The organism is Pseudomonas sp. Sample_9 (assembly GCF_004307535.1).
Classification (GTDB): Bacteria; Pseudomonadota; Gammaproteobacteria; order Pseudomonadales; family Pseudomonadaceae; genus Aquipseudomonas; species Aquipseudomonas mercuritolerans.
Map to the genome: position 1 here is coordinate 6,435 of NZ_RAZO01000339.1, position 56,711 is coordinate 63,145.

Here is a 56,711-nt window from a genome sequence, read left to right on the forward strand (position 1 = left end):
TCAACGTCTGACTGAAATGACGCTTTCGCGAGCAGGCTCGCTCCCACAGTTGATACCGCACATTCTGAAAGGATGCTTATGACCGTTAACTGTTTTGCGCCGATGGAAGCACTGGCGTCAGCGCTACTCTCACATGCACTGGAACCCTCGGATGACGGCGCCCACGACCTCGCCCACCTGCAACGTGTCTGGCATAACGCCCGCACCTTGCATGCAACCGAAGGCGGCGATCTCGAAGTCTTGCTGGCGGCCGTGCTGCTGCACGACTGCGTAGCGGTCGAAAAAAACTCACCATTGCGCGCGCAGGCTTCACGTCTGGCAGCGGACAAGGCTTCTTCCGTGCTGAAGGAAATGGACTGGCCCGACGAGAAAATCAGCAACGTCGCCCACGCCATCGAAGCCCACAGTTTTTCCGCCAACATCACCCCAATTACGCTCGAAGCGAAAATCGTCCAGGACGCCGACCGCCTCGACTCGCTGGGCATGCTCGGCGTTGCCCGAACCTTCTACGTGGCTGGGCGCATGGGCTCGGCGCTGTACGACCCAGAGGATCCCGAAGCGCTTGAGCGCGAGTACGACGACACGCGTTTTTGCCTCGATCATTTCCAGACCAAACTGCTACATCTGGCCGACGGTTTTCAAACGGTGACCGGTCAGCGCTTGGCGCACATTCGTCATCAACGACTGAAGGGTTTCATGGAGCAGTTCAAGGAGGAAATTGGCATCGTCTGAACAGCAGCCACGCGACCCCGGCGAAGACCGTTCGTCGATCATCAGGCACCAATCCGTCACCAGGGCTGACCAACCCAGTGTAAGGATTCCAATCACTGGAGAAGCCCTATGATCCCGTCAAGGTTGACCGCTTTCGTCTTCAGCGCCCTGCTCTGCCCTGCGGTGTTCGCCGCCTCGACCACGGCAGCGGGCACTGGCCCTACCGATCCGACCCCGCCACGCGCGCCTGCTATCAACAGTGCCCCCGGAATGAATACCGATGGCTCCGGTGTGCCGCTGATCAATCAGCCACCCGCCACCGGGACCGACCCGCGCACCCAGGGCAGCGATCCGGGGCGTCAGGGCGGCATGAACACGCCTGACTCTCCTGCCACTGCGCCTGACAATGCCGGCCCCGGTGTCGGCTCGAAAACAACCACCGGTGGCTCCGGTTCCGAAGGTGCCGGTCAGTAGTTCGCCGACGCGAGCGCCCTATTCACTCCCATGAAGAGGTAACCATGAACGTCGACAAAGACCTGGAAAAAGAAGTTCTCACCCGCCTGCTGCACGCCCATCCCAACGGCCTGGGCAAGGAGGTGCTGGACAATTACCGGGGCGAGAAAGTCGTGGCCAGCGCCCTCGCCTCGCTGCAGGATCGCGGGCTGATTCACCATGGTCATGTGACCTTGAGCGAAGCGGGCGAACACTCGCTGAACCTGCCGATCAAGCTCAGCGCGGCTGGCGTAGAAGCCGCACAGAAACTCGATCAGCAATAGTTCCGAAGCCGCTCGCTGCAGGCGTGGCGAGCGGTTGAATCTGCACACAGGAGGAGAAATCCCATGCCTCGTGGAAGCAAAGACAAATACACCAGCGAACAGAAGCGCAAAGCCGAGCACATCGAAGACAGCTACGAGAAAAAGGGCGTGTCGAAAGATGAGGCTGAGGCTCGCGCCTGGGCGACGGTCAACAAACAATCCGGCGGCGGCGAGAAGTCCGGTGGCTCGGGGCGCAAGAAGCCCGCCAGTGCCAAGTCGGAAGATCGCAAAGAGTCATCGCGCCGCGCGGTGGCCAGCCGCAAGGGCCATTCACGCAACAGCGAGACTTCGAAGGATACGCAGACTGTCGATAGCCTGATGAAGGAAGCCCGAGCGAAGAATATTCCGGGGCGCTCGTCGATGCGTAAGCAGGAGTTGATTGAGGCGTTGCGCAAGGCGAGTTAGAACGACCCCCCCTGTAGGAGCTGCCGAAGGCTGCGATCTTTTGCTTTTCAAGATCAAAAGATCGCAGCCTTCGGCAGTTCCTACAGAAGATTTGTGTACGACGTAGATCCAATGTGGGAGCGAGCTTGCTCGCGAAGGCCTCATGTCAGTCGCGGCAGGACTCGCGGATAAACGCATCCACCTCCGCCGTACCCGGCGATGTCGCCGGTCCCCAGCGAGTCACCGCCAGTGCCGCTGCCGCATTGGCCCGCCGCGCCGCTTCCGGCGTTTCCAGCCCCTGCGCCAATCCAGCAACAAACACCCCGGCATGCGCATCACCGGCGCCATTGCTGTCCACTGCTTTGACAGCAAACCCCGGCACTTGTCGGCGCTCGCCACGCTGTTGAATCCAGCAACCCTGCGGCCCGTCGCGCACCACCATCAGCACATTTTCCGGCAGCAATTTCGCAAGACGATCCATCGCCGCGCCAATCTCATCAGCCCCGGTAAACCGCAGCGCTTCGACGCTATTGCTGGTCCACACATCAATGCGTGGCAACAACGTTTGCATCATCGGCGCGTCAGGTGACTCCACCAACGGCCCCGGGTCGAACACCACATTGACCGCCGCAGGCAGCGCCAGCGTCCAGTCGAGCAACGCCTGCGCCTTGCCCTCATGCAGCAGACTGTAACCGCTGAGATAAACGTAATCGCCGGGCTCGACAGCCACGCTGTTCAAATCGTCCTCGGTCACCTCACCTTCAGCGCCGATATAGGAAATGAAACTGCGCTCAGCCGAGGCATCGGTCAGCGCCACACACAGACCGGTATCGCGCTCGGCCGGTTCGCGGATGCCGATGCAGATACCTTCCGCCTGCATCGCTTGGCGCGCCAGGTCACCGAAACGCCCCGTGCCATGGCGACCGAGATAGACCACCGGCAGGCCGTTGCGCACCGCAGCGGCCATCACGTTGAAACCGCCGCCGGCTTCGAAACCCGCCGACTGCGCCAGCACATCGCCGCCAACCTGCGGCAGTTTATCCACGGCCATGACCAGGTCGATGATGACCTGGCCGGTGTGCAACATCTTAGGCATGAGCATTCTCGGGTTGCGCGGCGCGGCGATCTTTCGCACCGCCAAGTACCAGGTAAATGCCACCGGCGACGACGAACGTCACGATCCAGCCGAGGCCGTTGTGGCCCAGCCAAGAGTCGGACAGAAAGCCCTTGAACCAGACATTTTCTGCCGTGGTGCCGATGGTGGTGAAACTGAAACCAAGGACAATGGCGATCGCCCAGGCGCCAAACGCGCGCCACTCGATGCCGCCGCGATACCAATAGGCGCTGCTCGGGCTGACGTCGAGCAGGTCTTTGGGGCTGTAGTAGTGACGGTGAATCAGATCGACCACGAAGATCCCGACCCAGGCAGTGATCGGCACTGCCAGCAGGGAAATGAAGGTAATGAACGGGCCGTAGAAACTGTCGGCGATCAGCATGAAGTAGATCGAGCCGGCGAAGATCGCGACGATATCCACCACTACCGCGTAGACCCGTTTGACCTTCAGGCCCAGGGTCAGCGTGGTCAGGCCGGCGGAGTACACCGACAGGTTGTTCGACAGCAGCAGACCGCCGAACGCGGTGATCAGGTACGGCACGGCCATCCACGTCGGCAGCATGTCGCGGATCGCCACGATCGGATCAGTCGCCGACGCCAGATCATTGTTGCCCACCGACAACAAGCCGCCGAGAGTGATCAACAGCACCAGCGGAATGCCCGCGCCGAACGCCGCCGACGCCACCAGGCGTACAGCCTTGACGCTGCGATGCTGATAGCGCGACATGTCAGCGCCAGCGTTGGCCCAACCGATACCGGTGCCGGCGGCCATGGTGCCAATGCCGATGATCATTGCGCTCAGCGGTGCTGGCGTGGCGTTGAACACCGCACTCCAGTCGATGGTCGCGCAGAGGAAACCACCGACGAGAATGTTCAGCGCGCCGAACACGTACGTCGCCCACTTCTGGATCACCAGCAGGGTCGCGTGGCCGAGGCCGGACACCGACAAGGTCAGCAGGACGAAGATGGCGATAAAGATCAGCGTCAGTATCGGCGCACTTTTCGCCTCGACCGGCGAGCCGAACAGGATCGAACACAGCGACAGCAGCACGAACGCGGCGGTGGTGGTGTTGACGGTTTCCCAACCCAGACGCGACATCAGCGAAACCAGCGTCGGGCCGATGTTGCCGCGCACGCCGAAAATTGCCCGGGACAGCGTCAGACTCGGCGCGCGGCCACGACGCCCGGCAATCGAAATGATCCCGACCACGGCAAACGAACCCGCGGCACCAAGAATCGCGACGATGATCGCCTGCCAGATCGCCAGCCCGCGAAACGCCACCAGCGTGGCGCCCAGCGGCAGGCCGAGGATGGAAATATTCGCCGCAAACCAGACCCAGAACAGTTGCAGCGGATGACCGTTGCACTCCGCCTCCGGCACCGGCTCGATGCCCCGGGTTTCCAATTGCCCGACGCTTTGCCCGGCGGTTGATGAACTCATGAAGATGCTCCTGTTTGCCTTTTTTGTGGTTGTGGCAATGATGCAAAACGACAAGACAACCGGCCTTCCGAGGCCTGTCTGTGCGATCCATTGCTGTGTGAATTCTTTAGAAATGCGCCGCCCCTTTCGCGAGCAGGCTCGCTCCCACAAGGAAATGCATTCCAATTGTGGGAGCGAGCCTGCTCGCGAAGAGGCCAGCCAGTCAACGCAAGGCCAACAGCCCCTGCACCAAAGGCTCAAGCTCCAGCTGATTAACAGCTTTCACCGTCTCGATCATCGCCTGCGGCCAGCACTCAAGGCCCAGGCAAGCCCCGAGCATGGCGCCGAGAATCGCCGCGATGGTATCCGTGTCGCCGCCCAGGCTGGCAGCCATGCATAACGCTTCGAATGCCGTCATTTCACCGATGGCCACTTGCTGGGCCAGGGCGAATGAAACCACCACCGACTCCTGCGAAGCCACCGATGTGCCGATTACGTCGTAGAGCAGATCCGCCAGCAGCGCCTTGTCGCTGTCGACACTGATGCTGCGCGCCCAGCTGATGCGCGAGGCGATGCGCCCGCCGGCCACCCAATGCCCGTGCGCTTCGGCTTGCTGAGCGATCTGCTGGCCAAGGTTCAGCGCCTCGCCGAGATCGACGTCATTGATGCCAGCGGAGACCACCGCCGCCACCGCCGCCGCACTGGAAATCCCCAGCGTGGTGTTATGCGTCACTTGGCAAGCCTGCACGACCGCCGCGATGAAGCGCTGCGGATCGGCCACGTTCGCGGCAATGCCCACCGGGGTGATGCGCATCGCTGCGCCGTTGGTGGTGCCGTAGCGCCCGGCTTCTTCCGGGGAATGCCCGGCGAGGATCATTTCAATGGCGCGTTTGGTCGAGGGGCCGAGCAAGTCCTGCGAGCCCTTGGCCTGCATCTCGGCTTCCCATTCGATCAAGCGCTGGGCGAGAACCGCCGGCTCGATACGGCCGTGACCTTCGACCAATAACTCGCCGACCAGGATCGCCTGCTCGGTGTCATCAGTGATGGAGCCTTTGGGCATGTTCGCGGCGATCGGTTGCAAGGGACCTGCGTCCTGCAGATCAGTGATCTGGCCGAAGCGCGCCTTGATCGTTTCGCGATCAAGCGATTGCGTCGGCATGCCCAGCGCGTCACCCAGGGCCAGACCGTAGAAAGCGCCAAGCGCATGGTTGAGCGCGGTCATTTCGATTCTCCGAATTGCAGGTGCAGACGAAAGTGCACCGGGTCGAGCAGGCTTTCGACCTGCTCCATGAAACGGTTCTGCCGGTCGTAGGTGGTGCGCAGGGCTTTGAGAAACACCGTGCCGACCGGACGGCCGAGCAGCTCGGCGTCTTCGGCATTCAGCGGCTCGGCGCCGATCCACTGATCGCCTCGCTCGCCGATATAGCCGTAGGCGGCCAGGGTGATGGTCAGGGAATTGTCGATCAGACCGACGCGCGGCAGGCTTTCCAGGCCGCCGTTGGCCGGCATCAAGGATCGTTCGAGAGACACCAGCGTACCGTCGGTGGCGCGCCGGCGACGGTCGAGGGTGATGAATTGATCGGTGCCGAAACGCACCAGCAGATCTGGCCGCGTCACCGCTTCGAGACGCAACACTTCGGTATTGATCAGCGCCCCGCTGTCGGCCAGCGCCTGCGCCCAGCCGCTGCGCTGATCCAGCGCGACGCCGTCGAAAGTGACGATGGAACCGACACCGCTCTGCGTGGCGATGTAATTACGCCGCTTCAGTTCGGCCAGCGCCTCACGCAAGGTGCCACGGCTGACCTGGAATTCCTGAGCCAACTGATGTTCGCCGGGCAACAGAAAGCCGTCCTCCATGAGGCCGCTTTCGATGCGTCGGACGAGCTCGTCGACCACCCTTTGTTTCTTGTCGAATCGTACCTGTCTAATCATGTACAAATTGATAACCGAAACGGTGCGTGGCGGGCAACAAAAATTTGAGGGAGGTGACCGATGGGAAGAGCAAAATCAAAAGCCCCTCACCCTAGCCCTCTCCCGGAGGGAGAGGGAACTGATTGGGGAGTGCTCAGGAAATGCGCCGAACTGATGTTGTTTAACGAACCCACAATCGACCCGATCTTTGAGGTCGATGTAGAACGCAAGACACCTCGGTCGGCCCCCTCTCCCTTTGGGAGAGGGCTGGGGTGAGGGGTAGCTTTTGACGTTAGCGTTGTTTCAAGCGGTCAATCACCACAGCCAGCAACAGAATCGAACCCCGAATCACATACTGATAAAACGTATCGATGTTCTTCAGGTTCATCGCGTTCTCGATGATTGCCAGAATCAACACCCCGGCAATCACATGGCGGATCATGCCGATGCCGCCACTCAACGAAACCCCGCCCAGCACGCAAGCCGAGATCACCGTCAGTTCAAAACCCTGACCAATCATCGGCTGCCCGGAAGTCATCCGCGAGGCCAGAATCACACCCGCCAGCGCACCGATCACACCGTGCACGGCGAAGATGATGATCTTGGTCCGGTCGACGTTGACGCCCGCCAGCAGCGCCGCTTCCTGGTTGCCACCGATGGCCATGGTGTTGCGCCCGTAGGTGGTGTAGTTCAGCAGCCAGCCGAAAAACAGGAAGCAGACAATGGTGATCAGGATCGGCACCGGCACACCGAACAGCTGGCCGTTACCGAAGACGAAGAACGATTCCTGCGACACACCGACCGCTTTGCCGTTGGCAAAGATATAGGCCAGGCCGCGCACGATCTGCATGGTCGCCAGCGTTGTGATCAGGGCATTGACGCGCAACTTGGCAATCACGATGCCGTTGATCAAACCAACGATCAGGCCCATCACCAATGCCGCGCTGACCCCGAGAAATACACTGTTGGTGTCACGCATCACCACCGCCGCGACCACGCCGGCACAGGCGATCACTGAGCCGACCGAGAGGTCGAAGTGCCCGGATGCCAGGCAATAAAGCATGGTGCACGCGGCGATACCGGTGGTGGAAATCGCCAGGCCCAGACCGCGCATGTTCAGCGGCGAGAGGAAGTTGTCGATCAGCAGCGTGCAGGCGACGAAGATGCCGATCGCCGCCAGCAGCATGACCCAGTCATCAAGGAAGCGCCGCATGTCCAGCGGTTTGCGCTCGGTCGGCAGGGTTTCGTTTTGCGTAGTCATCATAGTCACCTCTCAGTTCGCCACGCCGTCAGCGCGGTGGCGTGGCAAAGCCAGTTGCAGCAGGTTGGATTCATTGGCCTGGTCGCGGCTGACTTCGCCGCGCAGGGCGCCTTCGCACAGCACCAGGATGCGGTCGGAAATGCCCATCACTTCCATCAGATCGCTGGACACCACGATCACCGAAATGCCGTCGGCGGCGAGGTTATGAATGATCTGGTAGATCTCGGCCTTGGCGCCGATATCGATGCCACGGGTCGGTTCGTCGAGCAGCAGGACTTTCATCGGCATCGACAGCCAGCGACCGAGAATGGCCTTCTGCTGATTGCCGCCGGAAAGGAATTTGATCTGCTGGCCGGCGTGCGGGGTTTTCACTTTCAGGGCCTTGATCTGCTTGTCGGCGTTGCCCTTTTCCCACAAGCCGCGAATCAGGCAGCCGAGCCCGGAATGCGCACCACGGGCACTGATATTGATGTTCTCGGCAACGCTGGCCAGGGGGATGATGCCTTCCTTCTTGCGGTCTTCAGGACAGAGCAGAATGCCGGCGGCAATCGCGTCACGGGGCGAGCGCAGTTTCAGCTCATGACCGCGCAATTCGAGACGGCCGGCGGTGTTGCGTTCCAGGCCGCTGAGCAGGCGAAACAGCTCGGTGCGCCCTGCCCCGACCAGCCCGAACAGGCCAAGGATTTCGCCCTTGTGCGCTTCGAAACTGATCGGCTCGCGCAGGCCCGGGCCGAGCAAACCATCGACCTTCAACGCCACGGCGCCACGCGGGCGATGGCGGTAATCGTAGATGTCCTGAATGTCGCGACCGACCATGCAGGTCACCAGTTGATCGTGGGTCAACTGGCTCATGTCCTCAAAGGTACGCACGTAGCGGCCGTCCTTGAACACGGTGACGGCGTCGCAAATGCGGAAGACTTCTTCCATGCGATGGGACACGTAGAGCACCACTTTGCCTTCGTCGCGCAGACGCCCGATGATCGCCATCAAGCGATCGATCTCGCGTGCCGATAGGCTGCTGGTCGGTTCGTCGAAAGCGATAACGTGTGCGCCGCGCGACAGCGCCTTGGCGATTTCCACCAATTGCCGCTGGCCGAGGGACAAGCGTCCGACCTTGGTTTGCGGATCGATTTCGTCGGCCAGGCCTTTCAGGCAACTCAAGGCTTTCTGCCGCAGTTCACTGCGGTTGATCAAACCGAAACTGGCCGGCAGATGACCGAGAAACAGGTTTTCGGCCACGGTCATTTCCGGGACCAGATGCAGTTCCTGGTGAATCACCGCCACGCCGCTGCCAATGCTGTCAGCGGTGGACTTGAACGCCATCGCCTGCTCGCCGATCTGCAGCTCGCCGCTGCTCGGAATGTAAGCGCCACCGAGGATCTTCAGCAGGGTCGATTTGCCCGCGCCGTTCTCGCCCATCAAGGCATGAACCTGGCCGGGGTGGGCGACGAAGCTGATGCCGTCGAGCGCTTTCACGCCGGGAAAGGTCTTGCCGATCCCGTTGAAGCGCAGGCTGCCGCTGGCGCCGTGTTGTTCTTGTGTCTGTACTTGCGCGTGCATAAAGCCACCTCTTCACACCGAAAAACGGCCCGGCTGCCCGGGCCGTCGCTCCCTCAGTTCCACAAGCCGATTTTTTCCAGCTCTTGCTTGAAGTTTTCGCGGGTGATCAGGGTGACGTCATCCATGGCGGTGTACTTCGGCGGCTCTTTGCCAGCGGTGATCCACTCGTACATCATCTCGGCGGTCTTGTAGCCCTCGATGTGCGGGCTTGGCAGCATCGAACCGAAGAAGCCGCTGTTAGGCTTTTTCAATTCGCCGATGGCGTCGGTGCCGTTGATGCCGATGCCGATCACGTTGCTCGCGGCAAAACCGGCCGCTTCGGTGGCGCGCACGCCACCGAGCACGGTGTTGTCGTTCATGCCGCCGATGATCAGGTTTTTCGCCGCGCTCGGCAGTTTCACCAGCGCCGAGTTAGTGGCGTCCATGCTGCCCGGTACGTCGAGGGTTTTCAGCGCGGCGAAGAGGATGTGGTCCTCCGGCATGCCGGCCTTCTTCAGGGCATCGACCGAACCGTCGGTGCGCTTCTTGCCGGTGTCGAGTTCGTTGTAGGTGTTGACCACCGCGTAGGTGTCTTTCCAGTCCCAGTTGCGCTTCTTCGCTTCGGCGGCCATGGCGGCGCCCTGCTTCTGGCCGACTTCGAACGCGGCCATACCCAGGTACGGCACGTCTTCCATGAATTTGCCGTTGGCGTCGACAAAACGGTCGTCGACGGCAATCACTTTCAGATCGTTGATCTTGGCTTTGGCCATGATGGCCGGGCCGAGGGACACGTCCGGCGGGCAGATCACAAAACCCTTGGCGCCGTTGGCGGCCAGACTATCGATGGCCGAGAGGGTCTTCTCGCCATCCGGTACGGCAATCTTGATCAGTTCAAAGCCTTTGTCCTTGGCGGCTTTTTCGGCAAAAGCCCATTCGGTCTGGAACCACGGTTCTTCGGCCTGCTTGACCAGAAAACCGATCTTCACCGCGTCGGCGGCGAGCAGCGCACTGCTCAGGCTGAACGCAGTGACCGCCAGGGCAGTGCTGCACAGGGTACGAATCCCGAAACGACGTTTCATCAGATGACTCCTTGTTATTTTTTTTGAGCAAGGTTTGAAAAGCGTTGAAGCGTGTTCTCAGTGAAGCTGTTTGAAAATAGTCATATCGTATGATGATTGGATTTCAAGCGTAGTTCAGCGCTGGAAATCCGTTTTATTCAGTCGTGGTACATCACCGAGCGGCCACCATCGATGGTGATGCACGAAGCGTTGATAAACGGTGCCTCATCGCTGGCCAGAAATACCGCCGTCATTGCCACTTCGATCGGCTGGCCGATGCGCTTGGGCGGATGCAGGTCGAAGGCGCGCTGCCGTTCGGCGTGTGGGTCGGCAAAGCCGTTCCAGTAATCGACGTTCAGCTGCGTTTCGATGTAGCCCGGCGCGATGGCGTTGACGCGAATGCCCTTGGCCGCGTATTCGATGCCGAGTGCACGGGTCAGGCCGAGCAAGCCGTGCTTGGCTACCGGGTACGGAAAGCAGCCGGGAATGATGTGGCTGGAATGAGTCGAGGCGATGTTGATGATGCTGCCCACGCCCTGCTCGATCATCTGCGGCAGCACGGCTTTGCAACCATACCAGGCGCCGTCCAGATCGATGGCAAAGCAGCGGCGCCAGTCCTCTTCGGTCATCTGCAAAGGATCGCGGAACACATTGACCCCGGCACAGTTGACCAACACATCGATGCGGCCATGCAATTCCACGGCGCGTCGGGCCAGGGCATGCAGATCCTGCTGATTCGATACGTCGACCTTGAGCGCCTGTACGTCATGGCCCTGATCGCGCCAGTGAGCGGCGACCTGCTCGACCTTGTCGGCCTGGATATCGCTGATGAGTAATCTGGCTTGCTGCGAGGCGAACGCGGCAACGATGGCTTCGCCGATGCCCTGAGCGGCCCCGGTCAGCAGCACGACCTTGTTTTTCAGGCGCTCGCCTTTCGGCGGCGCCGGCATTTGCGGCAATGTCAGCGCTTCAGCCATGGCTCAGGCCTCCTGCACGCAGGCGCAAAAAAACCGGGCATCGGTCGATGTCCGGTTCTGACGGCTGGGGAAAACAAACAGGCAAGCGTCGCCGCCGGCATCAAGCCGTGACGAAAGGCGGATCCCGCTTGCGCGGGCGAGAAGAATTCGCTGCATCACTTCACCTGTTTTGTTCTTTTTAAGTGTGAGTGCGTGTTACTGCTGGAGCCGACTATAAACCCGACCGCCAAATAATCTCAATATATAATTTTGCATCCCATATTTTGGGATCTAACCAGCAAAACGCGTACAGAGTTTTCCTGCAACATCGACGCGCATGCTCAGCACCGCGCCATCCAATGGATGATTCAGTGGACTCTTCGCGCTGGTGATGAACAGGGTTTTCAGGTCTTCGCCACCGAAAACGCAACTGGTCGGGCGACTGACCGGCAGATCGATCTTGCGGTCCACCTGCCCGTCCGGCGTCAGGCGCAGCAGGCAACTGCCGTCCCAACGTGCATTCCACACGTAGCCTTCGGCGTCCATCGCAGAGCCATCGGGACCACCGTGTTGATCGGACGAGTAAAACACCTGCGGCGCATCAAGACTGCCGTCGGTGCGGATGAAATATCGATTGAGCGTGCTGTCGAGACTTTCAGCAAACAACAGCGTGGTGCCGTCGTCGCTCCACAACAAGGTATTGGGAATGCCCAGACCGAGCAACAGCGGTGTCACGCGCTGATCGGGATCGATACGGAACAGGCCACCGGAACGGCGCACCAGCGGCAGATCCTCGCCGTGCTCGCCGATGTTGTTCTGCATGGTGCCCAACCACAACCGGCCCAAGGCATCGCAACGGGCTTCGTTGGGGCGGTTGCCCGGTTGCGGGTCGGCGACGCAGAACAGTGTCAAGCGTGGCTCAAGCCCGGGCGAATCGAGATCCAGCCGATAGACACCGCTGCTCAACGTCACCAGTGCATCGCCGCTGGCGCAAGGAATGAAGGCGGAGATGTGCTCGGGCATCTGCCAGATCTGCACGTTCTGACCGATCAGGCGCAACGCTTGTTTACCGGCGATATCGACCCAGTACAACGCTTGGGTCGGCGCATCCCAGAACGGGCCTTCGCCGAGTTGCGCGCGGTGTTGGGTCAGGGCGGTGAACGGCATATCAAGTCCTTCTGAGTTGTTGTTTTACTGTGGGAGCGAGCTTGCTCGCGAAGGCGGAGTGTCAGTCAATGATGATTTATCTGACCTGACGCATTCGCGAGCAAGCTCGCTCCCACAGGATGTCTCGACATTTTCAGCTAGCTTTTCTACTGGCCATGACTTTCGGATAAAAGCGTTTTATCGCCAGATCGGCGTTGTCGATCAAGGTCATGCACGCCCACACGCCACGGGTCGAATCGCGCGCGGCGATGGCATCGGCCATGTCTTTATGGATCGGCAAGGTGCGGCGCAGTTCATCGGGGTCGGCGGCGGAGACTTCGAACGACACCGCCAGCAACGCGCCGAGGGCCGGGACCATTTGTTCGATGAACTGATTATGGCTGGCGGCCAGGATGCATTCGTGGAAAGCCTGGTCGGCACGGTTGTAATCGATGCCACTGTCAACGGCACGTTCCAGTGCGTTGAAAGCCAATTGCACCGCTTCGATCTGCTCCGGCGTTGCGCGCTCACAGGCCCAGCGCACCGCCATCGGCTCGATGGTGCGGCGCAAATCCAGCAGGTCATCGACGAAGTTTTCCGGCAAGCCGTTGCGCGATAGCCAACCGACCACTTGCGGATCGAACAGATTCCAGCGCCGGACCGGCAACACTCGCGTGCCGACTTTCGGCCCGACTTCGAGCATGCCTTTGGCGACGAGGGTTTTGATCGCTTCGCGAATCACCGTGCGGCTGACACCAAGCTGCTCGCCCAGATCCGCCTCGACCTTGATGGTCTGCCCCGGCTTGACCTGACCGGCAGCAATCCAGCTGCCCAGCCAGTCAACGGTCGACGCATGAAAGCTGCTGGACATGAACACCTCAAGGCGAATCGCGATGGGTGCCTACGCTAATCATCATACGATTAACAGTCAATCGGATTTTTTCAGCTTGCACAAACCATTGTGGGAGCGAGCCTGCTCGCGAAAGCGCCGTGTCAGTCAACATTGCTGGCGACTGATACACCGCGTTCGCGAGCAGGCTCGCTCCCACATTTTGATGTTGAGTCAGGGCTCCAGGCCGATGCGAAAGAATTCGCCGCCACTCCACACGCCCAACCAGCGCTGACCATCGATCTCGCGGCTCACCGCCAGTTCCACCAACTGGTAAAACACATTGCGGTGAATCAGCGCTTCAAGGTTGCTGCGCACATGCACATAGGGCGCAGGCTCCTGGGTCTCAGGATCGATCTCCACGCGGATGGGATGTTCAGCCCCCGCCTCGATGGTCTCCTCGACGTTGCTGGTAAAGCGCAAAACCTGCGCCTCGCCCTCGCCCTCGCCTTGCACTTCCAGGGCAACCGCTACGAACGGCGCATCATCGACCTTGATCCCGACCTTCTCGACCGGGGTGATCAGGAAGTAATCATCGCCGTCGCGGCGGATGATGGTGGAGAACAGTTTGACCATCGGCTTGCGCCCGATCGGCGTACCCAGGTAGTACCAGGTGCCGTCGCGGGCAATGCGCATGTCGATGTCACCGCAGAAATCCGGGTTCCACAAATGCACCGGTGGCAGGCCTTTGGTCTTGGGGATCTGCCCCAGCAGGTCATTGGCTGTTTGCGGGTCACTCATGGCGTACTCCTTGATTACTGGTCGCCGATCCCCAGCAGGCTGCGTGCGTATTGCGCCAGCGGCGGACCGATGAGGTCTTCGGGTTTGGAGTCATGGAACGTCAGTAAACCGCCACGACTCTTGATCCGTGCAGTATCAATCAAATACTGGGTGCTGGTCTCGATCAACATGATCTGAATCACGCCGCCGTCGATACCGAGGCGATCCACGGCTTCCTGGTCCAGCCACTCATCGGAGTTGCCGATGCGGTCGTCAGCCTTGGCGAAACGTGTGTAGAGCAGGTAATGCGCGCCGGCATCACGGGCTTCGCCCATGGCTTGGTCGAGGCCTTCCGGCGCACGGGCGCGGCGGACCATCGGGAAATATTCGACAAAGCCCTTGAAGGCTTCTTCGGCGACCACGTTCGGCCGTGGATAGGAACCACCCGGCGGTGCGAACGCGCCCTGGGCGATGAAGATGAACGAGTCCGGCTGGATGCGGATATTGTTCACCCGGCGGCTGTCGCTGTGGTCCAGAAGCCCCGCATCGCTCATGTGATAGCGAGTGCCTTCGGCCATATCGCTGACATTCATGCAGCCGCCAAGCGCCAAAACGGCCAGCAGCAAAACCAGGCTACGCATCCTATTCCTCCAGAAGCCGGTGTCGGAAAACCGGCGAATGGCCGTTGGATGCAGCTTTTGCGCCAGCTCGGCAAATTCAGTAAAAGGCTTTCCCCTGTGGGAGCGAGCCTGCTCGCGAAAGCGGCCGATCAGCCGCCAATAATCTTCATGACAGTAGCGCCGCCAGAGAACGCCACCTCCTGCTTGTCACCCAACGCCTTGACCAGCAAACGTTGCAGCGCTGGCAATGCCTGATGGCGCGGCTTGTCGAGCAGATCGCCGACATAGTGGCGGTTGCTCGACGACAGGCAGCCATGCAGCCAACCGGTCGATGACAGGCGCAAACGCGAGCAGGTGCGGCAGAACGGCACGCTTTCGTTGGCGATCACCCCGAAATTGCCGCGACCGGGAATCGCATAGCGCACGGCAGTGGCGTCCACCGGTGCGTCGGTCTGGGCGTATTCATAACGTTCGCCGATCAGGCCGAGCAACTTCTCAAGGCTGACGAACTGCTGCAGGAAGGCATTGGAATCCTTAGCCAGGTGGCCCATGCGCATCAGCTCGATGAAACGCAGTTCGAAGCCGCGCTCCAGACAGTAATCAAGCAGCGGCATGACCTGATCGAGGTTCTGCCCGCGCAACGGCACCATGTTGACCTTGATCTTCATCCCGGCGGCGGCAGCCTGATCCATGCCATCGAGCACGCTGGCCAGATCGCCGCCACGGGCGATGCTGCGAAAAGCAGCGGCATCGAGGGTATCGAGGGAAACGTTGATCCGGCGCAGACCGGCATCGACCAGCAGCGGCAGTTTTTTCGCGAGGAGTTGACCGTTGGTGGTCAGGCTGATGTCGTCGAGGCCCATCTGGCCGACGGCAGTCATGAACGATTCGAGTTTGGGGCTGACCAGTGGCTCGCCGCCGGTGATGCGCAGGCGCTCGATGCCGGCGGCTTCGATCAGGTATTCGACGCCGCGTGCCATGGCTTCGGCCGACAGTTCATCCTGCGCAGCGACCAACCGCTTGCCGTTGGGCACGCAGTAGGTACAGGCGTAATTGCAGGCAGAGGTCAGGCTGATGCGCAGATTGCGAAAACGCCTGCCTTGACGGTCAACGATCATGAAACACTCCGGCGAAAGAAAATCGAGCGAGCAAAACTTGACTGAGAAATCAGGTTTTAGCAAGCCCTATGCCTGAGTATATTCCTGCGCTATTGCGCCATGTTGTGAAAACACGGCGCAATCAGCCCGCTGAATGACTTATGTGCTCGGGGTTTCCGGGTCGCGCTTGCGCTTGTTGCCCATGCGCACGCCGATGTCCATCAGGAACTGGAAGAAGCCTTCCTGATCTTCCAGCACATTGCTCCAGAACGGCGAGTGATACAGCGCCACCGCGCCGTGCACCAACGCCCAGGATGCGCAGTAGTGGAAGTACGGCGGCACGTCTTCGAGCTTGCCTTCGCTGATGCGACCCTTGATCAGCAGCGTCAGGCGTTCGAAGTTCGAGGCACGGATCTTGTGCAGCTCCTCGACCATCTCCGGCACCTGATTGCCCTTGACCACTTTCTCTTCGAGGCGGTCGAACAGGCGATAGCGCTGCGGGTCGCGCATGCGGAATTCGAAGTAGGCGCGCGACAGAGCTTCCTTGTCCTTGTCGACATCCGCCGAATGCAGCAGCTCGTTCAGATCGCGCTCGTAGTCGAGCATCAGGCGCAAGTAGATCTCCGCCTTGGATTTGAAGTGCTTGTAGATCGTGCCTTTGCCGATACCCACGGCATCAGCAATCATCTCGACGGTGACACTGTCTTCACCCTGGTCGAGGAACAGCTTGAGCGCGGTATCGAGAATTTCCTGCTCGCGGCGACGAAATTCACGGACCTTACGAGGTTCTTTATGCATAAGAAAAAGGTCTGAAGGGTCAAAATTCGAAGCCGCGTATTATGCCTAACTTGCGCAAAAAAGCACGGTTCATCGACCAAATCTGTGTTTCTTGTTCATTTCGAGAACGATTCAGGTGCAATGAGAACTCAACTGAAGCAAACGTATTCCAAATTTGTTTAAAAACCCCGACCGGCTCACTGGACTGCACGCCAGACTGATCAATACTTGAACTGTCGGGCGACATCTCCCCCAAGTGTCGTGCCGGTAAAGGTACCAACGGACCGCGTGCCTTTGTTTTACTCCTAATGGTCTTAACCCGGATTCACCCCCCAGAACCCGGGTTTTTTTTGCCTGCGATTTGGCCTGCCGTCACAGCGCAGATTTAACACTCGCCAGCGGGAACAGACGCTTAAAGTTCTCTGTGGTCTGCTCGGCAAAGCGCTCGTAGTTCTCACCACGCAGCATCGCCAGAAACTCCGCCACTTCGCGCACGTACTGGGGCAGGTTCGGCTTGCCGCGATACGGGATCGGCGCCAGATACGGCGAGTCGGTTTCCACCAGCAGGCGATCGGCCGGCACTTTGCTCGCCACATCACGCAAGGCGTCGGCATTGCGGAACGTGACAATGCCCGACAGGGAAATGTAATAGCCCATGTCCAGCGCCGCTTTGGCCATGTCCCAGTCTTCGGTGAAGCAATGCAACACACCCGCCTGGGGCAACGCCGCTTCGCGCAGCAGTTCGAGGGTGTCGGCACGGGCGCCACGGGTGTGGATGATCACCGGTTTGCCGGTCTGCTGCGCCGCTTGCAGGTGCAGGCGAAACGACTCTTGCTGCAACTCGGCGGCTTCCGGCTCGTAGTGATAGTCGAGGCCGGTTTCGCCGATCGCCACCACTTTCGGGTGATCGAGTTCGTGCAGCAGCCAGTCCAGCGCTGGTGCCGCGCCCGGCTGCACATCCAGCGGATGCACACCGACCGAGCAATCGACATCGGCATAACGCTCGGCGAGAGCTTTGACGTCGGCGGCGTTGTCGGCACTGACGCCGATGCACAGAAAATGTCCGACCCCACGCTCGCGGGCCGCAGCGAGTGCGGCATCCAGCGAGCCGCCATGGGCGGCGAGGTCGAGACGATCAAGGTGACAATGGGAATCTACGAGCATAAAAAGGACTGCAACTTACATCGTATGAGTGGGACGGTCGGATTTCAGCGCTCCGGCCAGATGAGTTTCGATGCGACTGCGCGCAGTGTCGTCGCCGTCATTGAACTGCACGCCGACACCGGCGGCGCGATTGCCTTGTGCACCTTTCGGGGTGATCCAGGCGACTTTGCCGGCGACCGGAATTTTCTCCGCTTCGTCCATCAGGTGCAAAAGCATGAACACCTCGTCGCCCAACCGGTAGCTTTTGTTGGTCGGGATGAACAGGCCACCATTCTTGATGAACGGCATGTAGGCGGCGTAAAGGACCGACTTGTCCTTGATGGTCAGGGACAAAATGCCGTTACGCGGCCCCGGGCTGACAGGTTCAATCATGTTCACCTCCACTGCTGATCTTCAGAGTCTAGGTACACATTCTTATCTTTGACCAGGCAATCCCACCCATTGCACCAACAATGCTTCCAGCAACAGGGCCGGATTGAGGTTGGCCTTGCTCAACACTTTCTGCCGTTGGGCGAGAATCCAGTCCTGAATATCCAGCACTTTGCCCTGCGCGCTTTTCTGCGCCAGGTACTGCACGACCTTGCGCATATCTGCCAGGCCGAGGCCGGTTTCGTCCTGAGTCAGTTGATAGCGCAGGATCAGGCTCGACCATTCGCAGAACCAGTCGAACAGACGCAACATCGGAATGCTTTTCCACTCTTCCGCCAGTTGCGTCGGCGATTGCTGGCCCTTGAGCAACTTCTTCACGCCTTCGACAACTTGCGCGCGCTGTTCACGCACACCTTGCGATTGCAGGCTGACGGCCATCAGCGGCGACCCGGCGGCCAGCGTCAGCAGTTCGACGCGTTCTTCTTCCGAGCAATCCGGCAGCGCCTGGGCCAGCCATTGCAGGCTCATCGCCTCGCCCGGCAGCGGGCAGGCCTGCTGCACGCAACGGCTCTTGATGGTTGGCAACAAACGGCTCGGCTGGTGGCTGACCAACAGCAGCACCGTATCGCCGGACGGCTCTTCAAGGCTTTTGAGCAAGGCGTTGGCAGCGTTGATGTTCATCGACTCGACCGGCTCGATCAACACCACCTTGCGCCCGCCGAGCTGCGCGGTCTGCACGACGAAACTGACCAGATCACGAACCTGATCGACCTTGATCGCCTTGTCCGCCTCTTCCGGTTCGAGAATATAATTGTCCGGATGGCTGCCGGCCCTGAGCAGGAGGCAGGATTTGCACTCGCCACACGCCTCGGGCGTCGGGCGCTGACACAGCAGACTGGCCATCAAACGCTCGGCGAGCGCACGCTTGCCGATCCCGGCCGGACCGTGCAGCAGATACGCGTGGGCATGCTGACTGCGTCCGGCCAGTTGCTGCCAGAGGCTGTCCTGCCATGGATAGGCCTCAGCCACGGGCCAGCTCCAGCAAATTCGGCAGCAAGGTGTCCAGCGATTGCTGGACCTTGGCCAATGGCTGACCGGCATCGATGCGCACGTAACGCGACGGGTCGGCTTCGGCGCGCTTCAGGAACGCATTGCGCACGTTCTCGAAAAACGCCCGGCCTTCGAGTTCGAAACGGTCCAGTCGGCCACGGGCACTGGCGCGGGCCAGACCGATCTCTACGGGCAGATCGAAAATAAGTGTCAAATCGGGCCGCAAGTCGCCCTGCACGAAAATTTCCAGGGTGGCGATGCGCTCAAGCGACAAACCGCGACCGCCGCCCTGGTAGGCGTATGTCGAGTCGGTGAAACGATCGCACAGCACCACAGCGCCACGGGCCAGCGCCGGACGAATCACCTCTGCCAGATGCTGGGCGCGTGCGGCGAACACCAGCAGCAGCTCGGCATCCGGATGCATCACTTCGTCGGCCGGGGTCAGCAATACGTCACGAATCCGCTCGGCCAGCGGCGTACCGCCAGGCTCACGGGTGAGCAGCACTTCGATACCGGCGGCGCGCAGGCGCTCGGCGAGGTATTCGCGGTTGGTGCTCTTGCCCGCGCCTTCCGGGCCTTCCAGGGTAATAAACAAGCCAGTCACAGGCAGTCCTTCATCAAAGTCATTGCGCGTTCTGTGGTGCAGCGGCGTCCGGTTCCGGTGTTGGCGCAGGTTCCTGCGGCGGAACTTGCGGCAGCGCCTCGGGCGCGGTGTTCGGCGAGGCCGCCGGAATCGCCTCATCGGTGGCCGGGGCAGTTACTGGTGCCGGGCTGGAACGGTAATCCGCACGGCGCTTGAGCTGGTATTCGCGCACCGCGTTGTTGTGCGCATCCAGATCATCGGAGAACACATGGCTGCCATCGCCACGGGCGACGAAATACAGGCTGCTGCCTTCCACCGGGTTGAGCGCAGCATGAATCGCTTCGCGCCCGACCATCGCAATCGGCGTCGGTGGCAAACCGGGAATCACATAGGTGTTATAGGGTGTCGGTTCTTTCAGATGCGCGCGGGTCAGCTTGCCGGTGTAACGATCGCCGAGGCCATAGATCACTGTCGGATCGGTCTGCAACTGCATGCCCAGCGCCATGCGCCGTACGAACACTCCGGCAATCTGCCCGCGCTCCTGCGGAACGCCAGTCTCTTTCTCGACCAGCGAGGCCATGATCAGCGCTTGATAAGGTTCGCTGTAAGGCACATCGGCAGATCGCTGCGCCCACTCTTTGGCAAGCACTTCGTCGAGGCGGTCAAAGGCCTTCTTCAGCAGCTCGGCATCGGACATACCGCGCACGAACCGATAGGTGTCCGGGAAGAACCGGCCTTCAGGGAACAAGCCCTTGTGGCCAATCTTGGCCATGACGTCGCCGTCGCTCAGACCGTTGAGGGTCTGCTCGAGCTTGTCGTCCTTGGCCAGGGCGGCGCGCACTTGATGGAAAGTCCAGCCTTCGACCAGGGTCAGGCTGTACTGAACCACGTCGCCGCGCTTCCACGAATCGATCAGACCGTTGACGGTCATGCCCGGCTGCATGCGGTACTCGCCGCTGTGAATCGGTGTACCGGCAAGATTGAAGCGCCAGTAGACGCGCAGCCAGAACGCGTCCTTGATGACGCCATCGGTTTCGAGTTCAAGGAAGGTACGGGTCGGTGTAGAGCCTTTCGGCACATCCAGCAGTTGTTCCTGCGGGATGTTCAGGGGCTGTTCCAGCGCCGAATGAATTTTCCAGGCGCTGGCGCCCAACAGCAGCCCTGCCAGAACCAGTCCGGTTTCCAGCAGCAGCAAAAATTTACGTCTCACGAATCAAGCATCCAGTAGCGCGCGGGCAATGGTTTGCAGTTTACGGGTGAGCGGGCCAACCGGCCAGCTCAGTGCAGCACAGGCGCGTACCGGCCAGACGCCATAAACGCTGTTGCAGACAAACACTTCATCAGCCCATTGCAGCTGTTCGAGGCTGATATCGGCGATTTGCGTGGGGATGGCCAGTGACTCGGCCTGAAACAATATTTCCGCGCGCATCACCCCAGCGACGCCGCAGCGCTTCAAGTCGGGCGTGATCAAGCCACCGTCGCGCACCAGGAAAATATTGCTGTACACACCTTCGACGACGCGCCCGGTCTGATCGAGCATCAAGCCTTCGGCATGCTCGCTGTCCTGCCATTCGGCGCGGGCGAGTACCTGCTCCAGTCGATTCAGATGTTTGAGCCCGGCCAACAACGGCTGCGTAGATAAACGGGTGTTGCAGGGAAACAGGCGGATGCCGTGCTCGGCATGGGTAGCGGGATAAGCCGCCGGCGGATTGCCTTGCAGAATGCGTCGGCCCTGCGCCGCAGGATCGGGCGCATAACCACGCAAGCCGTCGCCACGCGTGAGGATGAGCTTGAGCACACCCTCGCCCATCGCAGCGGCATAGCTGAGCAGCTCATGGCGAACCAGCTCGAGATCGGTCGCAATGGCCAGACGCGCGCAGCCATCGGCCAGGCGCGTCAGGTGTCGATCCAGCAGGACCGGCTGTCCACTGCGCACGGCAATGGTCTCGAACAGACCATCGCCGTAAGCCAGGCCGCGATCTTTCAGCGACAGCGCGTCAGCCGGTTGACCGTCGACCCAGCTGTCCATCAGCCGGCGAACCGGCGGAACGCCAGCGTGCCGTTGGTGCCGCCAAAACCGAAGGAGTTGGACAGCACGACATCGATGTCCATGTTACGCGCGGTGTGCGCGACGAAATCGAGATCGCAGCCTTCGTCCGGCTCATCGAGGTTGATGGTCGGCGGCGCCACCTGGCTGTTGATCGCCAGCACGCTGAAGATCGCCTCGACCGCGCCCGCCGCACCCAACAGGTGGCCGGTCATCGACTTGGTCGAGCTGACCGCCAGCTTGTAGGCGTGATCGCCGAACACCGACTTGATCGCATTGGCTTCGGCAAGGTCGCCGGCCGGGGTCGAGGTGCCGTGGGCGTTGATGTACTGCACTTGGTCGACGTTGATTTTCGCATCGCGCAGGGCATTGGTGATGCAGCGCGCGGCACCGGCGCCATCGGCGGGTGGTGAGGTCATGTGGAACGCATCGCCACTTGTGCCGAAACCGATCAGCTCGGCGTAGATCGTCGCGCCACGGGCCTTGGCGTGTTCGAGTTCTTCGAGGACCAGCGCACCGGCGCCGTCGGACAGGACAAATCCGTCACGCCCCTTGTCCCACGGACGGCTGGCGCGGGTCGGCTCGTCGTTGCGGGTCGACAGCGCACGGGACGCGCCGAAGCCGCCCATGCCCAGACCGCAGGCAGCCATTTCCGCACCGCCGGCAATCATCACGTCGGCTTCGTCGTACATGATGTTGCGCGCCGCCATGCCGATGCAGTGCGTACCGGTGGTGCACGCGGTGGCGATGGCGTAGTTGGGTCCCTGTGCGCCCAGATGGATCGACAGGAAACCGGAAATCATATTGATGATCGAGCCAGGCACAAAGAACGGCGAGATCCGCCGTGGGCCGGTCTCGTGCAGGGTGCGGCTGGTCTCTTCGATGTTGGTCAGACCGCCGATACCCGAACCCATGGCCACGCCAATGCGTTCACGGTTGGCATCAGTGACTTCCAGACCGGCGTTGCGCACGGCTTGAAAGCCTGCGGCGAGGCCGTACTGAATGAACAGGTCGAGCTTGCGCGCTTCCTTGACCGACAGGTATTCCTCGACATTGAAGCCTTTGACCGAACCGCCAAAGCGGGTCGAATAGGCAGAAAGGTCGGTGTGTTCGATCAGACCAATGCCACTGCGGCCAGCCAGAATGCCCTGCCAACTGCTCGGCACATCCGTGCCCAGTGGCGACAACATACCCATACCGGTGACTACGACGCGTCTACGCGACACAGCACTCTCCTTTTTCAAATGACGACTTTGCATCAGGCCTAAAGAAAAAACCGCACGCCATGATGGCAGTGCGGTTTTTCCATGACAGCAAGCAACGATTACAAACTGTTACGCCTGGTGGCTGGTAACGTAGTCGATTGCAGCTTGTACAGTAGTGATCTTTTCAGCTTCTTCGTCAGGGATTTCGGTCTCGAATTCCTCTTCCAGAGCCATCACCAGCTCAACGGTGTCAAGGGAGTCGGCACCCAGGTCTTCTACGAAGGAAGCGGTGTTGACCACTTCTTCTTCCTTAACACCCAGTTGCTCGGCAACGATTTTCTTGACGCGCTCTTCGATGGTGCTCATACCTTGTTTTCACTCCTAATGGACAAATTCAGGCAGCTGGCCGGTGGGTAAGTGTATAGAAAGCCTTTTCAGTTTTTCAACTGAAAGCTTCACTCCTCAAACCCTGCGACCCTCTGCCTATAAATAGATTGCAGCTTTATAACGGATTTTAGACAGCTCGTATGACATTTTTTTGAAGCAATCCGTCACATTTTACTTACATGTACATCCCACCGTTCACCGGGATTGTAGCCCCGGTAACGTATGCCGCACCGTCGGATGCAAGAAAAGCGACCACGGACGCGATCTCTTGAGCTTGCCCCAGACGACCCAGCGGAATCTGCGTCTGCAAGGCTTCACGCTGTGCTTCAGGCAGCTCGCGGGTCATATCGGTGTCGATGAACCCAGGGGTTACCGAGTTGACCGTAATCGAACGCGAACCGACTTCACGCGCCATCGCCCGGCTGAAACCTTCCAGACCGGCCTTGGCGGCTGCATAGTTTACTTGGCCGGCGTTGCCCATGGCACCCACCACCGAACCAATACTGATAATTCGACCCCAACGCGCCTTGGTCATGCCACGCAAAACGCCCTTGGACAGGCGATACAGACTGTTCAGATTGGTATCGATCACGTCGTACCATTCGTCGTCTTTCATGCGCATCATCAGGTTATCGCGGGTGATACCGGCATTATTGACCAGAATCGCCACCGGCGCACCGAACTGCTCCTGAATGCCTGCCAGCACGGCACTGACCGATTCGTCGCTGGTGACATTGAGCTCGAAACCGGCGCCCTGGATACCGTTTTCCTTCAGGGTCGCGGCAATCCGCTCGGCGCCCGACGCGGAGGTCGCGGTGCCAATCACGATGGCGCCCTGACGACCCAGTTCCAGCGCGATGGCCTGGCCGATGCCGCGGCTTGCACCGGTAACCAGTGCAACTTTACCTTGCAGACTCATGCAAGTTTCTCCTGATTCAGGCCTGCGCTGCGCGAGCGGCAGCGAAGGCATCTGGGGTATTGAGGTTGGAAGTCGAAACGCCTTCGGCGCAACGCTTGTTCAGGCCGGCAAGGACCTTGCCCGGGCCACATTCGACCAGATTGGTGGCGCCCTTAGCGGCGAGGGTCTGCACCGATTCAACCCAGCGCACCGGCTTGTAGAGTTGTTCGAGCAGATCACGCTTGAGGGTTTCCAGATCGGCCGGCACTTGCGCGCTGACGTTCTGCACCACCGGGATCTGCGGCGCCTGCCAGTCGATGGCGGCGATGGATTCGGCGAAGCGCTCGGCAGCCGGACGCATCAGTTCGCAGTGCGACGGCACGCTCACCGGCAACGGCATGGCGCGTTTGGCGCCACGGGCCTTGCAGCCTTCTATGGCGCGCTCGACAGCCGCCTTGGCGCCGGCGATCACCACCTGGCCCGGCGAGTTGAAATTCACTGCGCTGACGACTTCGCCTTGCGCCGCTTCGGCGCAGGCAGCCAGCACGTCGGCATCTTCCAGGCCGAGGATCGCGGCCATGCCGCCCTGCCCGGCCGGCACCGCTTCCTGCATCAACTGACCACGGCGCTCGACGAGCTTGACCGCGTCAGCCAGGCTCAGGCTGCCGGCAGCAACCAGCGCGCTGTATTCACCCAGGCTGTGGCCGGCGACAAACGCCGGACGCGCGCCGCCATCTGCCAGCCACAGACGCCACAGGGCGATCGAAGCGGTCAGAATGGCCGGTTGGGTTTTGTCGGTTTGATTGAGCAGCTCTTCCGGGCCCTGCTGGGTCAGTGCCCACAGATCGTAGCCCAGCGCAGCAGAGGCTTCTTGAAAGGTTTCGAGGATCAGCGGATGTTGCGCGCCCAGCTCGGCCAGCATGCCGAGGGACTGCGAACCCTGTCCTGGAAAGACGAATGCGAGGGAAGCAGACATGTAACAAGCCCCTAATGATCTTGTCGTCGGAAAATAACGCCCCGTTGGGGACGCCAGAAACTGACAGTTTGGATGGCCCTTTGAACCGGGCGGTCACATTTAAGCATTGTCCGACGAAAACGCCTAAGACAACAGCTCCTCCAGACGACCGTGGAGACGCTCGGGCAGGTTCTCCTGAATCTCGATCAACGCCCGTTGAATGGCACTCTGAAAGCCCTGCACCCCGGCCGATCCGTGGCTTTTCACGACGATGCCCTGCAGTCCGAGAAAGCTTGCGCCATTATGTCGCGCCGGGGCCAGATCAGCCTGCAGACGTTTCATCAACGGCAACGCAAGAGCGCCGACAGCGCGCGAAGCGAAGTTTTTCTTGAACAACGCCTCGATGCGCGCCGCAATCATCGTCGCCAGACCTTCGCTGGATTTGAGCAGGATGTTGCCGACGAAGCCGTCACACACCACCACGTCGGCCTCACCGCGATACAAGCCGTCGCCTTCGATAAACCCGATGTAGTTGATCCCACGCGCAGCCTGCAACAGCGTGGCGGCCAGTTTGACCTGCTGATTGCCCTTGATGTCTTCGGTGCCGATGTTCAGCAGTGCCACACGCGGACGGGCGATACCCAGGGTCTGCGCGGCCACCGAACCCATCACCGCGAACTGCAACAGGTGCTCGGCACTGCAATCGACGTTGGCGCCCAGATCGAGCAACTGGCAATAACCGGTCTGCGTCGGAATCGCCGCGACCATGGCCGGACGATCAATGCCGGGCAATGTCTTCAGGACGAATCGCGACAAGGCCATCAACGCGCCGGTATTGCCGGCACTGACACAGGCCTGCACCTTGCCATCGCGCAGCAGTTCGAGGGCCACACGCATCGACGAATCCGGCTTGCCACGCAGGGCCTGGGCAGGTTTTTCGTCCATGGTGATGACTTCGCTGGCCGCAACAATCGTCAGGCGCGCGCGATCGGCAGCCGACTGGCCGTGGATCAGTTCTTCAAGAAGGGAGGGTTGACCGACGAGGGTCAGGTGCAGCGAGGGGGTAGCAGACAGGCAAGCGAGACTGGCCTGAACAATGCTGCGGGGACCGAAGTCCCCGCCCATTGCGTCAATCGCGATGACTTGAGCAGACAAGTGATTACTCGTCAGCGCCCTTGTCGATCACTTTACGGCCACGGTATACGCCTTCTGGCGATACGTGGTGACGCAGGTGAACTTCACCAGTGGTTTTTTCTACAGACAGGGTGCTAGCCTCGAGAGCGTCGTGCGAACGGCGCATGTCACGGGCAGAGCGGGATTTTTTGTTCTGCTGAACAGCCATAATTGATTAACTCCTAAACGTTTGGGTCACGCTTTAACTGCGCCAATACACTGAACGGGTTGGACCGCGTTACCTCGTCCTCGCTCGGTTCGGGCTCATCTGCTCCCGCCGGCTGCTGGCATTCTTCCGGATGATGAGCAGGCACAATGGGCAAGGCGAGCAGAAGCTCCTCCTCGATCAGTGACTGCAGATCCAATGGATCTTCGCCCAGTTCCAGCACGTCATAACCTTTCGGCAACGACTGGGTATTCGCACCCTCCTTCACCACCGCGTAACTGCATTCGCTGTGGATCGGCAGGGTGACCAGCTCAAGACAACGCTGGCAAACCATTTTGACTTCGGTGTCGATAAAGCTGTGGATGACCACAGACTTACGTTCATCTCGTTCAAAAACGAATTTGGCCTGCACCGTACCGACATCGTCGGAAAGCGGGTCGCAGAGTCTCTTCAAATCGGCCAGCAGCAGTTCACCTTGAAGGGTGGTGCCACGGTCAGCCAATTTGCGCGGGTCAACGTGAGGTGGAATCGGGTCATTCAACATAGGCGCAGCATTATAGGGATGCACCCACCCATGTCAAAGGAAATTGTGCCCTGTCCGTCACTTGCGCGCCTCCGCTAGAATCCGCACCTGCCTCAGGAGACGTCCATGCTGCCTTTATTACTCGCTTCAAGCTCGACTTATCGCCGTGAATTGCTCGCCCGCCTGCACCTGCCGTTCGTCTGCAGCTCGCCGGACATCGACGAAAGCCACCGCCCGGGCGAGTCCGCGATCGATCTGGTCAAACGCCTCGCCGAGGAAAAAGCCCGCGCCCTGGCGGACAGCCACCCTGTTCATCTGATCATTGGTTCGGATCAGGTCGCCGTCCTCGGCGAACAGATCATCGGCAAGCCGCACACCTTCGAAAAGGCTCGCGAGCAATTGATGGCGGCCAGCGGCGCGAGCGTGACCTTCCTGACCGGCCTGGCACTGCTCAACAGCCAGACCGGGCAATGCCAGGTCGACTGCGTGCCGTTTACCGTGCACATGCGTCAGCTGGATCAGGCGCGCATCGAACGCTACCTGCGCATCGAGCAGCCGTACGACTGCGCCGGCAGCTTCAAGGCCGAAGGACTGGGCGTGAGCCTGTTTCAATCGACCGAAGGTCCGGACGCCACCAGCTTGGTCGGCCTGCCGCTGATTCGCCTGATCGATATGTTGCTGACCGAAGGTGTGCAAATCCCTTAAAAGCAAAAGATCGCAGCCTTCGGCAGCTCCTACAGAATCGGCGTCACCGCAAAAAAAAGCGGGCGAACATTAATCCTGTAGGAGCTGCCGCAGGCTGCGATCTTTTGATCTACCGGCAATTTACCGCAACGAAGGCCCGTGGAAACCCATCCACATCGCCAACTGCTCGGCCACGCTGGCGCCGAGCTTTTTCGAGAAACGATCGAACGGCGATTCCTGCACGGTGAAGTCCACCAGCTCCTTCTCGCCAATCACATCACGCGCCACCGAACTGGCACTGCCCAAGCCATCGATCAGGCCCAGCGGCAGCGCCTGCTCACCCGACCAGACCAGCCCGGAAAACAGCTCCGGATGCTCTTTGTCCTTCAGGCGATCACCACGCCCCTGCTTGACGCTGTTGATGAACTGCTTGTGCGTGGTGTCGAGCACGCTTTGCCAGAATGCGGTTTCTTCAGGCTTTTGCGGCTGGAACGGATCCAGGAATGCCTTGTGCTCGCCCGAGGTGTAGGTGCGGCGCTCAACGCCGAGTTTTTCCATGGTGCCGACGAAACCGTAACCCGCCGCCGTCACGCCGATCGAGCCAACCAGACTGGCCTTGTCGGCGTAGATCTGATCCGCCGCGCTGGCGATGTAATAGGCGCCCGAAGCACCAAGATCGGAAATCACCGCGTAGAGCTTGATCTCCGGATGCAGCGCACGCAGGCGCTTGATCTCGTCATAGACATAACCGGACTGCACCGGACTGCCGCCCGGGCTGTTGATGCGCAGGACTACGCCCTTGACCTTTTTGTCTTCGAACGCCGCACGCAGGCTGCCAACGATATTGTCGGCGCTGGCCGGTTCCTTGTCGGCGATCACGCCGTCGATCTCGATCAACGCCGTGTAGTTCGGACCGCGGGTGGCGCTTTTTTCCATGTCCATCAGCGGCGTGAACAGCAGCAGCGCAACAAACAGATAAACAAACGTCAGCAGCTTGAAGAAAATCCCCCAGCGCCGCGAACGGCGTTGTTCCTGCACGCCGGCCAGCAAAGTCTTTTCCAACAGCTTCCAGCTTTTCGCGTCACCGTCGTCGGCACTTGCCTTGGCCGGTGCTTTCCATTCGTCGGTCATGCCATCTACCCCAGCAAAAACGTATTAAGCCCGCTGACCCAGCCAGGCGTGCAATTCAGAAAAACGGTCGATCGACAGGCGCGGCTCGAACTGTTGCAGGGACTCGATCGATTGCGCGCCATAACTGACCGCCACCGAATCCATCCCCGCGTTGCGCGCCATCAGCAGATCGAACGACGAATCACCGACCATCAACGCCTGCTCCGGGCGTACGCCACAGTGGCTGACGATCTGCTCAAGCATCAGAGGGTGCGGCTTGCTGGCAGTTTCATCGGCGGCGCGGGTGATATCGAAATAATCTTCCCAGCCATTGGCCTTGAGCACCCGATCCAGTCCGCGACGATTCTTGCCCGTCGCTACCGCCAGGTGATAACCCTGCTCACGAAACGATGCCATCGACTCGACCACGCCCTCGAACAGCGGCGAAGGCACGGCTTCGGCAGCGATGTAGTGATCGGCGTAGTACTCGCGAAACGCGAGCATTTCTGCATCGCTGATTTCCGGATACAGCGTACGAATCGCTTCCGGCAAGCCGAGACCGATAATGCCTTTGACGGCGAAGTCATCGCGCAGCTCGAAACCGGAACGCCCGGACGCCGAGTGCATGGCCTCGACGATCCGATGGATGGAATCGGCGAGAGTGCCGTCCCAGTCGAAAATCAGCAGTTTGTAATCAGATGGGCGCACTCAATCGCTCCACGGTCTTGGCCCACATTTCATCGACGGGCGCTTGCAGATTCAGCTTGCCGCCGTCGGGTAGCGGCACGGTCAGCATGTAGGCGTGCAGGAACAAGCGCTTGCCACCCAGATCGCGGATTTCCTTGGTGAAATCCTCGTCGCCATATTTGCTGTCACCGGCAATGCAATGGCCAGCATGCAAGGTGTGCACGCGAATCTGGTGGGTACGACCGGTAACCGGTTTCGCCTCGACCATGGTGGCAAAATCACCGAAGCGGCGCAGCACCTTGAACAGCGTCAGGGCTTCTTTGCCCTCGTCATTGACTTCGACCATCCGCTCGCCGGAGCGCAGGTTGCTCTTGAGCAAAGGTGCGCGAACCTGCTTGATCGAGGTTGCCCAGTTGCCACGGACCAGCGCCATGTAGCGCTTGTCGACGCCATCGCCGCGCAACTGCTCGTGCAGGTGGCGCAACATGCTGCGCTTCTTGGCGATCATCAGCAGGCCGGAGGTGTCACGGTCGAGACGGTGAACCAGCTCCAGCTCCTTGGCGTCGGGACGCAACTGACGAAAGGCTTCGATCACGCCGAAATTCAGCCCGCTGCCGCCATGTACCGCAATGCCGGCGGGCTTGTTGATCACGATCAGGGCTTTGTCTTCGAAGACGATCGAGGCTTCCAGGCGCTGCAACAGCCCCTGGGCCAGCGGCACCGGTTCGTCGCGCTCAGGCACGCGAACCGGCGGCACGCGTACGATATCGCCGGCCTGCAGCTTGTATTCGGGCTTGATCCGCCCCTTGTTCACACGCACTTCGCCTTTGCGCAAAATGCGGTAAATCAAGGTCTTGGGCACGCCTTTGAGCCGGGCGAGGAGAAAGTTGTCGATTCGTTGGCCGGCATACTCCGGCGAGACTTCAAGCAGTTGAACGCCTGGAGTCGAAGGGGCAGTAGTTGTCATGCCGCGGATGATAACAATTTTTATGGAATTGAAGCACTTAATCATTGCTGCTATAGTCGCGAACGCCGCCAAAAGCGGCCTGGACAGCGGAACCACGGTCAAAGACCGGCCCTGACCAACGCAATTCACCAGGGCGCGAGGCCGTCCTACGGGGCTTTCGCTACGTAACGGTGGAGTTTGCGGTTGTAACGAGCGCAGGTGACATGAGGCCTGAATTACACCGCCGTGCAGAGTTCTGACTCGCCCGGCAGGCAACATTCAAGGCCAGTTCACAAAGTGCAGTCGACTGCGAATGACCCCGAGCGATTGCTTCGGAAACATCGCCTGAATTAGCCATGATGCGTGACTTCCCCTTTCGGAGCTCACGGTAAATGCCAACCCGCTGCGGATTCTGCGCGCGGCAGCACCCGAATTATCAGGGATACGTGTAGGGTGGAGATGCACAACCGCCGGACTGTGTAGCAACAAGCTTTGATCAAGACGCTTCATCTCGTCCACAGCCGCTGGTTGATTCCTCCTCCTGACTGAGTGCTTAAGTAGCCACAGCAAGCAGGACGCGTACGTCGCGGTATCGGCCCAATTGGCCGCACATCGCTGGACACGGGAATGGCCAACCACTCCCGACGCACCTGACACCGACCGTGAGAAGTCGTGTGTGCCGAACGCCGTTTCCGGCAGCCCGGAAACCGACGGTACTACATGAAAAGAATGCTGATTAACGCAACTCAACCCGAAGAGTTGCGTGTTGCACTGGTAGATGGCCAGCGCCTCTACGACCTGGACATCGAATCCGGTGCACGCGAGCAGAAGAAGGCCAACATCTATAAAGGCCGCATCACTCGCATCGAACCAAGCCTTGAGGCTGCCTTTGTCGATTTCGGCTCCGAGCGCCACGGCTTCCTGCCCCTCAAAGAAATCTCCCGCGAATACTTCAAGAAAGCCCCCGAAGGCCGCGTCAACATCAAGGACGTCCTGAGCGAAGGCCAGGAAGTCATCGTTCAGGTCGAGAAAGAAGAACGTGGCAACAAGGGCGCCGCCCTGACCACCTTCATCAGCCTGGCCGGTCGTTACCTCGTACTGATGCCGAACAACCCGCGTGCCGGCGGCATCTCCCGTCGCATCGAAGGCGAAGAGCGCAACGAACTGCGTGAAGCGCTGAACGGCCTGGTTGCTCCAGCCGACATGGGCCTGATCGTGCGCACTGCCGGCCTGGGCCGCAGCAGCGAAGAAATGCAGTGGGACCTCGACTACCTGCTGCAACTGTGGACCGCCATCAAAGAAGCCTCGCTGGATCGCTCCGCGCCATTCCTGATCTACCAGGAAAGCAACGTGATCATCCGCGCCATCCGCGATTACCTGCGCCAGGACATCGGCGAAGTGCTGATCGACAGCGTTGAAGCCCAGGACGAAGCCCTGACCTTCATTCGCCAGGTGATGCCGCAGTACGCCAGCAAGATCAAGCTGTACGAAGACAGCGTGCCGCTGTTCAACCGTTTCCAGATCGAAAGCCAGATCGAGACCGCGTTCCAGCGCGTCGTCGAACTGCCTTCCGGCGGCTCCATCGTCATCGATCCGACCGAGGCCCTGGTGTCCATCGACATCAACTCGGCGCGCGCCACCAAAGGCAGCGACATCGAAGAAACCGCTCTGCAGACCAACCTTGAAGCCGCCGAAGAAATCGCCCGTCAGTTGCGCCTGCGCGACATCGGCGGCCTGATCGTCATCGACTTCATCGACATGACCCCGGCCAAGAACCAGCGCGCCGTGGAAGAGAAAGTCCGCGAATGCCTGGAAGCTGACCGCGCCCGCGTGCAGATCGGTCGTATCTCGCGTTTCGGCCTGCTGGAAATGTCCCGTCAGCGCCTGCGTCCATCGCTGGGCGAAAGCAGCGGCATCGTCTGCCCGCGTTGCAACGGCACCGGCATCATCCGTGACGTTGAATCGCTGTCGCTGGCCATTCTGCGCCTGATCGAAGAAGAAGCCCTGAAGGACCGCACCGCCGAAGTTCGCGCGCAAGTGCCGATCCCGGTCGCTGCGTTCCTGCTCAACGAAAAACGCAACTCGATCACCAAGATCGAACTGCGCACCCGTGCCCGTATCGTCATTCTGCCGAACGATCACCTCGAGACGCCGCACTTTGAAGTTCAGCGTCTGCGTGACGACAGCCCGGAAGCCGCGACCAACCAGTCCAGCTACGAAATCGCTGCGGCCGCTGCCGAAGTCGAAGAAGTCCAGCCAGCCGCTGCGACCCGCACTCTGGTTCGCCAGGAAGCTGCAGTGAAAACTGCGCCGGCCCGTGCCAATGCACCGGTGCCGACTGAAGTTGCACCTGCCGCACCTGCTCCTGCACCGGTTGCCGCACCTGAGCCTAGCCTGTTCAAGGGCCTGGTGAAGTCGCTGGTCAGCCTGTTCGCCACCAAGGAAGAGCCAGCCGCACCGGTCGCGGTTGCGAAACCGGCTGCCACCGAGCGTCCTGCCCGCAACGAAGAGCGCCGCAACGGTCGTCAGCAGAGCCGCAACCGTAACGGTCGCCGCGATGAAGAACGCAAGCCGCGCGAAGAACGTGCTCCACGTGAAGAGCGCGCACCACGCGAGCCGCGCGAAGAGCGCCAGCCACGTGAAGCCCGCGAGCCGCGTGAAACCCGCAGCGAAGCGCCGGTAGCCCGCGAAGAGCGCGCACCACGTGCCCCGCGTGAAGAACGTGCACCGCGCGCCCCGCGTGAAGATCGCAAGCCGCGTGGCGAGCGTGAAGAACGCGTGCGTGAACTGCGCGAGCCGCTGGACGCCGCGCCAGCCGCAGCCGCAGCTGTTGCTGCCGTGACCGCTGAAGAGCGTCCGGCCCGTCAGCCACGCGAAGAACGCGCTCCGCGTCCACCGCGTGAAGAGCGTCAACCGCGTGCCGAGCAGGCCGCTGCTGCCGTCGCTGAAGAAGAAGTGAACAGCAACAACGAAGAGCAACTGCCGGAAGACGGTCAGGACAACGCCGAAGGCGATCGTCCACGTCGTCGCTCCCGTGGCCAGCGTCGTCGCAGCAACCGTCGCGAGCGGCAACGTGATGCCAACGGCAACGTGATCGAAGGTTCGGAAGAATCCGAGTCCGCTGAAAACGCTGGCGAGCCAAGCACTGCCGATCTGGCCGCTGGCCTGGCCGTCACCGCCGCTGTTGCCAGCAGCACCATCAGCGCTCCGGCAGAAGCCCAAGCCCACGAGCAGGCTGAACGCGCCACCGCCGCCACACTGGAAACTGCTCCAGTCGAAGCGCCGGCTGTCGAAGCCACCACACCAGTGGAAGTGACTGCTGCACCGGAAATCGAAGTCGCTCCGGTCCGCGAAGCTCAACCTCAGGCTGAAGCAACTGCCGAACCGGAAGCTGTCGTCGAAGCACCAGCGGCCGTCACTGAGCCAGCGGTAGAAACCGTCAGCGAAAACGTGACCAAAACCGTGCGTGAAGTTCGCGAAGAGCAGACTGCGTTCAACTGGGTTGCCGAGCCAGCCGTCACCGAAGCACCAGCACCAGTCGCTGAAGCCGAAGTGCCGCAAGCCATGGTTTCCGAGCCAGTAGTTGCAGCAGCAGAGCCAGCGCCGACACCAGTGGTTGAAGCTCCGGTTGCCGAAGCTCAGGTTGAAGAAGCGCCAGCCGCAGTCGAAGCGCCAGCCCCTGTGATTGAAGCTCCGGCTCCGGTCAGCGCCCTGACGCCAAACGGCCGCGCGCCAAACGATCCGCGTGAAGTGCGTCGTCGCAAGCGTGAAGCCGAGCGTCTGCAGAAGGAAGCCGAACTGGCTGCTGCTGCGGCTCCAGTCGCAGCCGAACCAGCCCCTGCAGCTGAAGTGACCGAGGCAGCCCCTGCCCCGGTCGCGGAAGAAGCATCGGTAGAAGCGGTGATCGCTGAAGCACCACGCTCCGTTCAGGACGCGGTTGAACAGCGCGAAGAGGCCCAGGAAAAAGAGCACGAGCCTAAACCACTCGTGTAATTCCTGAAGCCGATAAAAAGCCCCGCCTGGTGAAAGCCTGGCGGGGCTTTTTTATGCCTGAAATTCCAGCATCATCCGCAACCTTTGTGGGAGCGAGCCTGCTCGCGAAAACGCTGGGGCAGACACTATTCATGTAACTGAACCAGCGCATTCGCGAGCAGGCTCGCTCCCACAAGGAATTTCAACACGGCTCAGGGCTGAGGAAATACCAAAGATTCAGGCACATCGATATCCCACAACACCCCTGGATCATCCACCGCCACTTCCACCACCCTACCCTGCGCAAACAACGGCCGTGCGCCACGATCGCCGGTCAGCGCCTGCAATTGCGCGCCAAACGAACGACCAAACCCCACGGGATGGCCAAATTCGCCATCCAGCACCGGCACGCTCACCGCGTCATCAGCCATCGCCGCAACCACTCGCTCGATACTCGAAGGCAAGATAAACGGCATATCGCCGAGCACAATCAACCAGCCATCCGCCTCCGGGCAAGCGGCAACACCTGCGGCAATGCTGTCGCCCATGCCGGTCGATTCGATCGACACCACGTCGCAGCCGTAAGCCTGAGCCATGCGCATCGCCTGCGGTCGAGCCTCGGTCGTGACCAGCACGCGCTTGTCGAGACTGGCCGGCAGGTTCACCAGCACCTGCTCGATCACCGAGCGCAAGGCGCCGTCACGCCCGGTGCAGTCAGCGAGCAATTTGTCTTTGTCGGGGCCGGCGATCTGGCGAAAGCGTTTGCCCTCGCCCGCCGCCAGCACAATCACTGCGATGGATTGGCTCATGCACCCTCCAGCGGTTTTTTCTGTTTCAGCTCCACACCGTTCTTGATCGCGACAATTTCCGCCAGCAACGACAAGGCAATCTCGGCCGGTGAATGACTGCCGATGTGCAAGCCGATCGGTCCGTGGAGGCGATCAATCGACGCTTGCGACAAGCCTAGCTGAGCCAGATTTTCCCGGCGCTTCTGGCTGTTGACTCGCGAACCGAGCGCGCCGACGTAGAACGCCGGCGAGTCAAGCGCAGTGAGCAAGGCCATGTCGTCCAGGCGTGGATCGTGAGTCAAGGCGACGATCGCCGTGCGCTCGTCGGTGTGGATGTTCAACACCGCCTCGTCCGGCATGCCGGGGACGAAACGGCCATGCTGCTCTTCCCAGCCGTAAACGAACTCGGTGCGCGGATCGCAGATCAGCACTTCGAAATCCAGCAGCCGCGCCATGTCGGCGACGTAGCGCGACAACTGCCCGGCACCGATCAGCAACAAGCGCCAGCGCGGGCCGTAAATCGCCCGCAAAACCTTGCCGTCGAACACCAGCGAATCGGTTTTATTCGCCGGAGCCAGTCGCACCTCGCCGGTTTCGATGTTCAGTTCTCGGGCAACGATTTCATGGTTTTCGCAACGCTGCAGCAGCTCGGCGACCCACGCCGGGTCACCGACGCGCTCTTCGGTCAGGCGCAGGGTGCCGCCGCAAGGCAGGCCGAAACGCGCGGCCTCCTCGCGGGTCACGCCGTAGGTAATCATCTGCACTGGCGGACCATCGGTGGCGATGCGGCCGTCGTGCAGCCGCGCGATCAGGTCATCTTCGACACAGCCGCCCGACACCGAGCCGATCACCACGCCGTCCTCGCGCAAGGCGAGCATGGCGCCGGGCGAGCGCGGCGCGGTGCCCCAGGTCTGCACCACGCTGAACAGCACCACCCGCTGCCCTGCGCGGCGCCACTCGAGGACGCTGCGCAGGACGTTGAGATCGACGCTATCCATTACGCTTGCGCCTTCTGCCAGCCTTGCAACTGATACCGCACCGGCAGATTGCGGATGCGCTTGCCGGTCGCGGCGAAGATCGCATTGCACAGCGCCGGGGCAATCGGCGGCACACCCGGCTCACCGACGCCACCCAACGGCACCTCACCCGGCGGCGTCACCAGATGCACAGCGACTTCCTTGGGCGCCAGCGACATGCGCGCGACCTCGTACATATGGAAGTTGTCCTGCTGGACCTTGCCGTCCTTGAAGCTGATTTCACCGAGCACGGCGTTGCCCAGGCCCATGACGCACGCGCCTTCGAACTGCGAACGGATGCGCTCAGGGTTGATCTGCGGCCCACAGTCCACGGCGATGTCGGCCTTGTGCACGATCAGCGAACCGTCGTCCTTGACCTCGACTTCGATCACTGCCGCGACATAGGTGACGAAGCTGTAATGCACCGCCAGACCGAGACCACGGCCCTTGGGCAGTTTGCGCCCCCAACCGGCAGCCTTGGCGGCAGTTTCCAGCACCGTGCGCATGCGTCCGGTGTCGATCGGATAACGCTCGGGCGATTCGCCGTAGTTCCACTCTTCGCTCAAGGTGCGTGGATCGATCTGACGATCCGGGCCGAGCAGTTTGATCTGATACTTGAGCGGATCTTCCCCGGCCTTGTGCGCCAGTTCGTCGACGAAACTCTGAATCGCAAAGCCGTGGGGAATGTTCGACACCGAGCGATACCAGCCGACCCGCGTGTGTACCTTGGCTTCGGGGTTTTCCAGGCGCACGTTGGGAATCGCGTAGGCCATGTTGGTAAAGCCCATGCCCAGCTCGAACGCCGCCTCATGGTTCATGTCCGGCGCAAACAGCGCGGTGATGCTTGGCGCCACGGTGCGATGCAGCCACCCGGACGGCATACCGTTCTTGTCGATACCCGCCTTGAGATATTCCGCCGACACAGTGTGGAAATACGAATTGTGGATGTCGTCTTCGCGGGTCCACTGCACCCGTACAGCCTTGCCCGGAAATTCCTTGGCGAGAATCGCCGCTTCGACGACGAAGTCCGGTTTGGACTTGCGCCCGAAACCACCGCCCAGCAGCGTTACGTTGAAGGTGACCTTTTCGAACGGCACACCCAGGCGCTCGGCGATGCGCTCGCGGGTGACCTGCGGTGCCTGACTCGGCGCCCAGGCTTCGCAGACGCCGTCCTTGTAACGGGCGATAGCAACCATCGGTTCCATCGGTGCCTGCGCCAGGTGCGGCAGGTAATACGAGGCTTCGAGAGTGCTGGCGGCGCCGCTGAAGGCCTTGTCGATGTCACCGGTGTTGCGCACCACTTTGCCGGCCTTCAGCGACGCGGCTTCAAGTTCCTTGCGATAGGCAATCGAGTCATAACTGGCATTCGGTCCGTCATCCCACTCGATCTTCAGCGCCTCGCGGCCCTTGATCGCCGCCCAGGTGTTGCTGGCCACAACCGCAACGCCGCCCAGTGGCTGGAACTCCGACGGCAACGGCCGACCTTCGATCTGCATGACTTTTAGCACGCCGGGGACTTTCAGCGCGGCGCTGTCATCGAGGCTTTTGACCTTGCCGCCGTACACTGCCGGGCGAGCGATAGTGGCGTAGAGCATGCCGTCGAAATGCACGTCGGCGCCGTACACTGCGCGGCCATTGACGATATCGGCACCGTCGATGGCCTTGGTACCTTCCTTACCGATGTAGCGAAATTCCGACGGCTGCTTGAGTCGCAGGCTGTCACGTGCCGGTACTGCCAGCGCACTGGCGGCAGCGGCGAGTTCGCCGTAGCCCAGTTCACGGCCGGACGGTTTGTGAATGACCTTGTGCAGTTGCGCATGGCATTCGCCAACCGGCACTTTCCACTGCGCAGCGGCCGCCTGTTCAAGCATGTTCCGCGCGGCGGCGCCGCAACGACGCATCGGCTCGTACCAGTGACGCATGCTGCGCGAACCATCGGTGTCCTGGTTGCCGAAGCGCACTTCGTCACCCGGCGCCTGCTGCACTTTGACCTGAGCCCAATCGGCCTCGAGTTCATCGGCCACTACCATGCTCAGGCTGGTGCGCACGCCCTGGCCCATTTCCGAACGGTTGCACACCACGGTGACACTGCCATCGGCAGCAATGCTCACGTAGACCTTGGGATCGTCGATCCAGCCATTGGGCATGCCATCGGCGCCAAACTTCTTCGCAGCGTCATCGGCCAGCGCATCCTGCCAGCCCCAGCTCGCGGCGAGGACCAGCGCACCAGTGGCACCGACGCCTTTGAGAAAACCACGGCGGCTGAGGTTGCTCAGGGCGAAATCATTCGGGACACGGCTCATGCCTTCACCTCCTTCAGGTGGGTGGAGGCCTGGCGGATCGCGGTTTTGATCCGGTTGTAGGTGCCGCAGCGGCAGATGTTGCCGACCATGGCTTCTTCGATCTGCTCGTCGCTCGGGTTCGGGTTGGTTTTCAGCAGAGCGGTGGCCGACATGATCTGCCCGCCCTGGCAATAACCACATTGAGCCACGGCGCTGTCGAGCCAGGCTTGCTGCACGACCTTGCCTACCGGGTCGGCGTGGAGATTGTCGATGGTGGTGACGTTCTGGCCGATTACCGAGCCGATCGGCGTGATGCAACTGCGTGCCGGCAAGCCGTCGATATGGATGGTGCAGGCGCCGCACAGGCCCATGCCGCAACCGAATTTGGTGCCGTTGTAACCGGCGACGTCACGAATCGCCCACAACAGCGGCATGTCTTCGGTGACATCGAGGGAGTGGTCTTGACCGTTGAGTTTCAGGGTAATCATGGGCACGCCCGCATATTTTTTAGTGGTTATGGGGCCGAGCAATCTGCCGCCGGAAATCAGCGGTGGGTTCGCGCAGATCGACTCAGGCTAATCAGGCTCTCTTGCGCCGACGGGAACGCCTGCACCGGGCCTTTGGGTGGAGCAAATGGTTGGTATCGTTAGCTCGCTAAGTTAACCCAGCATTAACAAAAAAGCCCTGCACTTTTTCATCAGTGCAGGGCTTTGAATGGCTTATGGCAAGCGTAGCCTCAATAGCGGTTGGGCTCCATTTCCAGTTCGACATGGAAGCGTTCGGCGATGTCTTTCTGGATACGTTGCGCCAGGTCGAGCAGTTGCAGGCCGGTGGCCGTGCCGTAGTTGACCAGCACCAGCGCCTGCAACATGTGCACGCCGGCATCGCCATCGCGAAAACCCTTCCAGCCGGCGCGTTCGATCAGCCAGCCAGCGGCCAGTTTCATCTGCCCATCGGCTTGCGGGTAAGCCACCAGATCCGGGTACTGCGCTTTGATCTGCGTGACCACAGCGGCAGGCACCAGCGGATTCTTGAAAAAGCTGCCGGCATTGCCGAGCACCGCCGGGTCCGGCAGTTTTTCGCTGCGGATGCTGCAGATGGCGCGGCTGACGTCGTTGGGCGTCGGCTGCTCGATGCCCTGCTCGCTCAGGCGCTGACGGACCGGGCCGTATTCCAGATGCAGGTGCGCGGCGCGATCAAGCTTGAAGCGCACCCGCAGGATCAGCCAACGTCCCGGCTGCTGCTTGAACACACTGTCGCGGTAGCCGAAGTTGCACTGTTCCAGGCTGAAATCCCGCAGCTCGCCGCTCTCGCGATCCAGCGCAGTCAGCCCAGCGAAGACATCCTTGATCTCGACGCCATAGGCACCGATGTTCTGCATCGGCGCGGCGCCGACGGTGCCGGGAATCAGGCTGAGGTTTTCCAGCCCGGCAAAACCCTGGGCCAGCGTGTGCTGCACGAACGGATGCCACGGTTCGCCCGCTTCCGCCTCGACCACCACGCGACTGCCATCGTCGCTGAGCACGCGGATGCCGCGCGTGGCCATGCGCAATACCAACGCCGGAATATCCGCCGTCAGCAGCAAGTTGCTGCCGCCGCCGATCACCAGCAACGGCACGTCATGGGACGCGGCATAGGCCAGCGCTTCGCGGACATCGTCATCACTGTGGGCTTCGGCAAACAGCTGCGCGCGCACATCGACGCCAAACGTATTGAAGGCCTGCAACGATACTTGCGGTTGGACCTGCAAACTCATAAACGGCCCTTCACTTCGATCAGCAACTGGTCGCAGGCCGCTTCGATCAGATCGAGCACCTGCTCGAAACCCTGATCACCGTCGTAATACGGGTCCGGCACTTCATCGACCAGCCCGGAATAACGACGCAAAAACAGATCCAGCTCGGCTCTGCCGGTGGACGGCTGCAGGGCCTTGAGGTTGCGCAGATTGCTGTTGTCCATGGCGAGAATCAGGTCGTAGCTGGCGAAATCGGCCCGGCTGACCTGCTGCGCGCGTTGCGTCGACAAGTCATAACCGCGCAGTTTCGCCGCGGCCTGGCTGCGCTTGTCCGGCGGGTTGCCGACGTGCCAGTCACCGGTGCCCGCGGAGGCCACTTCGACCACATCCGCCAGCCCGGCTTCACGCAACTTGTGGCGCAACACGCCTTCGGCGGTGGGCGAACGGCAGATGTTGCCCAGGCACACAAACAGAACGCGCATCAGGCCCCCAGCAGGCGACGAACCCGCTCAAGGTCTTCGACGGTGTCGACACCGGTCGGCGGCGCGATCAGCGCGTCGGCAACATGGATACGCACGCCGTGCCACAAGGCACGCAGTTGTTCGAGGGATTCGGTGTTTTCCAGCCAGCACGGCCCCCAGCTCACGAAGTCGTGGAGGAACCCGGCGCGATAGGCATAAATACCGATGTGGCGGCGATAGGGCACGCCTTCCGGCAGGTGCTCGCGGCTCTTGGCAAATGCATCGCGAGCCCATGGCAAGGTCGCGCGGCTGAAAGTCAGCGCGAGGCCGTTGATGTCGCTGGCGACCTTGACCACGTTGGGGTTGAACAGGGTCTCCACGTCTTCGATCGGCTCAGCCAGCGTGGCCATGCGCGCTTCGGTGTGAGCGGCAAGGTTAGCGGCGACCTGATCGATCACGCTCGGCGGAATCAACGGCTCATCGCCCTGGACGTTGACCACGATCGCATCAGGCGCAAGGCCCAGTTTAGCCGCGACCTCGGCCAGACGATCGGTGCCGGAGTTGTGATCTTCACGGGTCAGCACCACTTCGGCGCCAAAGCTTTTGCACGCCTCGACGATGCGCGCGTCATCGGTGGCAACCACGACGCGGGTCGCGCTGCTTTTGCTCGCCTGTTCCCAGACATGCTGGATCATTGGTTTGCCGGCGATATCCAGCAACGGCTTGCCCGGCAGACGGGTCGAGGCGAACCGCGACGGGATGACAACGGTGAAGGCTGTGGTCATTTATCCAGACGCTCGTCGGTGGTCAGGGTGCGCGCTTCGCTTTCCAGCATCACCGGAATGCCGTCGCGGATCGGATAGGCCAGGCCGGCGCCCTTGCTGATCAGTTCGGTCTTGTCGGCGCTGAGCTTGAGCGGGCCTTTGCACACGGGGCAAGCGAGGATGTCGAGCAGTTTGGTGTCCATGAACATTCCCAGAAATAAAAGAGTTAAGGCAGCAGACGATCCGGCAACAGGCGCATCAGCTGAGTGTCGAACCAGGCCATGAAGGCTGGCGACGGCACGGCATCGACCGCCAGATACCACCAGTCGGCAGCAGCAAAGGCACGGCACTTCACCGCGTCCTTTTCGGTCATTACCAAGGGCAATGACGGGGTGAAATTCAGGGCCTGCACGCTGTACTCGGCGTGGTCGGCAAACGCATGCGGAACCGGGCGCCAGTCTAGCGCTTCGAGGGTATTGAAGAAACGTTGCGGATTGCCGATCCCGGCCACCGCGTGCAGCGCTTGCCCGGGCGGGAAATGCTCGAGCGACTGACGCTCGCCGCTGCGCAGATTGACCAGTGCGGTGGGTTGCAGCCGGAAGGCGAAACCATCGTCGCGATCATCAAGGGCACCGTTGAACAGCACGCCATCCACACTTTGCAGGCGCTCGACCGGCTCACGCAACGGCCCGGCCGGCAGACAGCGCTGGTTGCCCAAGCCCCGTGCGGCATCGATCAGCACCAGTTCCAGATCCCGCGCCAGACGATAATGCTGCATGCCGTCGTCAGACAGAATCAGGTCCAGTGGCTCACTGGCAATCAAGGCTTTGACGGCGGCGCTGCGATCGGGATCAATCATCAGCGGCACGCCGGTGCGCTGGACGATCAGCAGCGGCTCGTCACCGGCAATCTCGGCGCTGTGCTCGGCCTCAACCCGCCACGGCAGTTGCGGCGGTTTGGCGCCATAACCGCGACTGACCACACCAACGCGCAGTCCACGGCGTCGGCAATGATCGATCAGCCAGAGAATCATCGGCGTCTTGCCGGTACCGCCAACGGTGATATTGCCGACCACGATCAACGGAACCGGCGATTGGTAGATTTCACCTTCGCCGTCGAGAAAGCGCTGACGCTTGTTGATCACCACGCGGCGATACAGCATTTCCAGTGGCCGCAGCAGCGTCAGGGCCGGATGCCCCTGATACCACGCGGCGAGCAGGCGATCGGACAGGCTCATCAGGATTTCGGCGCCGCCTCGACCGTGGTCATGCGCAGATGGCTGAAACCGAGCTTGCCGGCCGCGTCCATGGCGGTGATCACCGATTGATGCTGGGCCTTGCCATCGGCACTGATCGACAGCGGCATGTTGGTGTCGCCGTTGGATTCTTTCTGCATGGCTTCCATCAGCGTCGCCAGATCATTCTTCGGCAGAATCCTGTTGTTCACCGAGAACACGCCTTCGGCACTGATGGCGACGTCCAGCTGTTTGACCTGCTGATCTTCGGCAGGCGAACCGCTGACCGCTTCCGGCAGATCCACGCGCAACTGGGTTTCCCGAGTGAAAGTGGTAGTGACCACGAAAAACAGCAGCAGGATAAACACCACGTCGATCAGCGACGCGAGGTTGATGTCTACGGTTTCCCGGGGCTTGCGACGGAATTTCACGCTTTGCCCTCGGCCAGATCGACATCACGGTCGCCCTGCACCACTTCCACCAGTTTGATCGCTTCCTGCTCCATACCGACCACCAGCTCGTCGATGCGGCGCTGCAAAAACCGGTGGAAGAACACCGCTGGAATCCCGACCATCAGGCCCGCTGCGGTCGTGATCAGCGCTTTGGAAATACCGCCGGCCAGTACCGAAGCATTGGTGGTCATGCCGGAACCGGTGAAGGCACTGAAAATGTCGATCATGCCCAACACAGTGCCGAGCAGGCCGAGCAGCGGCGCCATGGCGGCGATGGTGCCGAGGGCGTTGATGTAGCGTTCGAGCTCATGAATGACCCGCGCAGCAGCCTCTTCGATGCACTCTTTCATGATCTCGCGACCATGCTTGGAATTGGCCAGGCCTGCGGCGAGGATTTCCCCCAGCGGCGAGTTGGCGCGCAATTCCTTGAGTTTTTCCTTGTTGAGCTGCTTGTCCTTGATCCAGACCCAGACCTGACCCAGCAGATGCTCGGGGGTGACGCGACTGGCGCGCAGTGTCCACAGGCGCTCGGCGACGATCGCCATGGCCGCGATGGAACTCAGAATGATCGGCAACATCATCCAGCCGCCGGATTTGACCAATTCCCACACAGTGACAGTCCCCTCGAAAAAGTGCGCCACTTTACCATACCGATCCGCGATTAAGAGTCGCCGCCCCGACGACCGTGAGGTGGCACTCATGCTGGCACCGATCAACGGCCAGCCACCGGTGGATCGCGCCAGAAACGCCGCTGTTGACGCATCGTCCAGGGCGGCTTGAAGCTACCCAGCTGCAGATGAATGGCGCCTTGCTCGGCGCTGTCGTAGATGCGCAGACCTTGCTTGCGGTAGCGCGCCAGCACGGTTGGATGAGGATGACCGAAGGAGTTGCCGTGGCCACGGGAGATCAGCACCGCTTCGGGCTGCAAGGCTTTGAGCAGGGCCATCGATGATGAACTGCGGCTGCCGTGATGGGGCGATTGCAGCCACTGCGTCGGCACGGCCAGCGGGCTGTCGAGCAGGACACGCTCGGCGCGAATGTCGATGTCGCCGGTGAGCAGCAGGCGTTCGCCGTTGGCCTCGATCTGCAAGACACAGGAGCGCTGGTTGCTGTCATCGGCTGCCGACCATTGCCAGAGCTGGAACTGCACGCCGTCCCACTGCCACTGTTCGCCACTCGCGCAGGCTTCGGCGCTCAACTCGGGCGGCAGGTTTGGCGGATCGCCGCTGACCACGCGGTGCACGTTAAAGCCACGCATGACCGCCCGGGCGCCGCCAGCGTGATCGGCGTCAGCGTGGCTGAGCAGCATCAGGTCTAGCGCTTGCACATTGAATTTACGTAACGCTGGCAATACCACTCGCTCGCCGAGATCGAACTCGCCGAAACGTGGGCCGGCGTCATAGAGAAGCGCGTGATGGCGGGTGCGGATGAGGATGGCCAGGCCTTGGCCGACGTCGAGTTGCCAGACATCGGCCCGCCCTTCTTCCATGCGCTCTCGGGGCGGCAACACCAAGAGCAAGAGCAGCGGCCAGCCCAACGGACGCAGCGGCACACCACGGGGCAACAACAATAAAATCACGCCAAGGCTGCCCAGTATCAACGCCCAAAATTGAATGGCGGCAGGTATCCACGCTGGCCATTGCCCGGCAATCAGCGCCAGCCCGATAAACAGCCAGTCGATCAAACCACCGGCCAGCCATAGCAGCCCTTCGCCGACATAAGGCACGGGCAGCAATAGCGTGCCAAGCAATGCCGGCGGCAGCACCACGAGGCTGACCCACGGAACGGCCAGCAGATTGGCTACAGGCCCGCTGACGCTGATCGGCAAGCTCAGCGCCAGCAACACCGGACACAAGCCGATCGCGATCAGCCACTGTGCGCGGGTCCAGGTCTGCCACCACCGCCAGGCCCCTAGCCGCCCGCCGAAAGTGAAGATCAACACTGCCACCGCCGCGAAGGACAGCCAGAAGCCGGGACGCAAGCTGGCCAGCGGATCGAACAACAGCACGCCATTGAACGCCAGCAACAACGGCCACCACGCGCCGAGATGGCGAAAACGCAGGCGCCACAACAGCACAAGCGCCACCATCACGCAGGCGCGCTGCACCGGCACATCGAAGCCGGCGAGCAAGCCGTAACCCAGCGCCGCCGCGAATGCCAGGCCACAGGCCCACGGCAACCATGGCCAGCGCAATGGCCAGATTCCGAACCGCGCCAGCCCGGCGACCAGCAGATACATCACTGCGGCGAGCAAGCCGATGTGCTGGCCGGAGATCACCAGCAAATGCACGGTGCCGGTGTCTTGCAGCACCTGCCAATCCTCGCGACTGAGGCCTGAACCGTCACCAAGCACCAGCGCCGCCAGCGCGCCCTCTCGTCCTTGCGCATCGGCCGCCAGCAGGCGCTGGCGGACGCCGTCGCGCCATGCATACCGGGCCTCAGCCAGGCGCTGGCCATCCTTGATAGTGCCGGTCGCCCCGATCCGTTGCGCCAGCAGCCAGGCCTCGTAATCGAAGGCGTCCGGGTTGAGCAAGCCACTCGGGCGCTTCAATTTCACCGCCAGACGCCAACGCTCACCACTATTGACCGGCGGCCCGGCGTACCAGGCCAGGCGCAGCAGCGATGGCAGTTTTTCATGGCGTGAACACGCATCAGCCAGCTCGAAACGCACCACGCCATCGCTGTGCTGCGGCAAGCCGACCACACGCCCTTCGAGCCAACGGGTTTCTCCGTCCAGACTCGGTGGCAAGCGGTCATTCAGCGCCCACTGCGCGCTAACGCAGGCCCAGGTAAAGCCAAACAGCAAAAATGCCAATGGATAGCTGCGAAACGGCAGCAGCATCAGCGCCACCACTGGCAGCACTACCAGCAAGCCGACCGGCGGCAAGGCCGGCAAAAAAACCGGGGCCAGCAGACCGACTGCCAGCGCCATCATCCCTGTGCGCATATGCCCGTCCTTGAGAGTCCCCTCCTTAGGCATAGCGGGTCTGCGGCACCACTGTCGTCAACAATTGTCACAAAGTCTGAATGGGCGGTTCGTAGAATCCAGACATACTTGCCGCCTTAACCGACCGAGAAGCCTTATGCCCCGGCGCTTATTCAAACGTTACATGCCCGACCCGACGAGCATCAGGGAACACAAATCCTTACGCTTTCTCGGCACGTTGCTGCATGACCCTAACCTCTGGCATCTCAACCGCCACTCGGTCGCCCGGGGGATGGCGGTCGGCCTTTTTGCGGCATTCCTGCCGATACCTGCGCAGATGCTGGTCGCGGCGGCATTGGCGGTGATGGTGCGCGGCAATATGCCGATCGCGGTGAGCCTGGTCTGGCTGACCAATCCGATCACCATGCCGGCGGTGTTTTTCTGCACCTACCAGGCCGGGGCGTTTCTGATGGATGTGCCGGCGCGGCATCTGCCGGACGAGCTGACCTGGGAATGGATCAGCGGTGAGCTGTCGACGCTGTGGCAGCCGTTTTTATTGGGCTCGGTGGTCGTCGGCCTGGTGCTGGGCGTCCTCGCCTACTTTCTGGTGATGCTGTACTGGCGCTGGTGGGTGGCGCGGCAATGGCGGAGGCGCAAGAAAAGCCGGCAGAAATGAATGCAAAACGGCCTCCGCGATGGGAGGCCGTTTTTTGTTGTGTCTGCGCTGGCCCCTTCGCGAGCAGGCTCGCTCCCACAGAGAACATCATTCCAGTGTGGGAGCGAGCCTGCTCGCGAAGAAAGCGACGCGGTCGGATCAGGTACGCATCCCGCGCCCGCTCACCAGCAACCGCGCACAGCCGAGATACAGCGCCACGGTCGCCACCAGCATGAAGGTAATGGCGATGCCGATACGGATATCCGAGACACCAAGGATGCCGTAGCGGAAGGCGTTGACCATGTGCAGCACCGGGTTGGCCAGCGACACGGTCTGCCAGAACGGTGGCAGCAAAGTGATCGAGTAGAACACGCCGCCCAGGTAGGTCAGCGGGGTCAGCACAAAGGTCGGAATGATCGAAATATCATCGAAGTTGCGCGCAAACACCGCGTTGATGAAGCCCAGCAGCGAGAAGATTGTCGCGGTCAGCACCACCACCAGGATGGTCACGCCGAGATGATGCACCTGCAAATCGGTGAAGAACAGCGACAGGATCGTCACGATCAGACCCACTGCCAGACCGCGCAATACGCCGCCAATGGTGAAGCCGATCAGGATGGTGTGCGGTGACACCGGCGAGACCATCAGCTCTTCGATCGAGCGCTGGAACTTGCTGCCGAAGAAGCTCGAGACCACGTTGCCGTAGGAGTTGGTGATCACCGACATCATGATCAGCCCCGGCACGATGTACTCCATGTAAGTGAAGCCACCCATGTCGCCGATCTGCCGGCCGATCAGGTTGCCGAAGATCACGAAGTACAGAACCATGGTGATCGCCGGCGGCAGCAGCGTCTGCGGCCAGATCCGCATGAAGCGTTTGACCTCGCGGTAGACGATGGTTTGCAGGGCGACGAGGTTGGGCCCGAACTCGGAACTCATACCGCCACCTTCGACAGATTTTTCTCCACCAGGGACACGAACAACTCCTCGAGGCGATTGGTTTTGTTACGCAGGCTCAGCACTTCGATGTTCTGCTGCGCCAACTGGGTGAACAACGCCGTGATGCCCATGGATTTGTCGACCTGCACCTCCAGCGTGTGGCCGTCGAGCAATCGGGCCGGGTAGCCGAGCAATTGCGGCGCCGCGCTCAAGTCGTTCTTCAGGTCAAGCAAAAAGGTCTCCACATGCAACTGGCCCAGCAACTGTTTCATGCTGGTGTTTTCGACGATGGTGCCGTGGTCGATGATGCCGATGTTGCGGCACAGCTGCTCGGCCTCTTCCAGGTAATGCGTGGTCAGGATGATGGTGATGCCCTTCTGATTCAGCTCGGTGAGGAAGGTCCACATCGAGCGGCGCAGTTCGATATCGACGCCCGCAGTCGGCTCATCGAGGATCAGCAGACGCGGTTCATGCACCAGCGCACGGGCAATCATCAAACGCCGTTTCATGCCGCCGGACAGCGAACGCGACGGCACATCACGCTTGTCCCACAGGCCGAGCTGGGTCAGGTACTGCTCGGCGCGTTCCTTGGCGACTTTCGCCGGAATGCCGTAGTAACCGGCCTGGGTTACGACGATGTCGAAGGTCTTTTCGAACTGGTTGAAGTTGAATTCCTGCGGCACCACGCCGATCGAGCGTTTGAGCGCCGCCGGGTTCTTGTCCAGGTCATTGCCGAAAATATTCACGGTGCCGCTGGTCTTGTTGACCAGGGTCGAGAGAATGCCGATGGTGGTGGATTTGCCGGCGCCGTTGGGGCCGAGCAAGGCGAAAAAGTCACCTTCGGCGACGTCCAGATCGATACCACTCAAGGCCTGGAACCCGTTGCCGTAGGTTTTGGTTAGCTGCCGGATGGACAGAGCGGAACTCATATCGGATTTACGCACCAAGAAGGAAGGAAAGAAGTAAATAAGGGCGGGCGGCGAGGGAAACAACCGCGGCGCAAGTTCGCAATGGTGCTTGCCCCCGCCGCACAAGTACAGTCAAGTGTGTCGATAGTAATTATCAAGTCAACGCGGTCATGACCGCCTTCTGATAGGCCGGACGCTGCTTCAAACGCTCATACCAGGCCTGCAGATGTGGTTGCGGGGCGCGCTCGATGGGCATTTCGAACCAGGCATAAATGAAGCTGCCCAGCGGGATGTCGCCCATGCCAATCTCGTTTCCGGACAGATAAGGCTGGCTGATCAAGGCATGGTCGGCCATGTTCAGCAATTCATCGCACTCCTTGATCGCGGCGTTGATCGCCTTCCAGTCCTGCTTCTCCGCAGGCGTGCGCAGCACACCCCAGAACACCGTGCGAAACGGCCCGGCGAAACTCGACGTGGTCCAGTCCATCCATTTGTCCGCCGTGGCGCGGGCTTGCGCATCCGCCGGATACCAGGCGCTGTCCGGGGCGTGTTTGGCCAGCAGATAGCGAACGATGGCGTTGGATTCCCATAGCACGAAACCGTCATCCTCGATCACCGGCACCCGGCCATTGGGGTTCATCGCGCGGTACTCGGGCGTGTCGACCACACCGAACGCGCCGCCGGCATCGATGGCCTCGTAAGCCAGGCCCAACTCTTCGGCAGCCCACAAGGGCTTTCTGACATTCGATGAATTTTTCCGTCCCCAGATCTTCAGCATGACCGCCTCTTTGCAAGTGAGTGGACGGCCAGCATACGCCGGATCAGGTGCGACTCAAATCGCTCTGCATGTCGCCCAGCAGCACCGGCAGTTGCTCACTGAACAGATGCGGATAGCACTTTTGCAGGTGCTCGAAGAAGAAGGTTTCCGGCACATCGGTGAATTGGCCGTGATCGAGCAGATACTCCATCAACTGCGCGCCGTCACGGTTGAACGGATGGAAAACGCTGTCATTGATGCCATCGAACTCCAGCGCTGCGACGTTGAACAACTCGCACAATTGCTGGTTGAACGCTGGCGTCGCCTTGACCCAGCGGCCGTCGAGAAACAGCTCGGTGTAGCCATGCATGGCAAACACATCGCTTTTCAGCAACTCGAGCAGACGTGGCGTCGACAGGTGATTGCGCACATCGGCCAGACCGATGCGCGCCGGGATCCCGCAATGCCGCGCACAACCGGCAAGCAGCGTGGCTTTCGGCACGCAGTAACTCTCCCCTGCTGCGAGTGCGTAACTGCCGCGCAGGGTTTGCGGATCACGGCTGAAGGTGTACGGGTTGTAGCGCACCGCCTCGCGCACGGCGTAATAAAGACTGATCGTCTGCTCACGCGGATCATTACTGGCACCGCGATGCTGCTCGGCGAACTCCACCACTGCCGGGTGGTCACTATCGATGAAGCGGCCGGGGCTCAGATACTCGTGCATGACGGCAATCTCCTGGATGAGTCACGAGTCTAGCGACAGCCTGAGCACAGAGATAACGACGTTTCGGCCAAACCTGAAAGCAAAGCTGCGCAGCAACGAACGATTTCCCACACGTGTTGCCCACCGAACCTACGAAAACCATCCGGGGTTTCCCACGATTTCAATCACCATGCTCTGACCACCCGGTTTCACAGATGCCGTCTAAGCTCTGGAGGGTCGATTTGCCTTGGTTCACGGAGGACTGAATATGCTGTTGTTGTGGATACTGGTTTTGATCGTCGGCGTGGCGTATCTCGCCCATCGACGCATCGCCCCGCTGCCCGCGTTGGGCATCGTGGCGGCCTATCTGGTCGCCATGGGGATTTTCAGTCACGCGCCGGGCTGGCTGCTGTTCATCTTCTGGGTCCTGTTGGCGGTGGTCGCCGCGCCATTGTTGCTGCCTGACCTGCGCCGCAAGCACTTCACCGCGCCGCTGTTCAACTGGTTCCAGAAAACCCTGCCGCCGATGTCGCAGACCGAACGCGACGCGATCGATGCCGGCACCGTATGGTGGGACGGCGAGCTGTTCAGCGGCCGTCCGGACTGGGACAAACTGCTGTCCTATCCAAAAGTGCAACTGAGCGAAGAAGAACAGGCGTTCATCGATGGCCCGACCGAAGAACTCTGCGCAATGGTCAGCGACTGGCAGATCGGCCAGTCCATGGACCTGCCGCCCGAGGCCTGGACGCACATCAAGGAACACGGCTTTTTCGCCCTGATCATTCCCAAGGAATACGGCGGCAAAGGCTTCTCCGCCTACGCTCACTCCCAAGTGGCAATGAAACTGGCGACGCGCAGCGGTGACCTCGCCTCAACCGTGATGGTCCCGAACTCCCTCGGCCCGGCCGAATTGCTGCTGCACTACGGCACCGATGAACAACGCAATCACTACCTGCCACGCCTGGCCCGTGGCGACGATATCCCGTGCTTCGCCCTCACCGGCCCGCTGGCCGGTTCCGACGCCGGCGCGATGCCCGACACCGGGATCATCTGCAAAGGCCAGTGGGAAGGTGAAGAAGTCATCGGCCTGCGCCTGAACTGGGAAAAGCGCTACATCACCCTCGGCCCGGTCGCTACCCTGCTTGGCCTGGCATTCAAGGCTTATGACCCGGATCACCTGCTCGGTGAAGAAGAAGACCTCGGCATCAGTCTGGCGCTGATCCCGACCGATACCGCAGGTGTTGAGATCGGTCGTCGTCACCTGCCGCTGGGCGCCGCGTTCATGAACGGCCCGAACTCCGGCAAGGACGTGTTCATTCCGCTGGACTACCTCATCGGTGGTCAGGAAATGCTCGGCAAAGGCTGGATGATGCTGATGAACTGCCTGTCCGTCGGGCGTTCAATCTCGCTGCCAGCCGTCGGTACCGGTGCGGCCAAGTTCACCAGTCTGGTCACTGGTCAGTACGCGCAGATTCGCGAGCAATTCAATGTACCGCTGTCCGCTTTCGAAGGCATCCAGGAAGCCATGGCGCGCATTGGCGGCAACGCATGGATGATGGACGCCGCCCGCATGCTCACCGCCAATGCGGTGGACCTGGGGGAAAAACCATCGGTGCTGTCGGCGATTCTCAAATACCACCTCACCGAACGCGGCCGCGAATGCATCAGCCACGCCATGGATGTGCATGGTGGTAAAGCGATCATCATGGGGCCAAACAACTACCTCGGCCGCAGCTGGAACGGTGCGCCGATCTTCATCACCGTCGAAGGCGCGAACATCCTGTCGCGCAACCTGATGATCTTCGGTCAGGGCGCGATTCGCTGCCATCCGTTCGTACTCAAGGAAATGGCCCTGGCCGGTCGCCAGGACAAAGATCAGGCACTCAAGGAATTCGATGGCCTGCTGCTCAAGCACATCGGCTTCGCCGTCAGCAACGCGGCCAGCACACTGGTGCTGAACCTTGGGCTCGGTCATTTCGAACATGCGCCGGGTGACAGGATCAGCCAAGGCTACTTCCGCGCGCTCAACCGTCAAGCCGCCGCATTCGCCATGCTCGCCGACTTCAGCATGATGCTCCTGGGTGGCGAACTGAAACGCCGCGAACGTCTGTCGGCTCGCCTTGGCGATGTACTGAGCAACCTGTATCTGGCCTCCGCCGCGCTCAAGCGTTATCACGACCTGGATTCGCCGGCGTACATGGAGCCGCTGTTCCGCTGGGCCATGGAAGAAAGCCTCGGCCAGTCGGAGCGTGCGCTGGATGAACTGCTGAGCAACTTCCCGAACAAAGTCTTCGGCTGCCTGCTGCGGGTCATCGTCTTCCCGTTCGGTCGCCGTCACAAAGGCCCATCGGACAAACTCGGCGCTGAAGTCGCTGCGGTCATCGGTCGCGCCAAGGGCGATCCGGCGCTGGAAGAACTGCTCGCCGGCTGCTACCGCCCGCAATCGGCGGACGATGCCGTGGGCGCGCTGCAACACGCCAGTGACCTGCTCAATGCCGCGCAACCGCTGCACAAAAAACTGCACACCGCACTGAAGAGCGGCCAGGTCAAACCGGCAGCCGGCGAACACGCCATCGATGCCGCGCTGGAAGCCGGCGTACTGCAAGCCGTCGAAGCGCAAAGCCTGCGCGACGCCGAAGCGGCCCGCCGCAAGGTGATCGACGTCGATGATTTCGCCAAAGAGGAACTGAGCCAGGCAGCGGGCAAAGTCCGCTGATCCCGGTTTATGTGAAAAAACGGCGCGAGGGCTTTATACTCCCGCGCCCGTTTTGCTCTTGAGGACTTATCTCGTGTCCAACGTCGTTGCCGATCATCTCGTGTTGCTCGACCACCTGCGCAGTATCCTGGTCGCCGTAGGTGAGGCCGAACAAGTGCCCGAAGAAAGCCATGCCCTGTTCCTCGAGCGCTTCGACGAACTGCTGGCCTCCCTGCCGATCGACCCTATCGAAAGCCAATACCTGGGCCAGGACATCCTCACCCAAGTCATCAGCCGCTACCCGCAAATCGCCCACTTGATCCCCCGCGACCTGCTGTGGTTCTTCGCCGGCGACTGCCTGCACTACCTCTCCGACGAAGAAATCGACCTCTACCAGGCCCTCGAAGAACGCCGCTACGAAGCCGAACAGAACGACGAACCGTTCGACTGGAACCAGGAAAAACAACTGCTGGCCATGTCGGCGCAGGACAGCAAGCATTGATATTCGACAGGTAATCGAAAGGCCCGCACCGGTGATCCATGCGGGCCTTTTTTTTTCAAGATCAAAAGCCCCTCACCCTAGCCCTCTCCCGGAGGGAGAGGGGACTGACCGCGCTGTTTGGATGAAGTACGTCGACCTGAATTACCGAGTCGAATGAGATTCGAAAAGCCAAAAAATCGGCTCCCTCTCCTCGGGGAGAGGGCTGGGGTGAGGGAAAAATCCACTACAAAACCAAAGCCAGACACCTCCCGCTCCTAACCACTCAAAACAATGAGCGCAAGCTCGAGTACCGCTCTTGATCTTGATTCACAGGCGACGTCGGAAGGCTGAGCGGAGGGATTGATCCGGGGGTGGGAGCGCAGCGACCGTCTGGCGCAGCCAGACACAGCGGAAGGAGGTGCAGCGAAGCAAACCGTAGCCGCTGCGCCCGGATCAGTCCCGGAGCGAAGGAACCCGAGCCTGCGAGGGCCGAACGCAGGAGCAAGCGTTTTGGTTACTTTTTGGCGTCTGAAAAAGTGACTCGCCGTAAGGGCGAAACCGCCAGCCGCAGCACCCGCAGAAACGGATATACACCCAAAACCCCAAGAACCTGGTCGGCCCCAAGGCCGCCAAGTCCCACCAAAAAAACCTCAAAGCAACCCCTCACTCTCCGGCAGCTCATACGCCACAGCCGCATTGCTCCCACCGGCAGATTTCCCGGGCCTACCCAACGTCGGCTCCTTCTGCAAACACTCCACCAGATAATCAATAAACACCCGCAACTTCGGCGGCAAATACCGTGTCGGCGAATGCAGCAGCCACAACCCGCCATGATAGGAAGCAAGAAACGTCCAGTCCGGCAACACCTGCACAATCAACTTCTGTTCCAGCGCATAACGCGCCGTGAAATACGGCAGACTGCCAATGCCGATGTGCTGCAACACCGCCCCCAAGCGCACGCCCGTGTGGTTCGCGGCATAACGCCCACGCACGCCGACCGTCACCGCCTTGCTGCCCTTCTTGAATTTCCAGCGTGCATCGCTCGGCGTTTCGCCCAGATAAATACAACTGTGGTTGAGCAAATCGTGAGGATGCGTCGGCTTGCCGTGTTCGGCCAGGTATTGCGGCGTGGCGCAAAGCAAATGATCGATGGTCAGCAACTGCCGCCCGACCAGACCCGCCGGCGGACGATCAGTGATGCGTATCGCCAGATCAACGTGATCATCGATCAGATCGACCTGACGATCTTCCAGCAACAACTCGACATCGACCTTGGGATAGCGGCGCAGAAACTCCGGCATGTGCGGATGAATCACAAAGCGCCCCACCGCTTTCGGCACGCTGACCCGTACCAGACCTTCGGCTTCGTGGGTGAACTGGCCGCTGATTTCCATCACCGACCTGGCCGCACTGACCATTTCCTGGCAACGCTTGAACACCTCTTCGCCGCCATCGCTCAAGCGCAGTTTGCGTGTGGTGCGTTGCAGCAAGCGCGTGGCCAACGCCTTTTCCAATCGGGAAATACTGCGACTGACCGCCGAGGGTGAGGAACCCATCTGCCGGGCTGCTTCGGAGAAGCTGCCGGTCTCGACGACCTTGACGAAAATCGCCATTTCACCCAGCAGCGGCAGCGGAAGATTGATGCTCACAACGCACAAGTCCTTTGATGTTCGAATGGATTATCACGTTATTGCACGATTCATATAATAAAAACAGAACTTCGATCAGGGCATGGAATATGACGCTTCGCCTGTTTTTTCACAGTGACGACCTCAAGGCGAATGTCGAAGTCCTCGACTGCACACCCCACGAGAACGAATTCGCCGTAGTGCTGCGGGCGACCCTGTTTCACCCCCAGGGCGGTGGACAGCCTAGCGATACCGGCTGGATCGGTGAAAGCCGGGTGTCGCGAGTGGTACAAGAGCCGGAGTGCATTGTGCATTTCGTCGACCGACCGCTGCCGCTGGGCATGACCGTCATCCGCATCGATGAAGAACGCCGCCGCTTCAACACACGCATGCACTCGGCCGGGCACCTGATCGGTCATTTCATTCAGGCCATGGGCTGGATGCCGATCAAGGCGCACCACTGGCCGGACGAAGGCCGGGTGCAATTCAAGCCGGGCGATGGCGCAGAAGAAGTCGATGCGCCAACCGTGCAAACCGGCATCGAGCAGTGGATCGAACACGATCTGCCGCGTCTGACTTCACTGCGCGAGGGCGCGCGGGAAATCAGTTTCGGTGAGCTGCCAGCCTATGGCTGCGGTGGCACCCACGTACGCAGCCTGAAGGATTTGGGCACAGTCACGATCGCGTCGCTTTCGCAGAAGAAAGGCACGCTGTCCGTCCACTACAGCGTGGATTGAGCATTTCGGACGCTGCCATCGCGCAGCATCCGACGCCGGGGAACCGCACTCGCCGGTTCCGTTGACTATCGATAGATGGACCTAAAACAAATGATGCTAGACGTCGAGCGTCTCGATGAGACGTGCATAAAAAAACTGGCCAACGAAGAAGTCCTCGCCATCCGCGTCAAACGCTTTCTGCCCGAGCCGCTGGCGATCGAGATCGGCGACAAGATCCTCGCCCCGGGCTTTGAAGGCTACATCAACGCGCCGAGTATCGGCCGTATCGGCATGGCCTTTTACGAGGCGGAAAACCAGCCGCTGCTGATCGAGGACTACTTCGAACGCGCCACCCGCAACATCGACGAACTGCGCCAGCGCTGCGCGCCCTACTCTTCGCCGATCGACACGTTGCGCTGCATGCTCGACGAATCCTGGCCCGCGGGCGCGCATCTGGAAAACCTCTACGGGCGCAAGATGTATGTCGGCTTGTCGCGCGTGGTCAAACCCGGCGTGTGCTTTCTTGCTCATCACGACATCTTCGCCAAGGACGCCCCGGACAGTTTTCAGGCGCGCAGCCTCGAGGCGCAATTTGCCTGCAACGTCTACCTGAACATGCCCACCGAGGGTGGCGCCTTGCAGATGTGGAATGACCACATCACCCCGGATCAATTCGACGAAATGCGCGGCGACAGTTATGGCATCGAGCCGTCGCTGCTGGGGCCGCCGGCGCTGGAAGTACGACCGCAGCCCGGCGATTTCATCATGTTCAATTCGCGGCGCATGCACTCGGTGACCCCGGGTGTGGCGGATCCGCGTTTGAGCCTGTCGTTCTTTGTCGGCTATCGCGGCAATGCCTCCCCTCTGACTTTCTGGAGCTGACATGCTTTCCAACTACTTGGGCGAATTTCTCGCATTGGCGACCATCCACTTTCTCGCCGTGGTGGCGCCCGGTCCGGACTTCGCCGTGACCATCCGCCAGAGCGTGCGCTTCGGCCGGCTCGTCGGCATCTGCACTGCGCTGGGCATCGGCGCGGGAATCTCCGTGCACGTGCTGTATACCCTGCTCGGCGTCGGCGCCTTGATGCACACCACGCCGTGGCTGCTGACTGTGGCCAAAGTGGTCGGTGGGGCTTACATCCTCTATCTGGGCGTCAGCCTGATCCGCAGCAAACCCAAGAGCAGCGTCGAAGGCGAAAAAACCGCCGATGAGCCACTGGTTGAACAGTCACTG

At 60.9% G+C, this 56,711-nt stretch carries 60 protein-coding genes (1 of these 60 only partly in view); 12 read left to right on the plus strand and 48 right to left on the minus strand.

The window, feature by feature from the left end:
- Positions 1-78 precede the first annotated feature (78 nt).
- From D6877_RS19355 to D6877_RS19370, 4 genes are all read left to right on the plus strand, one after another.
- Positions 79-732: an HD domain-containing protein gene (locus tag D6877_RS19355; protein WP_130911803.1), complete on the plus strand. Its 654-nt coding sequence runs from the start codon at positions 79-81 to the stop codon at positions 730-732.
- Positions 733-840: 108 nt separating this feature from the next.
- A complete protein-coding gene (locus D6877_RS19360; protein ID WP_130911804.1) occupies positions 841-1,185 on the plus strand; it encodes a hypothetical protein in 345 nt (114 codons plus the stop codon).
- 44 nt (positions 1,186-1,229) lie between these two features.
- Complete coding sequence (locus D6877_RS19365; RefSeq protein ID WP_130911805.1) at positions 1,230-1,487, plus strand: hypothetical protein; 258 nt, start codon at positions 1,230-1,232, stop codon at positions 1,485-1,487.
- A 63-nt stretch (positions 1,488-1,550) separates the two neighbouring features.
- Positions 1,551-1,931: a Rho termination factor N-terminal domain-containing protein gene (locus tag D6877_RS19370; protein WP_071173202.1), complete on the plus strand. Its 381-nt coding sequence runs from the start codon at positions 1,551-1,553 to the stop codon at positions 1,929-1,931.
- Between the two features lie 145 nt (positions 1,932-2,076).
- Here the strand turns inward: D6877_RS19370 and D6877_RS19375 are convergent, their stop codons facing one another.
- The 28 genes from D6877_RS19375 to D6877_RS19510 all read right to left on the minus strand — a co-directional run bounded on the left by D6877_RS19375 (position 2,077) and on the right by D6877_RS19510 (position 26,959).
- The gene (locus D6877_RS19375; protein ID WP_130911806.1) at positions 2,077-3,006 is read right to left on the minus strand and encodes a PfkB family carbohydrate kinase; all 930 of its coding nucleotides are present in this window, start codon (positions 3,004-3,006) and stop codon (positions 2,077-2,079) included.
- Positions 2,999-4,465 (minus strand): cytosine permease, encoded by a 1,467-nt coding sequence (locus tag D6877_RS19380; RefSeq protein WP_024013910.1) that lies wholly within the window; start codon positions 4,463-4,465, stop codon positions 2,999-3,001. Before D6877_RS19380 ends, D6877_RS19375 begins: the two co-directional genes overlap by 8 nt.
- Positions 4,466-4,667: 202 nt before the next feature.
- Positions 4,668-5,666, minus strand: a complete 999-nt coding sequence (locus tag D6877_RS19385; protein ID WP_130911807.1) for an ADP-ribosylglycohydrolase family protein — start codon at positions 5,664-5,666, stop codon at positions 4,668-4,670.
- Complete coding sequence (locus tag D6877_RS19390; RefSeq protein WP_016770970.1) at positions 5,663-6,376, minus strand: GntR family transcriptional regulator; 714 nt, start codon at positions 6,374-6,376, stop codon at positions 5,663-5,665. Before D6877_RS19390 ends, D6877_RS19385 begins: the two co-directional genes overlap by 4 nt.
- A 271-nt stretch (positions 6,377-6,647) precedes the next feature.
- Positions 6,648-7,616, minus strand: coding sequence for an L-arabinose ABC transporter permease AraH (gene araH / locus D6877_RS19395; RefSeq protein WP_042610738.1), 969 nt, complete (start codon positions 7,614-7,616; stop codon positions 6,648-6,650).
- A 12-nt stretch (positions 7,617-7,628) separates the two neighbouring features.
- On the minus strand, positions 7,629-9,176 hold the full coding sequence (gene araG, locus D6877_RS19400) for an L-arabinose ABC transporter ATP-binding protein AraG (RefSeq protein WP_130911808.1): 1,548 nt from the start codon (positions 9,174-9,176) through the stop codon (positions 7,629-7,631).
- 53 nt (positions 9,177-9,229) lie between these two features.
- Complete coding sequence (locus D6877_RS19405; protein WP_016770973.1) at positions 9,230-10,234, minus strand: substrate-binding domain-containing protein; 1,005 nt, start codon at positions 10,232-10,234, stop codon at positions 9,230-9,232.
- 137 nt (positions 10,235-10,371) lie between these two features.
- Positions 10,372-11,190 (minus strand): SDR family oxidoreductase, encoded by an 819-nt coding sequence (locus D6877_RS19410; RefSeq protein ID WP_130911809.1) that lies wholly within the window; start codon positions 11,188-11,190, stop codon positions 10,372-10,374.
- Positions 11,191-11,193: 3 nt separating this feature from the next.
- Positions 11,194-11,346: a hypothetical protein gene (locus tag D6877_RS29435; RefSeq protein ID WP_178083716.1), complete on the minus strand. Its 153-nt coding sequence runs from the start codon at positions 11,344-11,346 to the stop codon at positions 11,194-11,196.
- A gap of 114 nt (positions 11,347-11,460) precedes the next feature.
- Positions 11,461-12,336, minus strand: coding sequence for an SMP-30/gluconolactonase/LRE family protein (locus D6877_RS19415; RefSeq protein WP_125917281.1), 876 nt, complete (start codon positions 12,334-12,336; stop codon positions 11,461-11,463).
- Between the two features lie 133 nt (positions 12,337-12,469).
- Positions 12,470-13,186, minus strand: coding sequence for a FadR/GntR family transcriptional regulator (locus tag D6877_RS19420; RefSeq protein WP_016770977.1), 717 nt, complete (start codon positions 13,184-13,186; stop codon positions 12,470-12,472).
- Between the two features lie 192 nt (positions 13,187-13,378).
- On the minus strand, positions 13,379-13,945 hold the full coding sequence (locus tag D6877_RS19430; protein ID WP_130911810.1) for a DUF1285 domain-containing protein: 567 nt from the start codon (positions 13,943-13,945) through the stop codon (positions 13,379-13,381).
- Between the two features lie 14 nt (positions 13,946-13,959).
- Positions 13,960-14,565 carry a DUF4823 domain-containing protein gene (locus tag D6877_RS19435; RefSeq protein ID WP_024013915.1) on the minus strand — a complete coding sequence of 202 codons (606 nt, stop codon included), beginning with the start codon at positions 14,563-14,565 and terminating at the stop codon, positions 13,960-13,962.
- A 128-nt stretch (positions 14,566-14,693) separates the two neighbouring features.
- Positions 14,694-15,662: a radical SAM protein gene (locus tag D6877_RS19440; RefSeq protein WP_130911811.1), complete on the minus strand. Its 969-nt coding sequence runs from the start codon at positions 15,660-15,662 to the stop codon at positions 14,694-14,696.
- Between the two features lie 138 nt (positions 15,663-15,800).
- Positions 15,801-16,439, minus strand: a complete 639-nt coding sequence (locus D6877_RS19445; RefSeq protein ID WP_016770981.1) for a TetR/AcrR family transcriptional regulator — start codon at positions 16,437-16,439, stop codon at positions 15,801-15,803.
- Between the two features lie 351 nt (positions 16,440-16,790).
- Complete coding sequence (locus tag D6877_RS19450; protein WP_130911812.1) at positions 16,791-17,582, minus strand: TatD family hydrolase; 792 nt, start codon at positions 17,580-17,582, stop codon at positions 16,791-16,793.
- A 15-nt stretch (positions 17,583-17,597) separates the two neighbouring features.
- The gene (locus D6877_RS19455; protein WP_016770983.1) at positions 17,598-17,954 is read right to left on the minus strand and encodes a PilZ domain-containing protein; all 357 of its coding nucleotides are present in this window, start codon (positions 17,952-17,954) and stop codon (positions 17,598-17,600) included.
- 42 nt (positions 17,955-17,996) lie between these two features.
- Positions 17,997-18,980 carry a DNA polymerase III subunit delta' gene (locus D6877_RS19460; protein ID WP_130911813.1) on the minus strand — a complete coding sequence of 328 codons (984 nt, stop codon included), beginning with the start codon at positions 18,978-18,980 and terminating at the stop codon, positions 17,997-17,999.
- Positions 18,973-19,605: a dTMP kinase gene (gene tmk / locus D6877_RS19465; protein ID WP_130911814.1), complete on the minus strand. Its 633-nt coding sequence runs from the start codon at positions 19,603-19,605 to the stop codon at positions 18,973-18,975. Before tmk ends, D6877_RS19460 begins: the two co-directional genes overlap by 8 nt.
- Before the next feature lie 19 nt (positions 19,606-19,624).
- Complete coding sequence (gene mltG / locus D6877_RS19470) at positions 19,625-20,794, minus strand: endolytic transglycosylase MltG (protein ID WP_130911815.1); 1,170 nt, start codon at positions 20,792-20,794, stop codon at positions 19,625-19,627.
- A 3-nt stretch (positions 20,795-20,797) separates the two neighbouring features.
- Positions 20,798-21,613: an aminodeoxychorismate lyase gene (gene pabC, locus D6877_RS19475; protein WP_130911816.1), complete on the minus strand. Its 816-nt coding sequence runs from the start codon at positions 21,611-21,613 to the stop codon at positions 20,798-20,800.
- On the minus strand, positions 21,613-22,857 hold the full coding sequence (gene fabF, locus D6877_RS19480) for a beta-ketoacyl-ACP synthase II (RefSeq protein WP_038860467.1): 1,245 nt from the start codon (positions 22,855-22,857) through the stop codon (positions 21,613-21,615). Before fabF ends, pabC begins: the two co-directional genes overlap by 1 nt.
- A 108-nt stretch (positions 22,858-22,965) precedes the next feature.
- Positions 22,966-23,202, minus strand: coding sequence for an acyl carrier protein (gene acpP, locus D6877_RS19485; RefSeq protein WP_003175607.1), 237 nt, complete (start codon positions 23,200-23,202; stop codon positions 22,966-22,968).
- A gap of 196 nt (positions 23,203-23,398) precedes the next feature.
- A complete protein-coding gene (gene fabG / locus D6877_RS19490; protein ID WP_034155354.1) occupies positions 23,399-24,142 on the minus strand; it encodes a 3-oxoacyl-ACP reductase FabG in 744 nt (247 codons plus the stop codon).
- 16 nt (positions 24,143-24,158) lie between these two features.
- Positions 24,159-25,097 (minus strand): ACP S-malonyltransferase, encoded by a 939-nt coding sequence (gene fabD, locus D6877_RS19495; protein WP_130911817.1) that lies wholly within the window; start codon positions 25,095-25,097, stop codon positions 24,159-24,161.
- Between the two features lie 123 nt (positions 25,098-25,220).
- On the minus strand, positions 25,221-26,231 hold the full coding sequence (plsX, locus tag D6877_RS19500; protein WP_081932528.1) for a phosphate acyltransferase PlsX: 1,011 nt from the start codon (positions 26,229-26,231) through the stop codon (positions 25,221-25,223).
- A 4-nt stretch (positions 26,232-26,235) separates the two neighbouring features.
- The gene (gene rpmF, locus D6877_RS19505) at positions 26,236-26,418 is read right to left on the minus strand and encodes a 50S ribosomal protein L32 (RefSeq protein WP_003179396.1); all 183 of its coding nucleotides are present in this window, start codon (positions 26,416-26,418) and stop codon (positions 26,236-26,238) included.
- Positions 26,419-26,431: 13 nt separating this feature from the next.
- On the minus strand, positions 26,432-26,959 hold the full coding sequence (locus D6877_RS19510; RefSeq protein WP_003204262.1) for a YceD family protein: 528 nt from the start codon (positions 26,957-26,959) through the stop codon (positions 26,432-26,434).
- A gap of 105 nt (positions 26,960-27,064) precedes the next feature.
- On the opposite strand from D6877_RS19510, the gene D6877_RS19515 reads away from it, so the two are divergent.
- Positions 27,065-27,643, plus strand: coding sequence for a nucleoside triphosphate pyrophosphatase (locus D6877_RS19515; protein ID WP_130911818.1), 579 nt, complete (start codon positions 27,065-27,067; stop codon positions 27,641-27,643).
- Between the two features lie 120 nt (positions 27,644-27,763).
- Here the strand turns inward: D6877_RS19515 and sppA are convergent, their stop codons facing one another.
- The 3 genes from sppA to rluC are packed head-to-tail and all read right to left on the minus strand — an operon-like array spanning position 27,764 to position 30,386.
- Positions 27,764-28,753 carry a signal peptide peptidase SppA gene (gene sppA / locus D6877_RS19520; protein WP_076563808.1) on the minus strand — a complete coding sequence of 330 codons (990 nt, stop codon included), beginning with the start codon at positions 28,751-28,753 and terminating at the stop codon, positions 27,764-27,766.
- A 24-nt stretch (positions 28,754-28,777) separates the two neighbouring features.
- On the minus strand, positions 28,778-29,440 hold the full coding sequence (locus D6877_RS19525) for an HAD-IA family hydrolase (RefSeq protein WP_016770993.1): 663 nt from the start codon (positions 29,438-29,440) through the stop codon (positions 28,778-28,780).
- A complete protein-coding gene (gene rluC / locus D6877_RS19530) occupies positions 29,427-30,386 on the minus strand; it encodes a 23S rRNA pseudouridine(955/2504/2580) synthase RluC (protein WP_016770994.1) in 960 nt (319 codons plus the stop codon). Before rluC ends, D6877_RS19525 begins: the two co-directional genes overlap by 14 nt.
- 699 nt (positions 30,387-31,085) lie before the next feature.
- Here rluC and rne point away from each other — a divergent pair.
- Complete coding sequence (gene rne, locus D6877_RS19540) at positions 31,086-34,358, plus strand: ribonuclease E (RefSeq protein WP_130911819.1); 3,273 nt, start codon at positions 31,086-31,088, stop codon at positions 34,356-34,358.
- Between the two features lie 191 nt (positions 34,359-34,549).
- Here rne and D6877_RS19545 read toward each other — a convergent pair whose 3' ends face one another.
- The 12 genes from D6877_RS19545 to D6877_RS19600 all read right to left on the minus strand — a co-directional run bounded on the left by D6877_RS19545 (position 34,550) and on the right by D6877_RS19600 (position 46,016).
- The gene (locus tag D6877_RS19545; protein WP_130911820.1) at positions 34,550-35,146 is read right to left on the minus strand and encodes a nucleotidyltransferase family protein; all 597 of its coding nucleotides are present in this window, start codon (positions 35,144-35,146) and stop codon (positions 34,550-34,552) included.
- Entirely contained in the window at positions 35,143-36,123 is a 981-nt protein-coding gene (locus D6877_RS19550; RefSeq protein WP_130911821.1) for an XdhC family protein, read from the minus strand. Before D6877_RS19550 ends, D6877_RS19545 begins: the two co-directional genes overlap by 4 nt.
- Positions 36,123-38,444 (minus strand): xanthine dehydrogenase family protein molybdopterin-binding subunit, encoded by a 2,322-nt coding sequence (locus tag D6877_RS19555; RefSeq protein WP_130911822.1) that lies wholly within the window; start codon positions 38,442-38,444, stop codon positions 36,123-36,125. Before D6877_RS19555 ends, D6877_RS19550 begins: the two co-directional genes overlap by 1 nt.
- The gene (locus D6877_RS19560) at positions 38,441-38,911 is read right to left on the minus strand and encodes a (2Fe-2S)-binding protein (protein ID WP_016771000.1); all 471 of its coding nucleotides are present in this window, start codon (positions 38,909-38,911) and stop codon (positions 38,441-38,443) included. Before D6877_RS19560 ends, D6877_RS19555 begins: the two co-directional genes overlap by 4 nt.
- Positions 38,912-39,159: 248 nt before the next feature.
- Positions 39,160-40,179, minus strand: coding sequence for a UDP-N-acetylmuramate dehydrogenase (gene murB, locus D6877_RS19565; RefSeq protein WP_130911823.1), 1,020 nt, complete (start codon positions 40,177-40,179; stop codon positions 39,160-39,162).
- Positions 40,176-40,640 (minus strand): low molecular weight protein-tyrosine-phosphatase, encoded by a 465-nt coding sequence (locus tag D6877_RS19570; protein WP_130911824.1) that lies wholly within the window; start codon positions 40,638-40,640, stop codon positions 40,176-40,178. The genes murB and D6877_RS19570 overlap by 4 nt, the downstream gene beginning before the upstream one ends.
- A complete protein-coding gene (kdsB, locus tag D6877_RS19575) occupies positions 40,640-41,404 on the minus strand; it encodes a 3-deoxy-manno-octulosonate cytidylyltransferase (protein ID WP_130911825.1) in 765 nt (254 codons plus the stop codon). Before kdsB ends, D6877_RS19570 begins: the two co-directional genes overlap by 1 nt.
- Positions 41,401-41,586 carry a Trm112 family protein gene (locus tag D6877_RS19580; RefSeq protein WP_003179363.1) on the minus strand — a complete coding sequence of 62 codons (186 nt, stop codon included), beginning with the start codon at positions 41,584-41,586 and terminating at the stop codon, positions 41,401-41,403. Before D6877_RS19580 ends, kdsB begins: the two co-directional genes overlap by 4 nt.
- A 23-nt stretch (positions 41,587-41,609) precedes the next feature.
- Positions 41,610-42,620 (minus strand): tetraacyldisaccharide 4'-kinase, encoded by a 1,011-nt coding sequence (lpxK, locus tag D6877_RS19585; RefSeq protein ID WP_130911826.1) that lies wholly within the window; start codon positions 42,618-42,620, stop codon positions 41,610-41,612.
- Entirely contained in the window at positions 42,620-43,048 is a 429-nt protein-coding gene (locus D6877_RS19590) for a biopolymer transporter ExbD (protein ID WP_130911827.1), read from the minus strand. Before D6877_RS19590 ends, lpxK begins: the two co-directional genes overlap by 1 nt.
- On the minus strand, positions 43,045-43,680 hold the full coding sequence (locus tag D6877_RS19595) for a MotA/TolQ/ExbB proton channel family protein (RefSeq protein WP_016771007.1): 636 nt from the start codon (positions 43,678-43,680) through the stop codon (positions 43,045-43,047). The genes D6877_RS19590 and D6877_RS19595 overlap by 4 nt, the downstream gene beginning before the upstream one ends.
- 101 nt (positions 43,681-43,781) lie before the next feature.
- On the minus strand, positions 43,782-46,016 hold the full coding sequence (locus tag D6877_RS19600; protein WP_130911828.1) for a DNA internalization-related competence protein ComEC/Rec2: 2,235 nt from the start codon (positions 46,014-46,016) through the stop codon (positions 43,782-43,784).
- Positions 46,017-46,152: 136 nt separating this feature from the next.
- Here D6877_RS19600 and D6877_RS19605 point away from each other — a divergent pair, with 136 nt between their 5' ends.
- Positions 46,153-46,671 (plus strand): DUF2062 domain-containing protein, encoded by a 519-nt coding sequence (locus D6877_RS19605; protein ID WP_130911829.1) that lies wholly within the window; start codon positions 46,153-46,155, stop codon positions 46,669-46,671.
- 138 nt (positions 46,672-46,809) lie between these two features.
- On the opposite strand, the gene D6877_RS19610 is transcribed toward D6877_RS19605, so the two are convergent.
- From D6877_RS19610 to D6877_RS19625, 4 genes are all read right to left on the minus strand, one after another.
- Positions 46,810-47,589: an ABC transporter permease gene (locus D6877_RS19610; RefSeq protein WP_130911830.1), complete on the minus strand. Its 780-nt coding sequence runs from the start codon at positions 47,587-47,589 to the stop codon at positions 46,810-46,812.
- Positions 47,586-48,518, minus strand: coding sequence for an ABC transporter ATP-binding protein (locus D6877_RS19615; RefSeq protein WP_016771010.1), 933 nt, complete (start codon positions 48,516-48,518; stop codon positions 47,586-47,588). The genes D6877_RS19610 and D6877_RS19615 overlap by 4 nt, the downstream gene beginning before the upstream one ends.
- A gap of 133 nt (positions 48,519-48,651) precedes the next feature.
- Positions 48,652-49,275 carry a glutathione S-transferase gene (locus D6877_RS19620; protein WP_071173231.1) on the minus strand — a complete coding sequence of 208 codons (624 nt, stop codon included), beginning with the start codon at positions 49,273-49,275 and terminating at the stop codon, positions 48,652-48,654.
- A gap of 43 nt (positions 49,276-49,318) precedes the next feature.
- Positions 49,319-49,978 carry a transglutaminase family protein gene (locus D6877_RS19625; protein ID WP_130911831.1) on the minus strand — a complete coding sequence of 220 codons (660 nt, stop codon included), beginning with the start codon at positions 49,976-49,978 and terminating at the stop codon, positions 49,319-49,321.
- Between the two features lie 247 nt (positions 49,979-50,225).
- Between D6877_RS19625 and D6877_RS19630 the strand changes: the two genes are divergently transcribed.
- Both D6877_RS19630 and D6877_RS19635 read left to right on the plus strand, forming a co-directional pair.
- A complete protein-coding gene (locus D6877_RS19630) occupies positions 50,226-52,673 on the plus strand; it encodes an acyl-CoA dehydrogenase (RefSeq protein ID WP_130911832.1) in 2,448 nt (815 codons plus the stop codon).
- A gap of 73 nt (positions 52,674-52,746) precedes the next feature.
- Positions 52,747-53,154: a PA2817 family protein gene (locus tag D6877_RS19635; protein ID WP_039760212.1), complete on the plus strand. Its 408-nt coding sequence runs from the start codon at positions 52,747-52,749 to the stop codon at positions 53,152-53,154.
- A 629-nt stretch (positions 53,155-53,783) separates the two neighbouring features.
- Here D6877_RS19635 and D6877_RS19640 read toward each other — a convergent pair.
- A complete protein-coding gene (locus D6877_RS19640) occupies positions 53,784-54,782 on the minus strand; it encodes a LysR family transcriptional regulator (protein WP_130911833.1) in 999 nt (332 codons plus the stop codon).
- Between the two features lie 89 nt (positions 54,783-54,871).
- Here D6877_RS19640 and D6877_RS19645 point away from each other — a divergent pair, with 89 nt between their 5' ends.
- From D6877_RS19645 to D6877_RS19655, 3 genes are all read left to right on the plus strand, one after another.
- Positions 54,872-55,498, plus strand: a complete 627-nt coding sequence (locus tag D6877_RS19645; RefSeq protein WP_130911834.1) for an alanyl-tRNA editing protein — start codon at positions 54,872-54,874, stop codon at positions 55,496-55,498.
- Positions 55,499-55,588: 90 nt separating this feature from the next.
- The gene (locus D6877_RS19650; protein ID WP_122700212.1) at positions 55,589-56,359 is read left to right on the plus strand and encodes a 2OG-Fe(II) oxygenase; all 771 of its coding nucleotides are present in this window, start codon (positions 55,589-55,591) and stop codon (positions 56,357-56,359) included.
- A 1-nt stretch (position 56,360) separates the two neighbouring features.
- Positions 56,361-56,711 carry the 5' portion of a LysE family translocator gene (locus D6877_RS19655; RefSeq protein WP_016773667.1) on the plus strand. It continues 288 nt past the right edge of the window, so only the first 351 of its 639 coding nucleotides appear in the window; it begins with the start codon at positions 56,361-56,363; its stop codon lies beyond the right edge, outside the window.

Coding starts and splice junctions, on each gene's coding strand:
- D6877_RS19420 (WP_016770977.1), bottom strand. CDS start 13,186: ATGTCCAGCAGCTTTCATGCGTCGACCGTTGACTGGCTGGGCAGCTGG.
- D6877_RS19510 (WP_003204262.1), bottom strand. CDS start 26,959: ATGTTGAATGACCCGATTCCACCTCACGTTGACCCGCGCAAATTGGCT.
- fabD (WP_130911817.1), bottom strand. CDS start 25,097: ATGTCTGCTTCCCTCGCATTCGTCTTTCCAGGACAGGGTTCGCAGTCC.
- lpxK (WP_130911826.1), bottom strand. CDS start 42,620: ATGAGCCTGTCCGATCGCCTGCTCGCCGCGTGGTATCAGGGGCATCCG.
- D6877_RS19370 (WP_071173202.1), top strand. CDS start 1,551: ATGCCTCGTGGAAGCAAAGACAAATACACCAGCGAACAGAAGCGCAAA.
- D6877_RS19645 (WP_130911834.1), top strand. CDS start 54,872: ATGACGCTTCGCCTGTTTTTTCACAGTGACGACCTCAAGGCGAATGTC.
- D6877_RS29435 (WP_178083716.1), bottom strand. CDS start 11,346: ATGCAGCGAATTCTTCTCGCCCGCGCAAGCGGGATCCGCCTTTCGTCA.
- D6877_RS19600 (WP_130911828.1), bottom strand. CDS start 46,016: ATGCGCACAGGGATGATGGCGCTGGCAGTCGGTCTGCTGGCCCCGGTT.
- D6877_RS19360 (WP_130911804.1), top strand. CDS start 841: ATGATCCCGTCAAGGTTGACCGCTTTCGTCTTCAGCGCCCTGCTCTGC.
- pabC (WP_130911816.1), bottom strand. CDS start 21,613: ATGGACAGCTGGGTCGACGGTCAACCGGCTGACGCGCTGTCGCTGAAA.
- fabG (WP_034155354.1), bottom strand. CDS start 24,142: ATGAGTCTGCAAGGTAAAGTTGCACTGGTTACCGGTGCAAGCCGCGGC.
- D6877_RS19365 (WP_130911805.1), top strand. CDS start 1,230: ATGAACGTCGACAAAGACCTGGAAAAAGAAGTTCTCACCCGCCTGCTG.
- D6877_RS19605 (WP_130911829.1), top strand. CDS start 46,153: ATGCCCCGGCGCTTATTCAAACGTTACATGCCCGACCCGACGAGCATC.
- D6877_RS19560 (WP_016771000.1), bottom strand. CDS start 38,911: ATGATTACCCTGAAACTCAACGGTCAAGACCACTCCCTCGATGTCACC.
- murB (WP_130911823.1), bottom strand. CDS start 40,179: ATGAGTTTGCAGGTCCAACCGCAAGTATCGTTGCAGGCCTTCAATACG.
- D6877_RS19445 (WP_016770981.1), bottom strand. CDS start 16,439: ATGCATAAAGAACCTCGTAAGGTCCGTGAATTTCGTCGCCGCGAGCAG.
- D6877_RS19555 (WP_130911822.1), bottom strand. CDS start 38,444: ATGAGCCGTGTCCCGAATGATTTCGCCCTGAGCAACCTCAGCCGCCGT.
- D6877_RS19380 (WP_024013910.1), bottom strand. CDS start 4,465: ATGAGTTCATCAACCGCCGGGCAAAGCGTCGGGCAATTGGAAACCCGG.
- D6877_RS19620 (WP_071173231.1), bottom strand. CDS start 49,275: ATGCTGAAGATCTGGGGACGGAAAAATTCATCGAATGTCAGAAAGCCC.
- D6877_RS19385 (WP_130911807.1), bottom strand. CDS start 5,666: ATGACCGCGCTCAACCATGCGCTTGGCGCTTTCTACGGTCTGGCCCTG.
- D6877_RS19415 (WP_125917281.1), bottom strand. CDS start 12,336: ATGCCGTTCACCGCCCTGACCCAACACCGCGCGCAACTCGGCGAAGGC.
- D6877_RS19450 (WP_130911812.1), bottom strand. CDS start 17,582: ATGCTCGTAGATTCCCATTGTCACCTTGATCGTCTCGACCTCGCCGCC.
- D6877_RS19410 (WP_130911809.1), bottom strand. CDS start 11,190: ATGGCTGAAGCGCTGACATTGCCGCAAATGCCGGCGCCGCCGAAAGGC.
- D6877_RS19610 (WP_130911830.1), bottom strand. CDS start 47,589: ATGAGTTCCGAGTTCGGGCCCAACCTCGTCGCCCTGCAAACCATCGTC.
- rne (WP_130911819.1), top strand. CDS start 31,086: ATGAAAAGAATGCTGATTAACGCAACTCAACCCGAAGAGTTGCGTGTT.
- rpmF (WP_003179396.1), bottom strand. CDS start 26,418: ATGGCTGTTCAGCAGAACAAAAAATCCCGCTCTGCCCGTGACATGCGC.
- araH (WP_042610738.1), bottom strand. CDS start 7,616: ATGACTACGCAAAACGAAACCCTGCCGACCGAGCGCAAACCGCTGGAC.
- acpP (WP_003175607.1), bottom strand. CDS start 23,202: ATGAGCACCATCGAAGAGCGCGTCAAGAAAATCGTTGCCGAGCAACTG.
- D6877_RS19440 (WP_130911811.1), bottom strand. CDS start 15,662: ATGATCGTTGACCGTCAAGGCAGGCGTTTTCGCAATCTGCGCATCAGC.
- D6877_RS19650 (WP_122700212.1), top strand. CDS start 55,589: ATGATGCTAGACGTCGAGCGTCTCGATGAGACGTGCATAAAAAAACTG.
- D6877_RS19545 (WP_130911820.1), bottom strand. CDS start 35,146: ATGAGCCAATCCATCGCAGTGATTGTGCTGGCGGCGGGCGAGGGCAAA.
- rluC (WP_016770994.1), bottom strand. CDS start 30,386: ATGACAACTACTGCCCCTTCGACTCCAGGCGTTCAACTGCTTGAAGTC.
- D6877_RS19630 (WP_130911832.1), top strand. CDS start 50,226: ATGCTGTTGTTGTGGATACTGGTTTTGATCGTCGGCGTGGCGTATCTC.
- D6877_RS19550 (WP_130911821.1), bottom strand. CDS start 36,123: ATGGATAGCGTCGATCTCAACGTCCTGCGCAGCGTCCTCGAGTGGCGC.
- D6877_RS19515 (WP_130911818.1), top strand. CDS start 27,065: ATGCTGCCTTTATTACTCGCTTCAAGCTCGACTTATCGCCGTGAATTG.
- D6877_RS19405 (WP_016770973.1), bottom strand. CDS start 10,234: ATGAAACGTCGTTTCGGGATTCGTACCCTGTGCAGCACTGCCCTGGCG.
- D6877_RS19580 (WP_003179363.1), bottom strand. CDS start 41,586: ATGGACACCAAACTGCTCGACATCCTCGCTTGCCCCGTGTGCAAAGGC.
- D6877_RS19435 (WP_024013915.1), bottom strand. CDS start 14,565: ATGCGTAGCCTGGTTTTGCTGCTGGCCGTTTTGGCGCTTGGCGGCTGC.
- kdsB (WP_130911825.1), bottom strand. CDS start 41,404: ATGACCACAGCCTTCACCGTTGTCATCCCGTCGCGGTTCGCCTCGACC.
- D6877_RS19390 (WP_016770970.1), bottom strand. CDS start 6,376: ATGATTAGACAGGTACGATTCGACAAGAAACAAAGGGTGGTCGACGAG.
- D6877_RS19625 (WP_130911831.1), bottom strand. CDS start 49,978: ATGCACGAGTATCTGAGCCCCGGCCGCTTCATCGATAGTGACCACCCG.
- D6877_RS19570 (WP_130911824.1), bottom strand. CDS start 40,640: ATGCGCGTTCTGTTTGTGTGCCTGGGCAACATCTGCCGTTCGCCCACC.
- D6877_RS19430 (WP_130911810.1), bottom strand. CDS start 13,945: ATGAGTGACCCGCAAACAGCCAATGACCTGCTGGGGCAGATCCCCAAG.
- sppA (WP_076563808.1), bottom strand. CDS start 28,753: ATGACCGACGAATGGAAAGCACCGGCCAAGGCAAGTGCCGACGACGGT.
- D6877_RS19455 (WP_016770983.1), bottom strand. CDS start 17,954: ATGATTGAACCTGTCAGCCCGGGGCCGCGTAACGGCATTTTGTCCCTG.
- D6877_RS19615 (WP_016771010.1), bottom strand. CDS start 48,518: ATGAGTTCCGCTCTGTCCATCCGGCAGCTAACCAAAACCTACGGCAAC.
- D6877_RS19355 (WP_130911803.1), top strand. CDS start 79: ATGACCGTTAACTGTTTTGCGCCGATGGAAGCACTGGCGTCAGCGCTA.
- araG (WP_130911808.1), bottom strand. CDS start 9,176: ATGCACGCGCAAGTACAGACACAAGAACAACACGGCGCCAGCGGCAGC.
- D6877_RS19375 (WP_130911806.1), bottom strand. CDS start 3,006: ATGCCTAAGATGTTGCACACCGGCCAGGTCATCATCGACCTGGTCATG.